Genomic DNA, 57,671 nt, shown 5'->3' with positions numbered 1-57,671 from the left:
ATTATAATTTGTATCATAGCCATTTAGCCGTCTTAGATTTTCTGCTGGAGAGCCCGGACGCCAGCCTTGCGACCAGTTTGAGAGCAGCAGTCCATCAGAGTTATCAAAAAGCTGTGCGCCGTAGTTTAAGTCCAAATACACGCTATCTCGAGCAGAGCCACCCACAGATTCTAGAGAGTTCCACTGCAAGCGTCCACCGATAGTATAAATTTGTCCGGGCGCAATCCCCACAAGCGTGCTGGCTTGCGCATTATTTGCATTTAAATGAGGCAAAACAAGGTTTTGCAAAGGCACACCAAACCTCGCGTATTGAGAGCCTCTCAAAGTAAGCCCCCAATTTTTCGCACTATTTAGCGGACCTGCGGTGTAGAAATTAAAGCCTTGTTGATGTCCAAATCGCTTTTCCTCTTGCAAAGTGGTGTTTAGCTGCAAGCTCGCACCCCATTTATCAAAACTTTTCTTAGTGATGATATTTACCACACCACCCATAGCATCGCTTCCATAGAGCGTGCTCGCAGGACCGCGTATGACTTCGATTCGCTCAATAGCACTCATCGGCGGGATAAAGTAATTTACCGCGCTTCCAAAGCCATTAGGGAAAAGCGCGTCTCCGCCCGTGCTGGAACGCTTGCCATCAATGAGGGTAAGCACATCGGTGCTCCCGCGAATAGAGATATTATACCCGCTTGTCTTTGAGACACCGCTATCTATGGACACCCCGGGCACATACTGTATCGCCTCGCCCAAATCCCGCACAGGACGGCTCATCACTTCTTTTGGGCTTACTGTGCTGATACTCGCTGGTGCTAGCGTGTAGTCTTGCTCAAACCCACCTGCGGTTACGACAACTTTTTGCAACTGCTTTGCTTCTAGGGTGTCGTATTGTTTGTCGTGCTTTATGGGTTTGTCATATCGCTTAGAGTTTTGGTGCTGTGAATTTTGGTGTTGTGAGGATTTTTGTGAAGCGGTGCTTTGACTAGAATCTACGCTAGAGCTAGAATCTGCATTAGAATTTGAATCTAAGCTAGAATTTTGATTAGATTCTGCGCTAGATTCTTGGCTAGGGCTTGGGTTAGATTCTGTGCTAGATTCCAAACTAGAATCTTTAGTAGAATTTGCTCCTACTTCATTTAGTGATAATCGCATTTTTGTTTCCTCTGCTTTTGTGGAGGATTGTATTTTTCCCCCTCCCATTACGGAGGAATCCACTTTTGTTCCCCCTCCCATTGCGGAGGGGGCTAGGGGGTGGGTAGAATCCAAGCTATGATTTTGTATGGAATTTTGAGCAAAGTATTTGCTAGATTGCTTTGCAGATTCTTTCATAGATTTTATAGAGTCTTTTGCACTCATTTCTTGCTTAAGCGGAGCTACCCCCCCCCCCCTCTCTCTCTCTCTCTCGTTATCAGCTAGGGCGAGGGAAGTAGCTAGGCTAAGGCTTAGTGTGAGTGCAACTGCTTTGCTAGAGATGTTTTGTTCTCTAGTCTTTCCTCTAGTTTTGCTAGGATTTTGGATTAGCGATTTTACTTTCATAAATGCTCCTTATCTTAAATAAATTTTTGTGTTTTATCTGCTAGTGCTAGATAAAACTCGCGCATTATAATCATTTAAAATAAAACTGCGCTTAATTCTCACTACACTCCCAAAATGAATATCATAATGAGAGAGATTCGCTTTTATGGGAATGTGTAGGTGTGATTTTGCAAAAAGTTAGATTTTGGTAAGTTTTGTTTGGCAAAGATTTCGTGCTATTTTTGTGAGCAAAAAGATAGAAATATCGCTCTTAGATTCCCCCAAATTTGCGGAACATATCGATAATTTTTACTTTGGTAAATGAAATTTGTGAAGTGAAAATGAAAAAATTTGGGAAAATTGTAAAAATTCGTAAAAATTTAGTGAAAACAATATTTTTTCGCAAAAATACTAGGGATTTCTTTTGGCAGATTTCAAAATACCAAGCAATTTCAAGCATTCGATAAAATCTGCAATTTGAGTGATGAAGTTTTAAGAAGTCAAAGTATTTTAAAAACAATGCAAAATCTAGTAGAGGTATTTTGGTTTTTTTTAAGTCCCCCAAACCACCAACAAAAAGCCCTAAATATGCCAAACAAAGCAAAATCTAACAAAATAGGTTTATCCCCTAATGGATTACCAAAGGCTGCTCCCCAAAGACGCGCTTAAAGATGCAATCCACGCTTTTTGTGTAGTAGCCAAAATCAAAGCACTCCTTTATCGCCTCCTGCCCTATCGCGCTGAGAAGTTCAGAATCTGAAAGCAAATACTGCAAATACAGCGATTCCCCGCGCTCATTAAGCGCACTTTTTCCCTCCTGCAAATCCTGCCACACCTTCATCGCATTTCTTTGCACGATTTTGTAGGCATTTTCACGCGAGATTCCCTTTTTGGGTAGCTCTAGCAGCACGCGCTGTGAAAAAACAAGCCCACCTGTGAGGTTGAGATTTTTTAGCATATTTTTGGGGTAGATGAGAAGTTTATCTAGCAGGCTACTAAGGCGAGCGAGCATAAAATCTGTGGTGATGAAGCTATCTGGCAGGATAAATCGCTCCACGCTAGAGTGGCTTATATCACGCTCGTGCCACAGCGCGACATTCTCCATAGCAGGCAGGGCAAACCCCCTAATCACGCGACAAAGCCCCGTGATATTCTCGCTTAGCACGGGATTGCGCTTGTGAGGCATAGCACTACTGCCCTTTTGCCCCTCCTCGAAAAACTCCTCCGCCTCATACACTTCCGTGCGCTGCAAATGTCGAATCTCCACAGCGATTTTCTCACAACTACTTGCTAGCAGGGCTAAGTCCGTGATTACCCGTGCGTATCTATCGCGCTGGATTACTTGATTGCTCACAGGAGCGGGCTTTAGTCCTAGCTCTGCGCACACGAGCTCTTCTAGCTCTATTGGCGTGTGGGCGAGATTTCCCATAGCACCGCTTAGCTGCCCCACGCTGATGAGCTTAAGAGCAGATTCTAGAGAATACAAATGTCGCCCCATCTCATCATACCACACCGCGCACACAAGCCCAAATGTGATAGGCTCGCCGTGAATGCCGTGGCTTCGCCCCACCATAAGCGTGTCTTTGTGCTGATAGGCTTTTTTCTTTATCACTTCGCGCAAATCACGCACGCCCTGCATAATGAGCTTTAGAGAATCCCTCATCTGCAGTGCCACCGCTGTGTCGATACAATCGCTCGAAGTAATGCCATAGTGAAACCACCGCGACTCCTCGCCCAAAGACTCCGCTACACTCGTGGTAAAGGCGATTAAATCGTGCTTGGTAACCGCCTCAATCTCATCAATGCGCGCTATGTCAAACTTCGCGTTCGCGCAGATTTTCTCACAATCGCTATCAGGGATAAGCCCTAGCTTGTTCCACCCGCGCACCAGAGCCTTTTCTACCTCTAGCCACGCGCCATACTTCGCCTCTGTGCTCCATAGTGCTTTCATCTGCTCTCTTGCATATCGTTCTACCATTCATCGCTCCTTTTGTGGTTGGTTGTTTTTGTCTTTTAAGCTGTATCGTATTTTGTCGTATTGAAGTGATTTTGGCAAGGATTTATATTGTTGTTTGGCATATTTTTCACGCAAGAATTATTTGCCTACTTTTTCCACACAATATGCCCATTGATATTGTGCTTTTCATACACTTCAAGCACTCTTTTAGAAAAGCAACTAGCCCTTTATCATCATTTTCCTTTGCTGTTTCAAGCATTTGTATAAACATTTTCTTACCCGTTTCGGTTTGCTTTAAATTTTTCTTTAAAAAATTATGCCTAGCACACAGAGTTTGCCCATTTTGTAAAGTCGCTTTACCGCCCAAATCTTTTGGCTTTATGTGGTCTATGTGTAGCTCCACGCCCTCTTTTTTGCCAAGTCCACAAATCACGCATTTGTAATTATCCCTCTGTAAAATCTGCTTTTTCAAAGCGGGGCTAAAATCCTCCAAATCCTCCCTTAAATGCACCATTTCAGGTTCATAGCGATACACACCTTTGGCGATTTTTTGCAAATACCCTTTTTGGTGCAAACTCCTTATGCCTCTATCGGGGTCGCGAAACACCTTACCCGTGCGTTTTTGCCACTCATTTGTTACCCAATCCACAACTTCAGGGTGCGAAATGTCGCGCTTAGGATTTGCCTTAAAAAATTCCATTATCAAATCAAATTGTGAAATGTGCCTTTTATCACTCATTAAAACAATCCTTTTTCTTTTTGAATCGTTTGCAAAAAGCGATTTTTGGCAAGTTCGCAGTAGCTTTTGTCTATCTCGATTCCGACAAATGTGCGTTTGTTGAGGTGGCTTTCTATCATAGTTGTGCCAGAGCCACTAAATGGGTCGCACACGACATCGCCCACAAAAGAAAAAAGTTTTATACACCGCTTTGGTAGTTCGCGCGGAAAGGGCGCGGGGTGTCCTACGCGCTTTTTGGATTCGCCATTAAAGCTCCAAAGTCCATTTGTCCAAGCCATAAATTCATCTTTGTTTATGTCGCTTACGCCTTTTTGGGATTTTTTCCACTCGCCTTTATAAAGCACGAGGATTAGCTCCACAGGCGCGATGACATAAGGTGCAGACGCGCTAAGCCAACTACCCCAAGCCGTGCGGCGCGAGATATTGCCCTCATTCCACACGATTGTGCTGTGGTATTTCCACCCGATTTTTTTGGCAAGATTTGTCAAATCCGCACCCACGCTTTGCTGTCCGCCCTTGTTTTTATCAAGCGGTATATTAAGGCAAAATCTACCCCCATCTTTTACCCAAAGATAACAATTTTTAAGCCATTTTTCACAAAAACCTAAATAAGCCTCATACTCGCCCTTATCGTCATTTGAGTTATATTCTATGCCGACATTATATGGTGGGGAAGTGATGATTAAATCAAGGCTTTGCGGAGCTAAAAGTGAGCATTCAAGCACAGAACTCTCATACAAAGCGACATTTTTGTGGCTAAAAAATGGCAATAGTTTTTGTGGCTTTGTTTTTTTTAAATTCGTTGATTTTACTTTTGTAGTGATGAATGCCAAATCTGCATTTGATTCGACAATATCGCTGTTTGTGTGTGAAACCAAAGTCATTTATGCCCTTTTAGATATTTTGCGTAATTATACTAGATTTTCTCTATATTTGTTTTTGCCAAATGATTAAATCCCTTTTGTCGCCACTTTAGCAAAATCTATTTGCTTTAAGCATCTAGCGCGATTTTTTGCGTGGCATTTGTGTGCTTTGATTCCACCACATTTAGTTTGCGAGATTGCACTCGCTTATAAACCTCCCCAAATTCACTTCCAAGCATAGAATTTTCCAAACTGCGCTGACTAAATAAAAACCGCCCATCACAGACAAATCCTAGCTCCTCCCAATCCACATTATTTAGCATTTCACATAGCATTTTCAAATCCTCCAAATCCCCCTTAAAGCGTGGAAAAACCGCCAGCACAGAGCCATCATAAGCCTTGCAGGGGTGTAAGAAAAAGGGCTTTTTATTGCGCGTTTTAGCATTTACATAGATTCGCGCTTCATCGCTTTTGTGGTAGTCGCGCCCCCATTCCCACCAATTATTTTCATCAAATTTTTTGATTTTGCGCTTCAAAAGCTGTGGCTTAAAGCCTTGCAAATACGCGCTATTTTTGCCAAACTCGCCATAAATCATCTTTTTTGTTTTGCCACTTTTTGCGCTGTGGGAGCACACAAACTCTACATTGCCAAACTCATCATTCGCATAGATTTTATCCGCGCCACTTACCGCGCCCACCTTGACAAAAAATAGCGCGTTAAATGGAATTGTGTAGCGATTTTTAGTTAGCATTAGCTGTCCATTGACACAGCTAAAATTACGCGCTAGATTTACTTTGCGCGAAAAGTCTCCCTTCTCAAAGCGCCAAATCACACAATTTGGCTGTGCTTTATCAAAAATCCTTTTGTCCCCCAGCTCGACAAAGTCTGTGATACTACCTTGCGCGAAAAGAAACTCATTTAGCTTCACACTCGCCGTGCTTTTTAAGAAATTGCGTGGCGTGATGAAAATAAGCTCACCGCGCTCCTTTAGGTGCAACACGCATTTGTAAATAAAAAAGAGATAGAGATTGGTTCGCATATCAAATATCGCGCTAAATGGCTTTAGCAGGGATTTTGTCGAATCAAGTATGTCTTGGTAGCGCACATAAGGCGGATTGCCGATTATCGTGTCAAATTTCTCACTCACGGGGTAGCTAAAAAAATCTATGTTTAGGAGTTTATCTTGCGGTTTAAAATCTAGATTCGCGAATGCTTTAAGCGCGTTTGTGTCAATCTCTATGCCGACTTTGTTGCTTGGGAGATTTTGCCAAAACGCCCCATTGCCACAGCTTGGCTCTAAAAATCGCGGATTTTGCGTGTGCTTCACACTGCGCACAAGACTAAGCATATCGCTAACGATATGTTGCGGGGTAAAAACCTGCCCTAAATGCGTAATGTCAAGCTCAAAATCACTATTCACAAAAATACCTTTTGTATGATAGATATGCGTCTGCACGGAGTTTTAGCGACTTTTCAAATGTGCCTAGCAAAAAGTCCTTTGCCTCACTAAAATTGCGTTGTATTATCTCACGATTCGCGTCCCATTTTGCCTGAAATGGTAGGTTATTGCCATTTGGAATAATGTGCTTTAGACTCTTTAGCGAGGTGGCAAAAATATCACGCGAATCCTCTTTATTCACAATGAGAAAGTAATAATCTTTGGAATTTTCTTGCAGATTTTGCTTTAATGTGCGAAAGTAAGTCTCCCAATCCACACCATTACTAAATGGTGAAATCTGCCCTGTGAGTGCGTAGTAGATTCCAAGTTTGCAGTTGAGATTATCTGTTGTTTGCGTGGTGCTTACCTTGATATTGACAGGATAAAACGCGCCCTCCACCTCAAAACTAAAATCCACCCAATCGCGCATATTAGGGCGATTTATCGCAAAATTTGCTTCTAGCAGATTAAAAATCTCATCTTCGTTAAACGCAGAATTTATGCGCCCATCTCGGCTACTTCTGCTTAAATGTAGATTTTGCCTTTGCAAAAACGCAACCATTTCACAAAGTAAATTTTTGCATACAGCCCTTAGCTAGTTTTGATACTTTGAGGCGAGCATTTTATAGCGTAGTAGCATTTTATCAAAGGCATTTTGGATACTATCTTTTGCTTCATCAAAAAACGCACTAATGTCATTATGTGGCAAATGCAGTGCTGCTATCATTAGATTTTGGCAGATATGAGCTAGACTTCCCTCAAAGAGAATCCCAACAAATGGCGAGTTTATCGACTTTTTGGCGTTTATGGCAAATATCATATCCACCCACTGAAATAGCTCTTGTTTGGTGGTAATAGTGGTATTTAGCGCGTTTGAAAGTTTGGATTTAAACTCTTGTATTTCTTGGAGATAAAAATCCTCTCTAAAATCGCTAAAAATAAGTTTTTTATCCTCTTTGAAATAGCCCTTTATTTGCTTTACAAAGGTGGATTTTTTATTTTTTTTCAAGCTAAACTCACTTATCTTGCTAGGACGCGCACCCTCTATATAAGCACCCTCGCCTAGATTTAGCACCATTTTTGGCTTTAGAGATTTTATCGCGTTTGTTATCATTTGGCTTGATAGCAAAAAGATTGAGTCGCTATACACTTCGTGGTCAAAATTCCCTCGCACGCGCAAAGCATTGCTTGGCAAGTTTGTATCCTCATCTCCATAGGCAGAGTTGCTAGCGTGCTTAGCCCTCCCCTTTATGTAGCCACAATCAAGCCCACACATAAGCACTTCATTCCCTAGCTGACAAGCAAGCGCAAATCCCGCATTTCCCACAAATGGAGCGCAAAACTCCATAACAAAAGGGCTTTTAAACATATATCCACTCGCACTTCCCCCACGCATAAATAGATATTTTTCACTTGCTAGATTTAGCGCACTAGGATTTACCATATTTCCACATAGCAATGGGGTTTTGCCAAGTATTGGGGAGAGATATTTTTCTAGATAATCCACGCGCTCAATTTCGATTTGGAAATCTGGCTCTACCCCCGCTTCTTTTAGTGGCTTTATCGCTGTCCCGCAGCTAAAAATTATCATATTTGCTTGATTTTCGCGCAAAAACTCCAAACTAGAATCTAGGCTAGCACCATTTCCAACCACGCAAATAGGCATATCCACACGCTTGGGATTTACAAGAAATAGATTTTGCTTTTCTTTGCGACTTTTTGGTTTGGCTATATTCTTTAGAGTATTTTCTATGCCTATCATCTCATCTTCAAAGCTCCCCCAACCTCGTGCATTGCTAGCGTATTCTTCATTTACGATTTGCATAGCTGATTCTATTTTTGGGCTTTTGTAGAGATTGATTTGTGCGCGTAGGAAATTATTTGTGATTTTTTGGCGAGCAAAAAAGTTGCGGATAAAAAAGCGATTTACCAAGTCTTTGACGAAAAGATAGCACGCCCCATCACTTACGCGACTAAAAAGTCTAGGATAATCCACGAAGTAGCAACTTACGCGGAACATATCAAGATTTTCTTCAAAAATCAAAAGTGAGTGAAAAAACACTCCCCTCTCAATGATAAACTCCAAAAACATTCCACCAAGTAGTCCAAAAATGCAAGTTGAGGGCATAAAATCTTTGCTTAAAAAATACTCTTTGATTCCATCGTGCTTAAATAATAGCTCTATAAAATCATTGCACGCTTGCCCTGTGATAGGGAATTTGCTCGTATCCATTTTGTCCAAAAAAATGCCATTAGAGTGAATCGTCCATTTATCATTTTTGAGCGGAGAGAGGCTTAGGGCTTCATTTACGCTTACCATAGTAGAGAGAGAATCAGCCAATGGATATGAAAGCTCGCTAGTAGCGAGGTTTATGATATTTAAGCCTTGCTTATTTATGAGGAGGTTATATTCTGTGGGGGGTTCTTTTAGTGCGTCAAAAAGCTCGGGCGAGGTTTTTTGGAAATACTCCATATTTTTTGCAAAACGCACGGATATTTCTTTTTGTATCGCTTCGTAATCATTGGATTTTAGCACTTCAAGCAGCATTATGACAACCCCTTTTTGGATTTTGTAAGTGGATTTCAGATTTTTCTAGTTAGCCAAGCCTAATTACATAGCCAAAAGCCTTTAACCAAATGCCTAATATTGTAGCGTAGAATCAATAATACTCAATCGCTAAATAAGCACATAAGCAATTTGTGATTTTAGGCGCACGCTAGCGAGACAAATCTAGCTTAAGGCTCAAGTGTGATTGAGGGAAATAGGCGGATAGAAAATCCAGATTCTCCCAAAAGCTCGATATATTCATCATTTCCTTGCACCATAAATTTACCGATAAAGTTTTTGATAAAAATCGCTTCAATCCGCTCTGCCTGCATAGAATCACACGCTTTTTTTGTAACCCCTCCTCCCTCTACTACTATCATTTTGCCACCACCTGCTATTTGAAAGCTAGCAAAAAAATTATTGCACCCTGCTATGCCTGATACGCTACTTCCGTTGAAAACTAGATATGCGTTTTCTATGTCGTTTGGAATGATGATTTCATACTCTCCTACTCGCATAGAGTCTATCTCCCATTTTTTTTGCGATATGAGTGAGTAGGCATTTATCCCTAGTATATTTTGATAAGCATTTGCATTTGTAGCACTTAGCACTAAGACACTTAAAGCGCATAGAGCGATTTTGCAAGGGATTTTTAGTATCGCTAGGCACATATCATCTCCTTATAAGCCTAAAATCCAAATATAAAAGCTATGCTACTTAGCCAAGAGTGCCATACTAGCTCGCCTACACAAAGCAAATATGCCAAAATCGTAGCTACACAAAGGGCGAGTGAAAAAAGTAGATTCCACCACACGATTTTGGGGATAGAGTGATATATGTTGCGGATAAAATCACGCTTGCTATGATTTTTTAGCGCGAAAAACACCATATCAAAAAGCGCGAAAAACAAAAATACATAGCACACGCGCTTAGCATAGATAAAAATCACCATATAATATGCCTTTTTTACAAAGACAAGTCGCAACAATTCCAAAAAATCACTATTTGCGATGCTTAAAAGATTGGCAGGCATATCACTCCAAACACCCAAAAGCAAGAAGCTAGGATAAGCACACACTAGATACAGCACAAAAAGCAGGGCATAGTTTTGCAAAATCTTATAGCGCACGCTCAAAACCGCGCATACAAATAGGGTGCAAATCCCCAAAAGATTTGCACCAAATTCCACTACCAATCGCACCAAAGGCACAAAAACAATCATTATATAATTTAGCACAGAGCTAGATTCAGCCGTGCTTGAGCTAGAAATATGCTCTATGGAGCTAGGTAGGGCGATAAGCAAAATAACCACATAACAGGCAAATATAAGCAAGTCTTTTGCCTTGTAGTTGTTTTCTCGTGCTTGATGAATGGAAGTAAAAAAAGCGGAGTAAAATCTTTTTTTCAAAATCTTTGTCCTTATGCTTTGTTTTTGTGTGTCAAGTATATGCCAAAACATGCGACATAAACGCACTATTTGGCTTTAGTAGCGACTTTGGGCTTTTATCTCTTGGAGGATTGCTTTTGTCTCATCATTTGGTATAAATGTATTTTGCCTCACTTCTATGTGCAAAAGAATGTCATAGACTTGAGATTGCATACTGACTTTTTTTATCTGTATGGGGAGGTTTATCACCGCACTTGAGCTAAGAGAGTCAAGTTTGTCAATGAGTTTCCAAATGTTATCCACGCTTTTTGTTTGTGTTTTAAAAGCAAAAGTTATGCTTCTTGTGCCCTCATTTGGAATCTCACTTTGGCTTACTCTACGCATTTCTTTTATAGTCAAAAATTTTGCAACAAGTGCTTTTGTCTCTGCTTGTGGGTCGGCGTTTTGGAGCTTGGATAGAGCGTTTGTGTTTAGGTTTGCAAAGTCATCAAGTCGCTGTTTTGCCGCGCTGTATCCTCTAGCGATTTCCTCATAGATGAGCCTTTCTTTGCGCTCTATGATGTATTGGGATTTAAAAGATTTCATCGTAGGGAGAATATAGCTACTAAAAAACCACAAAATCCCTATTACATATAATGTCGTAAAGATAAGATTCCTAATAACAAGGTCAGGGCTAAAGCTTTGTGATATTTCTTGCTTTGACTGCTTGGGAGGGAATTTTTTGGGTGGCATTTTTATCCTTTATGCCGCGTTTATGGTGCGGCTACTTGGGTGTTTTGGCTTGGCAATGGGATACTTGTGCTAATAGATATAAACTCATACCAGCCATTTGATAGTGCGTAAAAGCTCACATTTGAACGTCCAAAATTCGCTTTTAGTGGGTCTTGCAAAGCAAAATAAAAAAACTCTTTAGAGGGGGTTACGCCTTTTAAAGTTAGGGAGTTTTCATCTAGCTCCACAGAATGCAGTGTGATTTTATCAGGGATTAGATGAAGCAAGTCCGCTAGCTTATCACGGCGGATATTGTTTTTATCTGCTCGATTATGCACCAAAGTAGCTTCAAATACAAGTCGCTCGAAGTATTCATCAGTGAGCCCTATGCGAGCTCGCAAGATTTTTTGATTTTCTCTGTATTCCTCTGTGCGGATATTGGAATTGATGATTTCTTGCTTTAGAAACATATAAAACGCTACGAGGATAAAAGCAGTAACCAAAAAATAAAACCACCAAATCTTGGTTACTTTGGCGATGATATATTTTATCTTGGGACGGACAAAGCTAATTCTCATTGCTCTTTTCTCCTTAATTCTGCCTTGCTTGGTTTATTCTTCTCGCCCAAGTTCTCTTATGGCAAAATTCACAAGCAAAGTCGGCAAGTCAAAATCACGCTTCACAGATTCTATCATCACTTCTTTTGTGATGAAGTCATAAGCCTCATCGCTTAGCTTGCACGCATCCAAAAATATGATTCTATCGATAAATTCGCCGTTATAAAATGGATTTTGATAATACTCTTTTATGCCATCAAGCAATACTTTGCTTATGACAATAGCGCGGGGCATATCATCATAGTTGATTTTTTTCTCCTCAAGATTTGGGATAAACATATCAGTTTGGAGATTTTCCATAGAAGTTTCGCTCTCCATTTTTTCAAAATTATCAAAGTCATCATCAAGCGAGAAATCTTCAAAATTGCGCAAATGTAAGGTCGGGCGTTGCTGCTCTTCGCGATTTAGCGCACTTATCTCACTCTGTGCCAAAAAAAATCCAGAAAACAAAATCTGCTGCCTATTGATAACCATTAAAGCGATATTGCTCCTTTGCAAAAGCACATAGAGATTATTACCAAGTGTGGGATAGCTTAGCGAATTTGCTGCGATAAGCAAAAATGGCGAAAACACAAAATCCACACCATTTACAATGTCATATTTTCGCAAATAATCCCTTAGCAACGCTTTTTTGGCAAACACTCGACAAGTGCCAACGGTAATGATTTCGCATTCTTGTGGGCGGACATTTGCTAGGAAAAAATCCTTGCCATTTTTTTGGATTACCACGCCTTGTGCGAGGGATTTAAGTAGCACGCTTATGTAAGTGAAAGGATATTTTCGGCGATATTTGCGCACGATTTTTACCGCGTCCATTGGGATTTTGTTTTCCCCTGTTTTAAACTCTCGCACAAAAGATTCTATGGTGCGCCCCTTTTTTACGCGCACGACTTTGATAGCACAAGAGAGCGCATCGACATTTATAGAGATAAAAACTTTGCTAAAAAATGGCGAGACAAGTGAGTGTATCAATCCCATTTGGTGTCCTTTTTGGAGGTTTTTAGTGTTTTGCTATTTTGCTAAAGCCTCTTATCACAAAATTTATTTTGGCACGGTTTTTCAAAGATTTGATTTAAGAAAGATTTAGGCTAAATTGATTCTTATCTTGCAAAATTTTATCGATTTTGGCGACTTTGTCTTGCAGGATTTGCCTTGCTTCCTCAATGCTTAGGCTAGAATCAAGCCTAAATCCCTCAAATCCATAATAGCATATCTCTCCAAAAGGAAGAGGCAAGCAAAATCTGTCCCAAGTTTTAAACTCATAGTATCGGCTAGGCACGATACGACATAAATTGATTTTTTTCCCGCTTTTTTGTGCCATCATTATCAGCCCATCGGCTATATGATGATACGGTCCGCGTGGTCCATCCATTGCTATGCCTATATCTGCACCGCTTTTTAGGGCTTTTATGGATTGCATTAGGGCTAGCACACCACCGCGCTTACCACCAGAATCTGTGCTTCCACGAATGGTTTTCATACCAAACAACTCACACATAGAAGCTATAAGCCCACCATCAAAATGGCTTGAGCTGATGATATGGACATTATGCGTGTTTGGCTTAGAGCGCAATTTGCGATAAAGAAAAGGCATCATCAGCATTTCTCCGTGCCAAAAACAAATGACTACATTGTCATTTGCTAGATTTTCGTGCAAAAAAAATCGATTTTTGTTTAGCGCGTATAAAATCCAAGTGAGAAAAAAACCAAAGCGAGGGACAAAATAAGCGATAAGCCGTTTTTTTATATCCATAATGCGAGATTTTCCTTATGTGGGATTTAAGATTGTGTATGCGGTATTTTATCGCTTTTTGGGTATTTTGCAAAATTTTTGAAGTGTGTTTTAGAGATTTTATCACACCTTGTTGCGTCTTATGTTTGGCACATTTTGATACAAAAATACTATTTAATAATTTTTGTTTATTTGTGTGAGCAAAATTTACCAAAGTTTCATTATCATTGCGTTTTTAAATTCTGACCCAAAAGGGTAAAAAGGAGCAAAAAATGACTTTTGAAGAATCTCTAAACGCACGACACGCGTGTAAAAAATTTAGCGACAAAGCGATTTTAAGCCAAGGATTTGGATTTCATCTTAGAGGCAGGGCGACTTGCCCCCAGTGGCTATGGTTTTGAGCCGTGGAAATTCATCGTAGTGGGCAATGAGTATAGCGCGCAGCTAGCAAAATGCTGCTACAATCAAGAAAATGTCGCCACTGCAAGCTACAACATCGTAATCTTGGGGCGAATGGACTTAAAAAGCAAAGATGAGTTTGCTAGGGCACAGGTGAGGCGATTTGCCACTGATGATGCGCATTTTGAGCAGATTTTGGGCGTCTATACAGGCTGGGCGGATAAGCTAAGCGATGAGGAGATTTTCCACTTTAGCCAAACCCAATGCTACCTCCCGCTAATGCAAATGATGAATGCTGCGATTTTTAGAGGCATTGATTCTTGTGCGATTGGCGGATTTGAGCGCGATAAGGTCGAGGAGTTTTTAGGCATCAAAAAGCCCTTTGGCGTAGCAGTAGTCCTCTCTCTTGGATACAAAGCAAGCGAGCCACACCACAGCAAAAAGCGTCAAGACAAATCCCAAGTGATTGAGTTTTGGAAAAAATAGCTTTCGTAAAATGGCTTTAATGGAAAGATAAAAATCTTATTTTTCCATACTTTCGCGCTTTTTGCCAAATAGCTAAACCCACACAAAATCAAAAGCTGATTTTGTGTGGTTGATTTTGCAAACTTTTTATAGCCTTTTAGACTTGTTTAGGCTTGTAAAGTAAAGAATCCTTTACCCCCCCACAAACCCAACCTAATCAATCTTAAGCACCGCTAGGAATGCCTCTTGGGGCAAATCCACCTTGCCGATAGCTTTCATTCGCTTTTTCCCCTCTTTTTGCTTTTCTAGGAGCTTTCGCTTACGCGTTATGTCCCCTCCATAGCACTTTGCCGTTACATTTTTGCCCATAGATTTTACTGTTTCTCGTGCGATGATTTTAGAGCCTATGCTCGCTTGGATTGCCACTTCAAAAAGCTGTCTTGGGATTAGCCCTTTCATCGCTTCTACAAGTGCGCGTCCCTTTTCTTGCGCCTTGCTTCTATCTACGATGATTGAGAGCGCATCGACTATTTCATTTGCCACGCGAATATCTAAGCGCACCAAATCCCCCTCTCTAGATTCTATGGGTTCATAATCAAAGCTCGCATAGCCTTTCGTGCAAGACTTGAGCTTGTCATAAAAGTCCATTACGATTTCATTGCTTGGCAGGGCGTATTGGAGTAGCACGCGGTTTTGGGTTATGTAGTCCATTTTTTCTTGCACGCCACGGCGGTTTGAAAGCAGTGTGATGATATTGCCGACAAACTCGCTAGGCGTGATGATATTTGCTCGCACATAGGGCTCTTTGATAAGTGCGATTTTTTGCACTTCGGGCAGTTCGCTTGGATTTTGCACATTAAGCACATTTCCGTCCGTGCAATGCACTTCATACACCACCGTTGGCGCAGTGGCTATGAGGCTTAATCCAAATTCTCTCTCCAATCGCTCTTTTACCACTTCCATATGCAGCAGTCCCAAAAACCCCACGCGAAACCCAAATCCTAACGCCACAGAGGTTTCAGGCTCATAGCTTAGCGCGGAGTCATTAAGCGCAAGTTTGTTTAGCGCGTCTCGCAATTCCTCAAATTTATCCGTTTCTATGGGGTAAAGCCCCGCAAAGACAAATGGCTTAGCAGGCATAAAGCCCTCTATTGGCTCTTTTGTAGGCTTTTTTGCATCCGTGATAGTATCGCCCACGCGCAAATCCTCTAGCGACTTTAGCCCCAAGCACACGATACCGATTTCGCCACAAGAAATTTGCTTTGTTGGGATTTTTTGCACAGGGTGGGGGTAGTATAGGCTTAGCACTTCGTATTTTTTGCCCGTGCTCATTATCAGCACCTCGCTTCCTTGCGCGATATTGCCATCTTTTAGTCGCACAAGGGCTAGCGCACCAAGATAGTTATCAAACCACGAATCATAGATTAACGCCTTTGTGGGCGCGCCCTCATCTCCGTTTGGCGGGGGGATTTTCTCTATTATGGTTTCTATGAGATTTTGCACGCCTAAGCCACTTTTGGCACTCACTTGCAAGGCATTAGCACAATCTAGCCCTATGCTTTCCTCAATCTCTATGCTCACCTTTAGTGTGTCTGCGGCAGGCAAGTCGATTTTGTTTATCACGGGCAAAATCTCTAGGTTGTTATCAAGCGCGACATAGACATTTGCGATAGTTTGCGCTTCTACGCCCTGCGTGGCATCAACCACGAGCAAAGCCCCCTCACACGAGCTAAGCGAGCGCGAAACTTCATAGCTAAAATCCACGTGTCCGGGCGTGTCAATGAGATTGAGCGTGTAAGTTTTGCCTTTGTGCGCGTAATTTAAGCGCACACTTTGGGCTTTTATGGTGATTCCGCGCTCTTGCTCTATATCCATTGTATCCATCATTTGAGAGTGCATTTCCCTCTCACTTACCGCGCCACAAACTTGGAGGATTCTATCTGCTAGCGTGCTTTTGCCGTGGTCGATATGTGCGATGATAGAAAAATTGCGGATAAGATTTTGCATAATGCGCCTTAGCGATATTTTCGCAAGCGAGCCACTAGAGAATCCCCTATGCCCTGCACGCATTGCACAAGGATAATGATGACAATCACAGTGCTAAACAAAATATCGGGCTGATAGCCTTGAAATCCTAGTCGTATCGCTGTATCGCCAAGCCCGCCAGCTCCCACAGCACCGCCCATAGCCGAGTAGCCAATAAGCCCGATGATAGTGATGACTACGGCATTGCAAATGCTAGGCAGGGCTTCAGCTATCATCATTTTTATCACACCAAGTTTTGACGCGCCAAGACTTAGGCTAGCTTCTATAAGTCCTTTATCTACTTCATCTAGTCCCCCCTCAAATAGCCTAGCGATGAAAGGAATCGCCGCTATGGATAGCGGGATAATCGCCGCACTTGCGCCAATGCTAGTTCCTACAATAAGGCGAGATAGTGGCAAAAGCAAGATAATCAAAATGATAAAAGGAAAAGAGCGGATAATATTTACAACCGAGCCGATGATAGCATTTAGACTTTGGCAGGAAAAAATCCGCCCCCTTTTTGTTAGGCAAAGTAGCACTCCCAAAGGTAACCCAAAAATCACAGCAATGAGGGTGGAGATGCTAACCATATAAAGCGTGTCATAAGTGGGCTGTGAAATTTGCGTGTAGTTATAGATAAGTTTTTGTGCGATTAGGTTTTGTAGATTTTGGCTAGAATCATCTAGAGCAGATTCTAGATAATCTGCCTCACTAGAATCTATAAAAAACCCACCAAAATATGTGGCGATAAATGGACTAACTAAGCCCAAATAATCCCCAAAAGTAGAATCGATTTTTTGCGCACTAGAGTCAAGCGATATAGCAACTTCGCGCAAAAAATACTTTGGCAATTCTTGCGTGCTTTGTGGAAAATCTTTGGTGGGATTTTGCAAAGAATCTTTAGCTAGATTTTGCTCTTTGGCAGATTCTAGCGTGGCTAATTGCTTTTCATAGCAGATATTACTAAGCGTGCTTATATCACGCAAAAATGGTGCAACACTTAGGCTAAAAAGCACCAAAATCCCAAACGCAATAAACAAAAAGCGCACAAAAGCAAGCGATTTTTTAAGCACCAAACTAGCAGAAGCATTTGCTAGAAAATCTATCAATGCAAGGTTTGCAAAATCTAAAATTTGTTTTTTAGGCTTTTTTTTCATTCGTATCTTTTTCCTTATTTGTTTTTGCTGTGCTTTTTTTGGTTGATTGAGCGGGGTGGATTTGAGCGAGTTTTAGCTTGTTTGTAGGATTTCTAGATTTTGTATAATTAACCCCTTTTGCTTTAGGTAGTCTATGGCTAGTTCGTTTTGTTTATCTTGGCTAAATTCTACAAGCAAATGCCCGACTTTAGTCGTGCTAAGCGGTTCGATATTGCCTGCTAAAATGTTGATTTCTACGCCAAATTTTTGGACTATTTCTGAAATCAAAGGCTCATTTATATGCTCGCCTACAAAGGAGATTTTATAGACATTACTTGGATTTTTGATAAGCGAGTTTGCTCCATTGCTAAGACTTCCGCTAAAAAACTGCGCATCAAAAAGATGAGTAGGCATATATGAGAGTAGCTCGCGCGTAACCTCATTTCTAGGTGCGCTAAAAATCTCTTCCACACTTCCACGCTCAATAATCTCCCCCGCACTCATCACACAGGCTTTATTGCAGATTTGTCGCACGACTTCGATTTGGTGTGTGATAAGCACGATAGTAAGCCCCAAATCCGCTTGAATGCGCTTTAGCAACTCCAAGATAGATTTTGTTGTCTTGGTATCAAGTGCGCTTGTGGCTTCATCACAAAGCAAAATATCAGGGTGGTTGCTAAGGGCGCGAGCTATCGCCACTCGCTGCTTTTGCCCACCGCTAAGCTGACTTGGATAAAAATCCGCCTTATCACTAAGCCCGACAATCTCTAGTAGCTCTTTTACCCTAGAATCTATTTTTTTCTTATCCCACTTAGCGATTTCAAGTGCAAATGCGACATTGCCATACACGGAGCGTGAGGACAAAAGATTGAAATGCTGAAAAATCATACCGATTTTTTGGCGTTTTTTTTGTAGCTTGGCTTGAGAGAGGGTGAGGATATTTTCACCATTTATGAAAACCTCGCCACTACTTGGATTCTCTAAGCGATTTATGAGGCGGATAAGGGTTGATTTGCCTGCACCTGAATACCCTATGATTCCCATAATATCGCCCCTTGCCACTTCCAAATCAAGTGGCTTAATCGCGCAAAATCCGTTTGGATAGGTTTTTGAAACTTTGCGTAGAGAAATCATAGAATCCGCAGAATCAATAGAAGTCATTTAGCAATCCTTAATCAATCTAAAACATAAGGAGTTTAAGAGGTATAAAAGAAGTTTGTATATTGCTATTTTTATGGTGCCGAAGGTCGGACTTGAACCGACACAGGGTTGCCCCTACTAGATTTTGAGTCTAGCGCGTCTACCAATTTCACCACTTCGGCATTTAGCACAATAACGCGGTCAAAAAAGAACATAAAATCCACAATTTTTATGACACAAGTCAAAATGGTGCGCTGAGCGAGACTTGAACTCGCACGAGTTGCCCCACCACCCCCTCAAGATGGCGTGTCTACCAATTCCACCACCAGCGCGTATCAAAAAGCCAAAATCCCAAAAACACAACTAAAGCAAAAAACTATAAAAATGAAAAACCCACCTTTTTAGGAAATCTAAATTTAGACAATCTAAATAAGAATCCAAAAAAGGTGGGGTAAAAAGCACTAGCTTAGCAATGCTTTAAAGGCATTTACGATTGCGCCTGATTCTGGTAAGAATGGGTTACCATAAATAGCGATAATCGCAAAAACAAGTGTGTAGATAACTTGCGCTTCAATAAGTGCTAGAGCGATAAACATCGTTCCTAGTAGCTTACCACCGATACCGGGATTTCGCGCAGTGCCTGATATAGTAGCAGCAGCGGCATTTCCCATACCGATAGCACCACCAAGTGCAGCGATACCAAGTCCTACAACACCGCCTGCGACTGATAGTGCCATAAGTAGTGATAAATCACTACCGCTAAACACGCTCTCGCCAGCGAACGCAAAACCTACAAGTCCAAAAAACAAAATTCCAAGTGCTTTCATTCTTTTCTCCTTTCTAGCCTTTCGGATTTATCCCCTACTCGTGCTTTAGAATGTGCGGAGTAATTATGCCAAAACAAAGTTAAAATTACGCTAAAGCTAGCCCGATTTTACCTCGAAAAGTTTCTACAACCACGCATTTGAGAATCTGCCCTTGAGTGTATCGCTCTTTTAGTGGCGCATTTTCGCGTGGAAGTTTGCTGATATGTATCAGGCCATCTCCACCTCTTGGTAGTTCGATAAACAGCCCAAAATCTGCCACACTTTTTATCACGCCATCAAACACTTCGCCATTTTGATAAGTCTCTTGAGGTGCGATGAGGGCGAGGATAAAGGCGCGTGCATTGTGGATAGCACTAGAATCTAGGGCATTTATTTGGATTTCGCCTTTGTCTCTAAAAATATCAATACTCACGCCAAATCGCTCGGTTATATCTTTTATGGTTTTGCCACCTTGCCCGATGATGTCTGCGATTTTGGCACTTGGCACGGCAAAGACTTCGCTTTTTGGCAAAATCTCATCTTGGATTTTGATATTTTTGCAAGCCTCCTCCATAATGCCTAAAATATGCTCCCTAGCTTCTTTTGCTTGATACAATGCTTCTTTTAAAATCCCAAAATCTAGCCCACCTAGCTTTATATCCATTTGCATAGCACTTATGCCTTTGGCACTCCCTGCTACTTTGAAATCCATATCTCCATCGTGGTCTTCTAGTCCCATTATGTCTGTCAAAATCGCGTATTTTTGGCATTTGGAATCTTTGCTAGAGCTTTTTTTGGATTCTTTTGCCACTTCATTGCTAGAGTCCTCACACACAAGTCCCATAGCTACACCTGCGACTAGCTCGTTTTCTATCCCACACGCACGAAGCGCAAGAGAGCCACCACACACGCTTGCCATAGATGAGCTTCCATTTGATTCTAGGATTTCAGAGACTAGACGGATAGTTTGGCGATTTGTGTGGCTTGTGGGGAGGCTAGATTCTAGGGCTTTTTTGGCAAGATTTCCGTGCCCTAGCTCTCGCCTGCCTACGCCACCTATCATACTTGCTTCGCCCACGCTGAAGCTAGGGAAATTATAATGAAAGCTAAATTTTTCTTTCACAGGAGCGTTTGTAGTGGGGCTTGTGGTTTGATTTGCTGCATTTACTCCGCTAAAGTCATCAAGGATTTGCGCGTCATTTTCGCTTCCTAGCGTGCAAGTAACAAGTGCTTGAGTCTCCCCACGAGTAAATAGCGCACTAGCGTGCACACAAGGCAAAATATTTGTCTCAATGCTGATATTTCGCACTTGCTTTAGTCCCCTGCCATCGGCTCTTAGGCTAGATTCTAGTATCATTTTTCGCACTTCATTTTTTTTGTAGAGATTTAGCATTTCCTTTATGGAGGATTGGAGTTCTTTTATTTCTTGCTCGCTAGAATCTTGTGAGATTTTGGATTCTAAGATTTGCTTAGCGATAGATTCTATATCGCTACTTCGCTCGGATTTGCTCATCGCTTTTATCGCTTCTAACACGGGCTTTGCGTAGTCTTTGGCGATGAGGTTATATAGAGGTTCATTTGATATGATAGGTTTTAGTGGGAGGTTTAGGGTAGGGGATTTGTGTGGTTTTATGAGTTTTTCATATTGGGTGCAGTCTTTTGCTATTACACCTTGTGCTAGTGTGATAGCTTGGCATAGAGAATCCTCATCAATGTAAGGGCTTTTGGCAGAATCACTAGCTTGTTTTTTGCCTTTCATTTCTATCATCAGTATATCTTGCCCACTACCTGATACAAACAAATCAAGCGTGGATTCTTGCATTTGGGTGTTTGCGGGGTTTATCACAAATTTATTTTCTATCCTGCCTATGCGCACGCCACTTACAGCAGGGACAAACTCTAGTCCAGATACGAGCAAAGCATTTGCCGCAGCGTGCAAAGCACATACTTGCAAATCACTCTCTCCCTCATAGCTTAGCGCAAAAATCGTAATTTGTGTGGGATAATAATAGCCTTTGGGGAAAAGCGGTCGAAGCGTGCGGTCAATAAGCCTAGAGGTTAGAATCTCAAACTCGCTTGGCTTGCCCTCACGCTTCATAAATCCCCCCGGGATTTTGCCTATGGCGTAAGATTTGTGTATATATTGCACTGTGAGAGGCAAAAAATCCTCTTGCCTAGCCTCATAATCCACCGCTACGGTAGCTAGCATAACTGTTTTTTTGGACTCATACCACACGCTTCCGCAGGCTTGCTTGGCGACATAGTTGAGTTTGTATCGTTCATCTAAATTTGATAGTGCGATTTCTACTACTTGTGGACTTTTGGCGTGCATTTTGCTCCTTTTTGGCTTCACTAGAATTAAGATTTTATCATTTAAGCCGTGCTATTGTAGCACGCATAAACTTAAGTATATTTTATGATTGCACAAAAATCATTCACAAAATTTGCTTAAGTTTTGAAAATTTCATATTATTTGCTTACAAAAGCGGTATCTTTAGAAATATTAAAGAAATATTAAGTTTTTGTGAATCTCAAATTATGTCTTGTGATTTTGTGTGCGTTTAGCGATTTTTGGGGATTTTGATGATTTTTGGGAGTTATCACACAGATACACATAGCCCAAAATCCCACAGCCCGCAAGTATCATAAGGCTAGATAAAATCTGCCCCATACTAAGCCCATCAAACACGCCATCAATGACAAAATACAGCCCCATTTGCGAGTCTGGCTCCCTCCAATACTCCGCTACAAATCTCGCTACACCATAGCCTATGCCATACACCGCGATAAGTGCGCCATTTTTGTGTAAAAATCTAGCACAAATCGCCACTACGATAAAAAGCACAAACCCCTCTAAAAAGCTCTCCAAAAGCTGGCTTGGGTAGCGTAGCTCGCCATTTACTAGGATTCCCACCACTTGCCCGAAGCTATCATTATCTGGCACGATTCTGCCATATAGCTCTTGGTTTAAAAAATTGCCCACCCTGCCAAAAATATATGCAAGCGGGACACTTATCGCTAGTAAGTCCATTAGCTGCAAAAAACTTTGTTTTTTAAATCTACAAAAAAGCCACGACATAAAAAGAAATCCCACCGCCCCACCGTGGAAGCTCATACCGCTGATGCCTACAAAATTGCCATAGCTATCAAAGGGGCTAAAAATCTCTAAAGGATTTGCCAAATAATAAAATCTATTTGGGTCATAAATAAGCACATAGCCAAGCCTAGCACCCAAAATCACACCCACTTCTGCCCACAAAAAGTAGCTATCAATCATAGTTTGTGCTATGGGAAATCTCTGCGGAAAATGGCGAATAAAAAATTTGGCAATAAAAAACGCCAAAATAAGCGCGCACGCATAAGCGATACCATACCAATGCACCTTTAGCCCAAAAAGCGAAAAAGCAACAGGGTCAAACTGCGAATAGATGCTATTCCAAAAACTTAAATGCGATTCCAAAAATGCTCCTTAAATGTGAATTGCAAAAGTGATTTGCTAGATTTTGATTTTGTGTTTTTTATATTTTTGGCTAGATTTTATCTAGCTCATCACAGAATCTAGGACTTTGCCCTTCGTAGTAAGTCTAGGGTCGCTATCAATGCTAATAGCAAAGATTTTGTCAAACTCAATATTTTCTAGCATACTTAGCAAGCGATAGTGGTCAGTGGCGATTTCAAACTCATATTTGTTGTTTTGCTTTAGCTTTAGGATAAAGCCTAGCGCGTGAGTGTTAAACGGATAGGCATCCACAAGCATAAGTCTAAAAGAGCTGTATTTTTGGATATTTTGGGGTTGAGTGTCTTTTTTTATGCTATCTTGGTTTTTTGGCATCGGTGGAGTGTGCGGATTGTCGATAAATTTTTCAAGCGCATCATTGACTTGGGATTTGAAAAGCAAAAATTCCTCATTTGTCTTTACTCTCCCCACCCAGCAGATATAAAGCCTCTCATCTTTTAGCACGACACTTACCACGCGTTTGTTCCTTTGGTTGTTTTTGGATTTAGGGCTTTAGCCTTACGCGCAGTGTCCGCTCCCTTGCGTTTGGCAAAAAGATTTTGGGCGTATCATAGCAGATTTTATCCACAAGATAGGCAATGACTTTGTTGCCTAAGAGATTTTGGCAATCTAAGTCGTTTGATTTTGTCGATAGATTTTTGGCGGGTGGATTTTTGGCGGGCAGTTTCTTTGCAGATAAATTTTTTGTAGGCAGATTTTTGGTAGATTTTAGCTCATCATAACCCAAAGCATACATTCGTGGCACTTGTAGCATTTGTATCAGAGCTAGGATTGGAGCTAATGTATTATTGCTTTGGCTACTTGGGTTTGCTAGATTTTTACCCACAAGATAGTGTAGTGATATTTGTATAAACTCATTGTATGCAAATGCCTGCATATAGATTTTAGTAGAATTTAGATTTTGCCTAGATTTAGCGATAAGATTCTTACCATATTTTTTGCTAGAATTTATGTTTATTTTTGCACTAGGTTTTGTTTTTATGCCATATTTTAGCACATTGCTTCCTAGCTCCCAAAGTAGCTCATAAACATCATCACTTTTTAGGCTTTTTTGCCCTCCAAATATTTGCTCCAAAAGCTGCTCTAATCCAAGCTCTAGCCCCTCAAAGCTAGCTTCTAAAGTCAAATTCACTAGGCAACTTTGAGGTAAAAACATATTCAAAAATCCTTATCTCACTTGCGTGAAGCATAAGCCTTGAAGCATTTAGCCCACCATAGAGTGTATCGCCTATGAGTGGGTGTCCTATGGCTTGTAGGTGTGCGCGGATTTGATGAGTGCGTCCTGTGAGGATTCTCACATCTAGGAGAGTTTTTTTGCCTTGAATAAATTTCGGTGCTATGTGTGTGGTGGCAGATTTTGCGTTTTTTGCTTTTTGCGCCACGCTTTGTGATATGGCTATTGTTTTTGCGGATTTGCCTTTGTGGATAAGCAGTGGCAGAGAGATTTCTTGTTCATCATTTATGATTCCACTTACTAGGGCATTATAAAGTTTATAGACACGATTTTTGACAAACTCATCTAATGCCTTTTTAGCAAAATCGCTATTGTGTTTGACTAGTAGCAGGCAACCGCTTGTTTCTTTATCTAGCCTATGGAGTAGCTTCCACTCTTTGCCTTGCTTATCTTGGCACTCCCTCTCTACCTCATAGCTATCCATAAACGCAGGTTTATCCACGCACATTATATCCTCATCTTTGTGGATAATCCGCACTTCTTGCACTTGCCTTATGCTAAATCTTACACCTTTTGGCAGGGGGATTCTAGCTAGTGTTAGTTTTTTGCCATCTGCACTTACAAGCCCTCTATCGATTAGGGATTTTGCTTTGCTATGAGAAATGCTAAGGCTTTCGCTTAGGAGTTTGTAGGCTTTTTGGGTGGATTGATTTGTATTAGTTATTTTGTCTGTTGTGGCATTTTTGGTTTTTTTGGGTGTTTTGGGCGTTTTTTTTGGTTGTGTTTTTTTTATTTTTGCGTGTTTTGATTTTTGCATTTTTTTATCTTTTTTTAAGATTTTTAATGTCTATGCCAAATATTTATCGATAGATTCTAGCAGTTGAGGTAGGTTTGAGTGCGTGCTATCAATGTAGCTTTTGGCTAGATTTTTGTAGTTTTTTAGACTAGATTCTAGCTCATTTTGCTTGATGATATAGGCATTTTGCACCATAGTAAAAAGTGCTTTTTGATTGAAAATATGCTCGCCACTTATTAGCACATTTTGGAAATGCGCTGGTTCTAGGGGATTGTGCCCACCCTCTTTGGCAAAGCTACCACCCAAAATGCTTATATCTGCTATGGCATAGAAGTTGTTAAGCTCACCTAGCGTGTCAATAAGCAAGATTTTTTCACAAAAAGCCTTTTCATAGCCTTGAGATAGGCAGGAAAAAGCTAGATTTTTGGATTCTATGAGTTTTGCCACTTCGTCAAATCGCTCTGGGTGTCGCGGGATAATGGCCAAAAATATATCGCTTTTTTTGCTAAAACACTCTTTGCCAAAGGCAGATAAAAAAGCATCAATGATAAGCTCTTCTTCGCCATTGTGTGTGGAGGCTGCAAGAAATAAAGTGCCTTTTGGCTTGTCATAATTTTTGGTGATAGTAGGTGGATTATACGCTTTTAGATTTCCTATGGCTTGGATATTTTTCGCTCCTAGTGATTCTAGTTTGGCTTTGTCCTCATCGCTTTGGGCAAATACACTATCAACAAGGGCAAAGATATGGCGATAAAAAAAGCTAAATCTTTTATAGCGCGGGTAGGAGCGAGATGAGATTCTAGCATTTAGCAACATTGTGTGGGAGTTTAGGCATTTGGCTAGAGAAAAAAGTCCTAGCCATAGTTCAGCTTCAAATACGCAAAGTAGATTTAAGCAAGAGATTTTGCTAGAATTGATAAAAAATCGCTTGGCATAAAAGGGCAAAAAGATTTCAAAAGGCAAAAACTCCACGCGGACATTTGGGTAGCTAGCATAAGTTTCTTTTGCTAGGGTGTAGCCTGTGTGTGTTATGGTGGTAAGGAGGATTTGTAAGTTTTTGTGTGGTGAGTTTGTCGGGGGTGGGGAATGTGGAGAATTTTGAGAATGTGGCAAGTTTGGCAAGTGTAGCGAGTTTGATAGACTTGGCAAAGGCTGGGCACAATCCTTAGAATCTTTTTGTTTGCTTTGCGCGAAATCTTTACTTTGCGTTTGATTTGTGTCTAAAAGATGAGACATAATAAATTGCAATGATTTTACTTCGCCATAAGAGCAGGCGTGTAGCCACACTTGTGGGGAGAAATCCTTGCAAAATCCAATATATGTTTTTTTGTCAAACGCACGCAAGAGTGGGAATACAAATGGAAAAAATCTACGCGGAATCGATACCCTATGCTTGCGTTTAAAACTTGTAAGAACAAGTAGCGGTAGGCTTATGATATACAAACTAAAACAAGCAACAAAGTAGATAAAACGCAATTTGCACCCCTTAGTGATTGGATTTTAGCTTGTCTAAAAGTAGTAAAAGTGTGGATTTATTTTTCAATTTTTTTTGCTACTTATTTTCCTATATATTTTTTACTTATTTTCTTGCTCTATTATTTAGAATATTATCGATTTTTTGTCGTAGTTCTGGGTCGTGTGCGTTTATCTCCCACATAGCTCTAAGCTCACTTGAGCTTAGCCTTTCAAGAGGGTCGAGCGGAGTTTTATTCTCTTTATTTGATTTTTGCGCAGGTTTTGGCTTTTGTGTGGATTTGCTTGTTTGCGTGGGCTTTGTGTCTTTTGAGTCTGTGCTATTCCAATATTTAAATGAATAAATTGCTATGACAATAAGTGCTATGGCGATGATAAATTTTAGTAAGCCAACCAATGCGTGCCACAAACTCGCTAAAAAACTGCTACCACCCTCACGCTGCACACGCCTAGATTCCAAAAAACATACAAACACAAGCCCCGCTAGATTAAACACTATAACAATGATGACATAGCCTATAAGTCGCAAAAAACTCATTGCTTTTTCCTAATCATACTGAAAAAACTAGAAAAAGACACTCCCACTTTAATTGCGCTAAAAAACCATATTATGGATGCTATTAACCTAAAAGTGCTTGTGCCATATTTTTCACACTATTTGCATCTAAGCCTATTTCATTCTTGCTTAAATTAGCATCACTCATTGATAGAATTTCTTTTAGCCATTTTGTGTGAAATTCTTTTGATTTTTCATACCTATTGATACGAGATTTAGCGGTGCTAATTTTGTCCCAATTTTCGTGTGTTTTATCTACTTTTTCATAATAAGCATAGGATACAAACCAAGAAGCTCCCATTTTAGATAAAATATCACCACCTTCAAAAGAAAAACTATGTTCAGTTTTGGGTGGTTTTGGCATTTTTTCTGTTCCATTTTGTGATTCTGGTAGAGCACTATCTTGTGTGATATAGAGGATTCTCCCACAATGCGGACAGCTGATAATCTCACTACTTTGCAAAATATCAGAGTAAAGTTTGTCATTTAAGCGGATAAAGCAACCACCGCAAGCCTGCTTTTTGACAGGGACTACGCTTGTGTTTTTTGCCCATCGGCGGATTTTCTCATAAAATGTGATGACTTTTTTGTCAATAGCAGCGATAAAGACTTCTTTTTTCTTAAAAATCTCTTGTTGTTGGGCTTTGATTTGAGAGATTTCTTTCTCACAGATTTCTTTAGTTGTTTGGATACTTGTCTTAAGCGTCTCAATCTCGCTATTTATCTCGCTTATCTGCGCATCTCTAGATTCTAGCTCTTTGTTTAGTCTAGTGATTTCGTTATTGGAGTGGCGAATCTGCTCCTTTGACAAATCCTCCTCTATACTCAAAGTCCGCGCTTCTCTATCGGAGCGAGGCTCAACTAATCGTTGCTGAATGTCCTCAATTTTTTGGGAATTAGCTTGGATAATGCCCTCATTTCTTGCAATAGTCAGCCTAGCTTCTTCTTGCATTTCATCTAGTGCGCGAAGTCTAGCTTCTTGCTTTGCTTTTTGGGCTAGGAGTTTGTCAAGCACGGATTGTTTATCCTGCATTACAGGGTCTAGTGCGTCTGCTTCTTTGTCGATTTGAGCAATAGCGATAAGCTGTGTTAGATTTTTGTTCATCGTGTTCCTTTCAAATGTAAGAAAATGGAGAAAAATTCTCAAGCATTATACAATTAAGGTGCTTAATTTGCAAATTATTGTGCAAATTATTGTGCAATAGGGGGGCGAAATGTCGCTCACTAGCGTAATGTGTAGCGTCAATAAGCGCGATATTGGCACATTTTGCACTCATTGCATCGTGGTATTTTATATCGCTAGTGATTAGGCAGATTCCACCATTGGTGTTTTGCTCTGCTATGCCTCCTCTAGTGGTGGTAGAATTTGCTTGCGAAGACTTCTCATCTTTTGCTTCTTTTTCTTGTGATATTTGGCTTATTTGTCCTTTTGTGATTTTGTGCCAAAAGCTAGCCCCGCTTCCGCAGACAAAATACACTTGAGAGACTAAAAAATCCTCATTTGGTGCGCTGTAAGTGAGGGATTTCAAAGAGAGGCTAGATTTTACCCTTTGGGCTAGGGAGGCTATGGGCGTGGGTGGCAAAGCACAAAATCTACTAAGATTATCACTACACAAAGAGGGCGAGTCAAACCCCAAAATATCTTTTGCAAAATATTCATTTAAATGTGTTTTATCAAAGTTTGTGTGCATTGCGATTAGGGCGCAGTTTTTTTGGATAAGGATTTGCAGGATTTTGGCAGGATAGTCTGTGGGGTCAAATGACTTAAGTGGGGAAAATATAAGCGGGTGATGAGTGATAAGCAAGCTATTTGGAGGTAGATTTTGTGCGATTTGCAAATCCGCTTCAAGTGCGAGAAAGATTTGTGTGATTTTTTGGCTAGAGTGTCCTAGATTTATCCCGCTATTATCCCAAGACTCTTGCAAGCTAAATGGGCTAATTCTATCCAAAATCTCATAGACTTCCCCAAGTGAGATTTCGCCAAGTGGAGTTTTGTCAGGTGGGGTTTTCTCAAGCGAGATTTTGCTGGATTTGATTTTGGCTTGCGCTAGTGGTTTTGTTTTTGTCATTTTATGTCTTTAGAGATTTTTTGTGCTAGATTTTACTTGTGCTAGTCTTTCTTCGCGCTCGCCCTCTTGCTCTTTATACAGCGTAGCACACGCTTTTGCTAGCTCGCGGATTTTTAGGATATAGTTTTGTCTTTGTGCCACAGAAATTGCCTTGCGCGCATCAAGGATATTGAAATAATGGCTTGAAAGCATCACAAAGTCATAAGCAGGCAAGGGTAGCTTAGCTTCCAAGCACCTCTTAGCCTCACCTTGTGCGCTATCAAACGAGCTAAAAAGCATAGCACTATCTGCCACCTCAAAATGATAGCGTGAGAACTCATACTCGCCTTGCAAATGCACATCGGCATAGCTTGCGCCCTCACAATTCCACGCAATATCAAATATAGATTCTACCTCTTGGATATACATAGCCAATCGCTCCACGCCATAAGTGATTTCCACCGCGACAGGCTCACAGGGCAACCCACCTACTTGCTGAAAATAAGTAAATTGTGTAACCTCCATACCATCTAGCCACACTTCCCAGCCTAGCCCCCACGCACCAAGAGTGGGAGATTCCCAATTATCCTCAATAAATCGAATGTCGTGCTTTGTCCTATCAATGCCTAGTGTGCTTAGCGAGTCCAAATACAGCTCTTGGATATTGTTAGGGCTTGGCTTTATAAGCACTTGAAATTGATAGTAGCTCCCCAATCGATTTGGATTCTCTCCATAGCGTCCATCTGTGGGACGGCGAGATGGGGCGACATAAGCCACACTCCACGGCTTAGAATCTAGGCTGCGCAAAAGTGTCGCAGGGTGAAAAGTCCCAGCTCCAGCAGGAATATCATAGGGTTGCAAAATCACGCAACCTTGCCTTTTCCAAAAGTCTTGCAATGCTAGTAAAATATCTGAAAAACTTTGCACGAATTATCCTTAAGTGAAGTTTGTGGATTTTAGATTTTTTGCGCTTACTATGCTAGTGGTGCAAACAAAATATGATACGCAAATATGACACACCCAAATACGACAAATCCAAACGCAACGAGCAAAAGACAGTCAAAGGATAGTATTGTATAGCAAAAATGCTTAATTTTTGCTATCTATCATCACAAGCGCGATTCAAAGAAGTGCAATAGCAAGCGAAGTGCCCCTCTCAAAAACTTCATTTGAAACATTTTTATTTCGCGCTCAAAGCCTTTGTGGTGCTTCAAAACAAGGATAAAATCACTTAATCTAGATTTCGCTACACCTAAATATAGCCGTATTTATCAAGCCTACGCTTTCATCTCTAGGAACTCTTCTCTTTGCAAATTAAGCCTTTCAAAAAGCATATCATCATTGCTTGGCGCGGCATTTGCCGCAGTTAGGAGTTTGTCCCCATAAAACACCGAGTTTGCGCCCGCAAAAAAGCACAACGCTTGTAGTTCCTCACTCATAGCCTTTCGCCCCGCAGATAGTCTCACATAAGAAGTTGGCATAAGGATTCTAGCCAAAGCGATAGTGCGGACAAAGTCAAATTTATCCACTTCGGGCGTGTTTGCTAGAGGTGTGCCCGGGATTTTTACTAGCTGATTTATCGGCACGGATTCAGGTGGGGTTTCTAGCTGGGAAAGCAAAAGCAGCATTTTGATTCTATCATCATTGCTTTCCCCCATACCAAGTATGCCACCCACACATAGCTTTAGCCCTGCTTCGCGGACATTTTTTAGCGTGCCTAGCCTATCCTCAAACGAGCGCGTAGAGATGATTTGGCTGTAAAATTCCTGTGAAGTATCGACATTGTGATTATAAAAATCTAGCCCCGCTTCTTTTAGCTTGCTTGCTTGCCTGCTTGAGAGTAGTCCCAAAGTCGCGCAGGTTTCTAGCCCTAGCTCTTTGATTTCACGCACGATTTGGCAGACTTCTTCTAGCTCCTCTTCACTTGGACTTCTCCCACTTGCCCCCATACAAAACCTTGAGCTTCCTGCCTGTTTGGCTTGCTTTGCAAGCGAGATGATTTCCTCTCTATCCATAAATTTTTCTTTTGCTACGCCTGTTTTGTAGTGGCTTGACTGTGCGCAATAAGCGCAGTTCTCACTACACGCACCTGTCTTTATGCTTAGCAGAGTGCTTGTTTGAATGACGCTTGGACTGAAATGCTCTAGGTGGATTTTGTGCGCTTCATAAAGTAGTTCCATAAAAGGCTTGTAAAAAATCTCTTTTGCTTGAGAAAAAGTATAAGACATAGCAATCCTTTCAAATCAAATCTAAAATCTTTTTTGTGCAAAACTTAAGGCAGAATTATAGCGAGATTTCACTCTTTAGTAGGCTTATTATGTTTTGAGATATTTTTGGCTTTGCATTTTTATCGCTAGTGGCTTGCAAAATCATCGCAGGGATTCTAAAACGCATAGCGAAATCCCACGCTTCCCTTTGTGCCATAGTATCCGCGAGTATCGCCATTTATATGGATTGCGTATTCTATGTTTAGACGCTCTTTTATGGTGTGCGAGCCGATGAAGTAGCCTTGTGCTTCAAAGGCGTTGTTATTTACCACAAAATCTAGCATCGTGCTAGCGTTTGCAAAGCTTACTTGTGCTTTTGTTTGAGAATGTAGCTTTTGCACTCCTACAAGCCCAAGTGTATAAAATCCATTTTTGCCAAAAATCACATACTCTAGCCCCGCACCGATATGGGCAAACACATCGCCAAATCCACCACCACGAAACTCCGCTCCACGCCAATCACTAGCCTTGCTAATCCCTAATCCAATCGTGCCTAGTGGCTTTAGGATATTTTCATCTATAAGTGCGATATTGTATTTATAATAATTACTCCAAAATCCCCCAAATACCGAGCTTTTGATATTGTCGCCAAACGCACTTGATTCTAGTGAGCTATATGCAAATGATAGGCTTGATTGGAATTCACTTTTGCCAAAATGCGTATGCAAATATGCACCACCACCAGCGATGATTCCGCTTTGCTTGGACTTTTTTTGAAGCAAATGTGAGCCACCAAAGCTAGCCATTACGCCCAAAAGTGTGCTACCAACTATCCTATCATATCCCACGCTAGAGCCATAAAATGCTAGATTTAGTCCCAAAGTGCCTGCATATCCACCAAGTGCGCTAGCCCACGCGCTATTTTGGTAAGGATTTAGGCTAAGTGTGGGAGGTGATTTTGGTGTTACTCCTAGCAGCAAAGATATGTCATCATAGTCGCTTTGTGTGGCATTTGGGCTTGTGTATGCGGTGGCTTTTGTGGTGTTTGTGCTTGAGTATGACAAAGCAGATGCAAGCCTTAATTTTTGTGGCGTTTGTATATTTTGTGGTTTTTGTGTGGCTAGATTTTGCGTTTTTGAGCGCACTTGCAAAATCCGCATCTTAATGCTTAAATCATTGTTTTGCAAAATCGCGCTTAGGTTTTCTCCGCTTGATTGTGTGGCAATCTCACGCATAGCCTCCTCATAGCTTGCTAGGGTGGATTCTAGCGCGGAGTATTCCTCTGTGCTAGCGGCTTTGTCGATATTTTCATCATTTGGATTATGCTCTGTGAGGGCTAGGAGTATCTTAGTGTGTGTGCTAGAAATATGCTTGCTTAGCTCGGCAAAGCTACGCGGATTGGATTCCAAAAATTTCACAAGTAGCTTATTTTCATAAAATTTACTTACGACAAAAAGTGGCACTACTCCTTGAGCGAAGCGAAAATCTATGCGTTTATCAGCCCTATTATCACTCACACTTCCTGCACTTACAAGCGTGAAATATTTATCTAGCGTTATGTTATTTGCACCCTTTTTTACACTATCATCAAACGCCACACTTATGCTTGAATTTTCACCAAGAGTTAGATTTTGCTTTTCAAAAGTTAGGATTTCAAATCTATCGTTACTATTTGGATTTGCACCGACTTTACTAAGCAAAAGCGTGCCGCTTATAGTGGTGTTTGATTGGATATTTTTAGGCGCGGTGTTTGGGCTTTGGGTATAGGCTAGATTTGCAAAATCTATACGAGATTTTTCATCACTTTTGAAATTTGTAGCATTGCCAAAATCCCACGAATTGATAGCTAGATTTGCACCATTGCTTAAAGTAATATTTGCTAGATTTTCCACGCTTGCCTTAGGGTTTGCAAAATCTAGCGTAAGATTTGTGTTTTCTACATTTAGATTTTTTACTTCTAGTTTTGAATCATTATCAAGGCTAAGTGTCGCATTGTGCGAAAAAGTCAAATCTGTCGTTTTTAGTGTGCTAGATTTTAGCTTGATATTTTTGCCGATTAGATTTCCTACTAGATTTGTGGTGCTACTATCAAAGATAAATTCTCCAACATTTGCCACCCCGCCGTTTTGTTGTAGCGTAAGATTTGATACGCTTTTTGCTGTGATTGTATCAGCACTGAGCCTTGCACTATCACTTAGAGAAATCAAATTATGCGTAGAAACAAGAGTGATATTTTCTGCCACAAGGTTTGCACTACCGCTCAAATCTACACTTGCAGTGATATTATCTAGCAAACTCTCTACCTTACTTGTGCCACTTGCTGTGATTTTGCCACTAAATGTCGGATTTGTCGTAGTAGATTTATCCTCTGGCACAAAGCCAAATAGTGTGATTATTGTTTGCTTATCGCTCGTGCTACTTGCATTTATGTCAAATTCTTTGCTTCCACCTATATAAATATCTATTGTTGAATCTATCCCTTTAAGTTCGGTTTTGTTGGCATTTGCTGTGTTTTTAATCTCTGCTTTACTATCAAGCAAAAAAGTGCCGTTTGCTACGCTATTAAATTCAATCATCGGCGTATCAAGTATGCTATTATCCCGCAATGACAAACCTGCTTCTATCAAGCCATTAGTATCCCCAACTTTTAAGCTATCATTTATCTTTAGCTGTGCTATGCTATTTTCAGCCCCCTGCAAATATATTGTGTTTTTAAGCATTGAATCATCTATCTTTTTTAGCGTAAGGCTTTTTAGGCTTAGATTTCCACCCTCTAGCCAAACATTTGCACTTAATGTGCTATTTGTGCCTGTAATGCTAGATTTAACACCCACAATATCGTAATTTGCACTCTTATCAATATGTACCAAATCTAATTTACTTAAATCAAAACTACTTATATCATAAAAATGAAATGATTTTTCTACCTTAAGCTTTTCACCACTGCTAGAGTTTTGAAAGATTTGGGATATATCACTCACATTTTTTAAAATAAGATTTTGTATCGTTGCACTCGCACCACTTGCCAATACTATTGAATCGTTATCTCTCAAAGTCAAATATTCTGCCCTAAGTTTTGCGCCATTTTTTAAATCCAAACTTGCATTAAAATCAAAAATACTTGAATTTATCGTGCCACCATTTGCACTAATCTTGCCTTTATAGCTTATCGTGTGATTTGCGATTTTTTCTTGCTCTGTGCCGATACTCCCACTCTCTATCCTTTGCTGATAGGTAAAGCCACTGCCTATGACATTTTTGCTATCCAAATTATCAACAAAATGCAAGACACCACCACCAAATACCACGCTAGAGCTAGAATCTAGCGTAATGCTAGATTCTAGGCTCGCATTTCGTCCAAGCGTAAGATTTGAATTTGCTAGATTTATTCCACTGCCAAATGTAAAACTGCGATTATCCCAATCAGGCTGCTCTAAGTGTGTTGGCTTGCTTAAATCCATATAGCTAGGCATTCCCTTTTGCGTGCCATTCTCGGCATTTGTTACTTGATTGCGGACTTTGTCATCGCTAATGGTGGCGTGAGTAGTGGCGTGCCCTTGCAGTGCTACATTGCCGTTAGTTATAGTCATTTTACCTTGTGTGTTGATATTACCATCAAAGATTAGAGAAGCCACGCCGTTTTTGTTGTTTTTTTGGATTGTCGCGTTCGCTTCGCTCGCTCGCAATGACGGGTTAGAATCGTCCACTGAATCGCCATTGCGAGACTTGCCAATGGCAAGTCGTGGCAATCCATTTCTTGCGTTTGTCGCACTTCTATCCCCACTATACACAATGTCTATATTTGTTTGGTTTGCTTGACTTGTAGAATCAGCTTTGCCCACGCTTGCGTGGATTATGGTATTTTCTTTTGTGGCAGTTTTGTTGCCATTTGCATCATACCCAAAGCCCTCAATCTCAACCGTTGCCTTTGTGCTAGAATTTATGATGATAGCATCACTATCATTTGCCACAATCGTGTTTAGCACAAGGCTATTGCCCAATAAATCAAGTTTCCCACCACCTGTGCCAAAATAAAAGCCCATATTTGTATTTTTATCCTGCGATAGTGTATATGATTTTGCACCCGCTTGTGTTGTGCTGACATTATTGCTATTTTTTGTCGCGCCAAGTGCTTCTGCTTGGATAAGCGAGAGTTCTCCCCTCCCGCTAGTAATGTAGATATTTTCATAAGCCTTTTTGCTTGTATCTAGGCTGACCTTACCCTCGCCGATTTTAAGTGTGCCTAGATTTTCGCTCTCTTTTGTTGGTGTGTAGTTGGTTTTGATGATAAGTTCGCCCTTGCCTATTTTATGTAGCGAGTCGCCACTAGCATTGCGCAAAGCCCACTCTACGCGGACATTTTTGCCTATGTCAAGCCCAGAGTCTTTGAAGTAGTGATTTTCGCCGTTTTTGTTTTCAAATTTGTAAGTTATCTCATTTGCAGAATCTCTAAATACAAATCCTCCAGCATAGCCACTTTGCGTCCTGTCAATGTCTTTTTCTACTTGGATTGTCCCACCACTGCCAAAGATTATGTCTTTGTTGCCTTGTAGTGCCTTGCTTGATAGTGAATTATCCTCCAAATCATTGCCTTTAAGCGTCCAAACTTTGCCTTGCAAATCAATTTCTTGTTCAAAATGTCTTTGATAATCTCTAAAATCTTTGTTTGAAGCAACTGATATTGCGCCATTGTCCCTTGAGACAACGCCAAGCAAAATCCATTTGCTGTTTTTATCATCATACACATAGATTCCACTACCGCTATCGCCTGAAGTGATTTGATTATAAAACCCACTCATCGGCTTATAATAAAATCCTATCCCAGCATTATAATAATCTGCGCCACCAAAAGTCCCAAATCCACCACCGCGCATTTCCCCACTACTATTTGTGTTGAAACTTTGTATATTGCTCGTTCCTCGTAGCGTTACAATCCCACTACCTGCTTGATAGAGATAAATATCGCCACTGCTATCCCTAAAATCATCTAATTGCTTTTTGAAATTTTCTAAATTTTTTGCTTCATTAGAATTACTTGTTTTCGTATTGTCAATATCTAGCATTTGTGCTTGCCCCTCAACGACATATTTACTAAGTCGCAAAAACTTTGTATCCCAGCCATAAAGTTTGGAAGTGCCACCTATTTCGCCATCACTACTTTCCACAGACTGCTTTGCAATGCTATATTTTGTAACCCCCCAATCTAGCAATCCATCTGCATTTTCAGGGCTGCTTACGTGATTTGCTGTTGCTAGAAATCCTCTCCCCACAGAAGTCAAAGAGCCATAATTGCTAGAGGCAGAAAAGTTTGGGATTTGTGGAATGCTAAATTTTGAGCTATCTTTGTCTAGAAATTCTAAGCCTTTTTTACTGCTTCCACTACCATTTGCATTTGCGCTATTTACACTCTCTTTGAAAGCTCCCTTATTTTGCCCAAAATCCAAAAAATCCCTATAATAAAAATTGCCAATATTTATGCTTTGTGCTTGTGCAAAATACGCAAAAGTAGCAAAAAGATTTAAAAAGCACAAAATCTTAAGTGTATTTTTGTGCATATTTTTTCTCTCTTTGGGCTAATACTTCTTAATAAAATATGTCAAATATACTAAGCTATCTACTATGCGTTGTCTGCCACACAAAGCTATTTGACTACCTATCCACACTAATCCCCCAAATTTATCACTTGGCTTTTTACATTGTGTGGGATTTTCTTTTTGTCCCATTGGCGATTTTTATACACAGAATTTACCTCTTGGGATTCTGCACCACTCTCTTGTGGGATAGAGCTACTATCTATCATATTTGCTGTGATATGTTTTGGCTTCTTTTTTTTGCTTGCAAACCAGCTTCTTTTTTCTTTTTTTACTTTTTGCTTTTTTGTTTGGGAGATTTGTTTTTCATACTCACTTTGTGCGTCTTGTGTGGCTTGTGCGTTTGGTAGATTTTGTGGGGTTGGTAGGGATTGTGGATTTGATATGAATTGCTCACTTTGTGGAGTTGGGAGATTTTGTTGGGTTGGAATTTGGGGTGCTTGGATTATGGATTTTGGCTGACTAAAGCGCACTTTTTTGATGATATTACCATTTTTTAGCACCATATAGCCGATTATGATACTGCGTTTATAATCCACCATTTCTACAAGCACTTCGCCCTCTCCTAGCACGATTTGCTCACTTTGTGCAAACAATCCAAACGGCGCACAGACAAAAGCAATGAGCGCAAAAAAGCCCGATATTTGCCGTGAGATTTGTAAATAAAACTTTGTTTTTGGCATTTTTATCCTTTTTGATTCTTTGTGTTTTTAAGAATTTTTACCATACATAATTATTCGCGTATTATATAATAATTATGTCGTTTTTAGCATTAGCCAAAATCGACAATCTTTACAAAAAGGCAAACAATGAAACACATAAGCACACAAAACGCTCCACAAGCTATCGGTCCTTACTCACAAGCAATCGCGCTAGATTCTTTGCAAAATGGGCTTATTTTTACCTCTGGGGCAATCGCCCTAAAGCCAAATGGAGAATTTGTAAATGGCGACATTACCGCGCAAACAAAGCAAGTGATGCAAAATCTAGAAGCGATTTTGCTTGAGGGTGGCTCTAGCCTAGATAAAGTGTTAAAAACCACTTGCTATCTAGCAAATATGGAAGATTTTGGCGCGTTTAATGCCGAGTATGAAAAAGCATTTGGCTCGCACAAACCTGCTCGCACCACTATCGGTGTCAAATCCCTACCCAAAAACGCACTTGTCGAAGTGGAGTGCATAGCGACAAAATAATCATACACTCTGCCATTGCCAAGCAGTGGCTTTAGCCACAACGAAGTGTGCGTTGCGTAAGTGCTCGCTCACACTTGCAAATTCACAAAATCAAAAATGGATTGCCACTAAAATAGATTGCCGCGCAAGTCTTGCGACTTGTTCGCAATGACGATAGGTGTTTGTATTTCTAAAGAAACTACGCTTCGCCTGTTTTGCGAGATTTTGCGCTAGCAAAATCGTCATTGCGAGCGAATGAAATGAGCGTGGCAATTCACATTGTCATCATTGCAAAAACAACCCCAAGTAACCCACAAAATCTATTGCCACTCGCTAATGATATTTAGCTTGCTCGCCATTTATACACACTCGCTTAAAACCCCTCACTTTTTATTGTGATACCAAGCTATTTTTTATTACCACAAATACTTTCACAACACTTCCCTCCATATTTCTTCCTCAATACAGCTAGCAACATTTTCTATTTAAAATCCGTTTTTTTTTTTTTGTAGCATTCTCCCTTTATCAAAAAGCACAAAAATGAAATTAAAAAATTAAAGGAGACAAAAATGAGTGATTTACACGGGGCGATAGTCCCTTTTCTAAAGGATAGCAAAGATTATAAGCCTACTTTGCTTTATAAATCTACTTACTTTCTCATCGCATCAGGCGAGGATAAAGACTACACAGGATATAGAAGCATAGGCGTTCGTTGGCGCAAAAGTAGAAATGAAAGCGATGATAAGCAAAACCCGCTGGGATTTCCGCTTACGCGTGGCACACACAAATGCTGGTTTATAATGCCAGATGATTTGGCACTTTGTCTTTTGAATCATATTAAAGATTCAAATGAATGTGTCAATAAAGATGAGACAAACAAAGCAATACAAGATCTTACAAAACAAATAAAAGGAGAGTAAAGTGAAAAATATGCAAAGAATCCTTATAAGCGTGTTGTTGGCTAGCCTTGCTCAAAATGCCCTAGCCGAGAAAAGTGGCTGGTTTTTGGGCTTTGATATAGGATATGGTGGCGTGGCTTATCATCAAAGAGAGGGAGAGGATTGTCCACAAGGAGGTTGCGTTGGGACTCTCTATGAAGAAGAGCTAAAAAGGAATAGAGGAGGTGTAAATTATGGTTTTGTGGCGGGGTATAAGCAGTTTTTTACGCCATATATTGGCTTGCGGTATTATATCAATGCAAGCAACACACACTTTTCACTTGGGGAGTTTAAATATAAATATCCCTCTGCAGTCATTGAAAGCAATACAAGTGTAGAGCTAGCTGGCGGTAATATAAACTACGGAGTAAATGTAGATTTTCTAGGAAATTTCATCGCCAATGAAAAAATAGATTTTGGTGGATTTTTGGGTGTTGGGCTTGGTGGAAATTATTGGTGGGGAAAAAGTGTGGGGACATCTTCTCTGCCAATAAATAGCTTTGAAAAATACAGCCAAACAGTGTTGGGTTGTTATTCTTGTATGCAATTGAGTGGTTTTGATGTTTGGCTAAATGTGGGTTTGCGCACAAATATCGCCCAAAAGCACGGGGTAGAGCTAGTATGCAGAGTGCCATTTTTACAGACAAATATATATTCTGGCGATTCTCATAAAGCTGGACATACAACGGGAGCTGCTCCTAGACATTGGAGTGAAGGTAATATACAACAAATATATAGCATAGCTGCCCGCTATATTTACAATTTTTAGTGATTCAATGTCATAAAAATAAATGCTTGTTTTTTACTACCCACGCGTTAAATGCACTCATTTGCACTTCACTACCGCACAAGACTAGCTCTACACATTCGCTTAAAAACTCCTCTTTTTGTATGGCGAGATTGTGCGCTTTGAGTATGTGTTTTAGCGCGTTTAGCTCGCTGTATTTTACGCTTAAGTTTTGCATTTCCCTGCGCTCATATTGCACGATTTTTTGGCTCGATTTTAGTGTGTGTATTGCTTCAAGCGTGGCTTTGGTATAAGCCCTTACAAGTCCGCCAACACCGAGCTTCACTCCACCAAAATACCGCACAATGATAATCCCAAAATCAACCATTTCCCATCCGCGCAAAACATTTAAGCAGGGCTGCCCAGAGCTTCCCTTTGGCTCGCCATCATCACTGCTTCGCTCTATGACTTGCTCTAGCGAGTTTATCACTCTATACGCATAGACAAAATGCACCGCCTTTGGGTGGGCTTTTTTTAGCCCATTTAGATAAGGTTGCAAAGGATTTTGCAAGGGGCTTGATTCTTTTGATTCTTTTGCTTTTTGCTTAGATTGCCCGCTATTCTCATCTGCATTTTTGCTTACCTCATTATTTGGGGCTATGATTTTTATGCCAAATCCCAAAAACCTTGAGCCCTTGACTTCATAAAGACTTAAAGGAGTTTTTGTAAAATCATCGCCAAATCCACCTAAGCTAGAATCCACACCAAAATCTATCGTCTGCATTATGTAGATTTTGTCCTGCTAGAATTGCAAATATGATACTTATGCAGCATTTCATCATCGATTTCAAAGCCTTTTTGTCGCAGGGATTCTATCACGGACTTGGTGCAATCTGTCTCTTTTGGCCACTCTCGTGGGTGAGAGGGCGAGTGGGATTTATCACACGCATTTACATGCACCACTTCATCACAAATGCAAATATCGCGCCTCGCATCAATATTATTTACCACCCTCCAAAGTAGCATATAGCCATTATCCAAGTCGTTTTTTGCCTCATCGACAAAAACAGCGATTTTTAGATATTGCTTTAGTGGTGCAAGCACGCTTACACATTCTTGTAGATTTTTATCGCCACTAAAGTTAGATTTTACACCGATTATGGCTATTGGATTTTGCGTGTTTGTGCCGTATTGTCGCACTAAAAGTGCACTAGGCATTATGCTTTGGATTTTATTTTTTAGCTCCTCATCACCTAGAAGCGTAAAATCCCTGCTAGAATTTTTTGTGCTTATATCTATCCCTAGCTTTCCTCCATAGGCATAGCTAGGGCTTGCGTGGTCTAGCGCATCACACACCCCCTCGCTAAACACCAAAGAATCCAAACTAAAATGATTTAGCACATACTCAAAAAGTGCTTGGTAGTCCTCAAGTGGTGGTGCTTCCTGCCCTACAAAAATCGCGTGCTTGACAAAGCTCATCTGCCCCACCCCCCAAAACGCGTGCATTATCTGCCGTGCGTGTCCGTAGTATTGTGGAGCGATTTTTGCCAAAATGAGATTATGAAACACGCCATTTTCAGGCATATTATAATCAACTAGCCCGCTAGCACCACTCATCTGCAAAAGTGGCAAAAACACACGCTCGGTAAGATAGCCCATATACTTATCCTCTAATGGTGGCTTGCCAACCACTGTGGCGGGATATATCGGTTTAGATTTCATCGTTATGGCACTTACCTTTAGCACAGGATAATGTTCAATAGGAGTATAAAACCCCGTGTGGTCGCCAAATGGTCCCTCCTCTTTTGTCTTTAAGGTATCTACCCACCCCTCTATGACTATATCTGCGGTTGAAGGCACACTAAGTGGGTTACTAAGGCAGCGCACGACTTTTGGGCGAGTGCGCTTTATGAGCCCATATAGCATAAGCTCATAGATTCCATTTGGCAATGGTGCTTGTCCACACCAAGTATATAGCGCGTCCCCACCAAGCGCGATAGACACGGGCATTTTTTCCCCCGCTTTTTTGTATTCATTAAAAAAATGCGTAGAATCTTTATGCACTTGCCAATGCAATCCAAGCTCGTTTTTGGAGTGCACTTGCAAGCGATACATTCCTACATTTTTTTTCTTTCCGTTCAAATCTTGCGTATAAACCTGCCCCATAGTGATAAATGGAGCAGCATCGCCCTCCCAAGTAGTGAGAATCGGCAAAGAATATAAATCCACTTCTTTGCCGAGAAATCGCACGGTTTGCGCGGGCGCGTTTTTTGTCATTTTTGGCAGGGTATAATAGAGCCTACCAAATCGCGCTAACGCACTAAAAATGCCCTTTACGCCTTTTGGTGGGGATAGATTTAGCAGTTCTTTTATCATTTTTGCGATAGATTCTGGGGAGTTTGAAGCGATTAGCTCCACGCGCTTAAATGAGCCAAAAATATTCATAAGCACAGGCATAGAAAAGCTATTACCCCTCTTAGAATCAACAGGATTTGTAAAAAGCAGTGCCTTGCCACCGCCCTTTTTTTTGACTTCCAAATATGCCAAATGCGGAATCTCCAAATAAATATCAAGTGGTGTATCAATGATTTCTAGCTCGCCGTGCTTGGCAAACAAATCAATCATTTGCTGCATATTTACTCCTTATAAAGTGTATATAAAATCTTAAAAATTTCTTAGATTTTCTTAAATTTCAGTCTGTATCTAAATGTGCTTTTACGCATTCAAATATCGCATCTGGGGCAATGCTAGCAATCTCAAACTCTCCACTTTGGCTAATCACAAAAGGATTGCCCAAAAGCACGCGCTTTAGCCTTGTTTGTCGCATATTTTTGCCACTAGAGATTTCACTATTTCCTAGCAAAGCTATGCTACAAGGCTGCCATATCGCCCACGCTAGATGAGCTACTCCTGTGTCCCCACCGATGACTATGTCCATATTTTTTAGCACAAATTTTATGTTATTAAAATCAAGTTTTGGTAGCTTTATGGCGCGGATTTGCCGTGATTTTAGCAGGCTTATCATCTCATTTGCCCTCCCCTCTGCCTCATTCCAAATCACATAAATAGTGATATTTCCATAATGCTTTTGAAGCATTCTAGCAAGTGTGCAGTATTTATCAATAGGGTAGGTTTTTTCCTCTATCGAAGCCTCTAGGACAAAGAGAAATTTTTTTGATTCTAGCACTTCTTTTGGACAAGAATCTAGGCTAGATTCCTTGCTAAAATCTTTGGCATATTCTTGCCCAAATTCTTGGCTAGCTTTTGCCCCCTTAGAGCAATATTTTTTGAAGTATTTTTGTGCTAAGTGCTTTTTGTGTGCCAAAAACTTATCATCAAAATCTATCAACTTCCCTGCATTTATCCCAAACCCCTCTCCGCGCAAATCAATCATACGCTTAAACGCCCCCAAATTCATAATCACCCTCTCTAATCCCTCTATACTTTCCTCACTATCGCTTTTTGTGGCTTTTAGCGCACTATCTATACGCTCCAAATCCTCCAAATAATCCTTATCAAGCCTAAGCCCAATGCTTTTTAGAATCTTGTGCAAATCCATTCCAAAAGCCCCAAACACCACCAAAAAATTCCTAACCAAAATATTTGTATGATATGCAATATCCACTCTATGCGTATAAAACACGCTAGCTATGCTCTCTCTACACCCGCGTGCGCTAAACCCCATAAATTTTTTACTACGCAGAAATTTGCCTACAAATGCGGATTTAAGCAAACCCTGCATATCTATGACGGCGTCATATTTCCCACAAGAGCGCATATATCGCCATATTTTATAGATTCCAATGGGGGATTTTAGCCACTTTTTAAACGGCAGTGAATGCAGGCAATCCACACAAGGAGAATCCTCCAAAACCCCGCTAAATCGCTCATCTACAAACCAATCAATCTGCAAATCCTCTTTGGGAGAGAGTGCGTTTGCACTAAATAAACGCAAACCACCTAGCACACTTGCAGAAACTATCACATCACCTAGCGCACTTAGTCGCACAATCGCAATTCTTTTCATCGCCTTTACTCTCGCTTTTGCTTGTATTATTTATTTTACACTGATTTTAAGATTTGCGCTATTTTTTAAAATTATAGCTTAGTCTTTTATATGATTTGTTTTTTTGATGATTTATTTTTGGGCTTATCATTATTTAAGCTGTTTTAAGAGAAAATAACGCAAAAAATCCCACCACAAATCCACAAAATCTAAAAATTCGGAGATAGCAATGAGTAATGCACAGCTTTCACAATACCCACTGCAAAATCAACTGCACAACAAAAGCACTATTAGTGCAAATGCGAATCTTTCTAGCGGGGCAAAAACAGATGATGATTCTATTGCGCTAGATTTTGATTATCTAGCCTTTGAGCGCGAAGCAAAGGTGTTTTTAGGAGACCGTATTTTTAGCGATTATGCGCGTAGATTTGCTTATGGAATCGATGCTTCGTGCTATCGCTATATCCCAAAGCTCGTGGTATGGGTAAAAAATGAGGAAGAAATAGCACGGCTTTATGACTTAAGCCAAAAATACAATATCCCGCTTACATTTCGTGCTAGTGGGACTAGCCTAAGTGGGCAGGCGTGCTCTGATAGTGTGCTAGTGGTGGCAAATGAGTTTTGGAAAAATATCAAAATCAAGTTTGATGACAATGCAGATTCTAGCAAAGCTCCCACCTCTATTGTGTGTGATTGTGGTGTCATAGGCTCGGATGCAAACGCCGCCCTAAAGCCATATAATCGCAAAATAGGACCAGACCCAGCTACGATAAATAACGCCCTAATCGGCGGGATTTTTTCTAACAATTCTAGCGGAATGTGCTGCGGGGTAAAGCAAAACAGCTACCAAACCATAAAATCCATTCGCGTGATTTTGGGCGACTTGAGAAAAACTAGCAAATCTAGCAAAAACTATGGAGATGATAGGGGCGAAAAAATCAAGCATAATGGCAATGCTATTGTCCTAGATACAAGCGATGAGGCAAGGCAGGGCGAAAGTCTAGCTTCTTTTATCAGTGCTTATCCGCATATTGTGAAATCCCTACTTGATTTGCGAGAAGAGATTTTGGCTGATAAAGAGCTTTGCGAGATGATAAAGCGCAAATTTGCTATCAAAAACACCACAGGATATGCCCTAAACGCGCTTGTGGATTTTAGCGATATAAAAGACATACTAAATCATATCTTTATCGGTGCGGAGGGCACTCTAGGCTTCATCTCACGCGTAGAGTATGAGTGCGTGCAAGACTACGCACACAAGGCTTGTGCTTTGCTTTTTTATGAAAATCTTTCCCTTGCAAGCGAGGCAGTAAAGATTTTAGCGCGTAATGATAGCATAGTAAGCGCAGCTGAAATAATGGACTACGCCTGCCTAATGAGCGCGTCAAGCCTAGATGGTATGCCTAGCGAGATAAGCAAGGTAAAAAGCGGGAATTGCGCTATTTTGGTGCAGCTTGAAGAGGATTGCCTAGAAGCACTAGAGAAAAATATCGCTACGATAACCTCCGCGCTTAGTCCCATAGAAAGCCTTTTTGGTGTGAAGTTTAGCTTTGATAGTGCAGAGCAAGAATCGTGGTGGAAAATCCGCAAAGCCCTCCTCCCACTCTCTGCTTCATCTCGCCCAAGTGGCTCAACCGTCATCACAGAAGATATATGCTTTGAAATAGATAGCTTTGCTAAAGGCATACAAAACACCCAAGAGCTTTTTGCAAAGCACGGCTATGAGGGAATCATCTTTGGGCACGCCCTAAGTGGCAATGTGCATTTTATCATTACCCCACTTCTTAAAGATAAAGCAGAAATCACGCGCTTTGGTAGGTTTATGGAGGATTTGGCAAAAATGGTAGCTTCTCTAGGTGGTAGCACAAAAGCAGAGCACGGCACAGGGCGAATGGTTGCGCCATTTGTCGAGCTAGAATGGGGAGAGAAAGCCTACAAAATCAACCAAAAAATCAAGCAGATTTTTGATTCTCGCAATCTCATAAATCCCGATGTCATCATCACAAATGACAAAAATATCCACCTAAAAAACCTAAAGCCCGCTGCACAAGGTGTGCTAGAGGATTACCTTGATGCGTGTATGGAGTGTGGATTTTGTGAAAAAATCTGCCCTAGCAAACATCTAACCCTAACCCCACGCCAGCGAATCGCACTGCGTAGAGAAATCAAGCGACTAAAATCGCTAAAAAACAAAACAAACTCCCAAAGACGACAATACGAGGAGCTAAAAAAATCTTATAAATATCTAGGTGTGCAAACTTGCGCGACTTGCTCTATGTGCGCGACACTTTGCCCGCTAGAAATCGACACTGCCAAAATCGCTCTAAAGCTTAGCCCAAAATGGAGCAAGAAATACGGCGGAGTAAGTGCCCTGCTAGCAAGCTCTCTAAGCCACAATATCTCGCTTATGACAAATCTAGCACGGCATTTAACAAGCCTTAGTAACTCACTTCAAGAGCTACTAACTCCGCAAAAAATGCAAAATCTAACCCGCAAGTTTTATGCCACTATTGGCACACCTATCTTGCCTATCACTATGCCAAAGCCAAATGAGAAAAAAATCAGGGGGCAACAATGGGCTAGCAAGTTTTTAGAGGATAAATGCGATAATGTGGAATATGCTAGCCTAGCTAGCAGTGGTGTTTCAAGTGAAAAATTAAATGGCAGATTAAATGGCGAGGTGGTGTATTTCACCTCGTGCCTAAATCGCATATTTGCGCCAAAATCAAACGCTAGTAGCGAGCTAGAATCAAATATCACAAAAATCTTTGATAGACCGATGCAAGAGGTATTTGAAAGCCTTTGCAAAAAGGCAAATTTCTACTTGCACTATCCACAAAACATACAGCATCTCTGCTGTGGAAAGGCATACAAAAATCACAAAGAACAAAGCCAAAATCTCGCCAAAAATGCCTACCTCGCGCTAAGGGAAGCAAGCCAAAACGGCAGAGTGCCAATCGTATGCGACCACTCGGCTTGCTCATTAGAATTGCTAAAAAAAATCAAAGAATTTGAAGCGCAAGAATCTGCAAATAGCGATTATTTAGCCCCACTTAGATTCTATGATTTGCCTGCGTTTGTAAGCGAGTGCTTACTGCCTCATTTGGAGATTGTCCCGCTATCCCAAGCCACCAAGCAAAATCCGCCAAAAGTCGCACTCTACGCTCCTTGTGGGACAAGAAATCTAAGCGTAAAATCACAAAAATGGGAAGAGAGTATATTTAGCATAGCCAAAGCCTGCGGTGCGGACATAATCCACGATTCTCAAGTCAAGTGCTGTGGATTCGCAGGAAACAAAGGATTTATAACGCCAGAGCTAAATGAGAGTGCGCTAAAATACTTTGGCACAAACTTCTTAAAAAGCTCAAACCAAAGCCCACTATCTCATAGCGACTATATTTTTGATGAAGCAAAAATGGGATTTTCTAGCTCTAGCACTTGCGAAATCGGGCTAGCCCAAAAAAGTGGCTTTGAATGGAGGCATATCATCTACCTAGCCGATATATGCGCAAAGTGATTTTAAAACCAAAGCACTTATGCTACACATTTCTACAAAAACAAATATTGTGTGCTAGAATGCGACTATGGCAAAGATAGATGAGCTAAAAGAACGATTAACAATGCTAAGTTTTGGCTAGGGATAGTTGTAGCCACTTTTTTAGCTATTTCTGGCTGGTGTATCACCAACTACACTAGGACTGATTTGTGGCTTATTATATGCGCTTTGTTGTTGTTATTTTTTCTGCTTGTTATTGCATTTTATAAACAAAGCGATAGATAAAAAATGCAAAGATATAGGCAAAATCAAAAAATAAGGAGATTTTATGGAGTTTTTGGTATTTGGAGTTATCTTTTTTGGCATAGCTTTTATAGGGATTTTAGCTCTCAATACAGCTATAAAAGAGCTAAAAAGCTAGCATTATATTTTGGTATTGCTTTTTTAGGGGCAATATTTATGATAAAAAACACTCTTTTTTCTACACTCCTTTTTTGGCAATTTGTGATATGTTTTGTCTTTTTATCCCCCATACTTTGCGCTGATTTTGGTGCTGGTTTTGGCACACTTGCACAAGCAAATACAAAATCTAGCACAAAATCTAATCCGCCCAAAAGAATTACTACCACCAAAAGCGCAAAACCCACGCAATCAAAAACACCTCAAGCAAAATCTCAAACAACACCTAGCGTGACAAAAACCACACAAAAAAACAAAAAATCCAAAAACGAGCAAGCCAAATCCCAAGAATCAAAACAAGTAAAAGAAGCAAAGCAAACAAAAGAATTCAAACAAGCACAAGAATCTAAGCAAAAAAAAGAGGAAAAAACGCCAAAAGAAGAAAAAAAATCCACAAAACTTCCCTACTCAAAAAAGCAACTAAAAGAGCTTGATATGTTTTTGGAATCTTTGCCAAAATACACACCTAAGCAAATCCAAGAGATTGACAAAGAGCGTGAGATTTTATCAATCATAAACCACACTCAAACGACAAAAGAGGACAAGCTAAAATCCCTAAAGCCACACTGCCAAAAAGGCTCTGCACTTGCTTGCTCAAGCCAAGAAAATCCAAACGATTTCCAAAAAGCTCAAAAAATGCTCCAAAAAGAGTGTGAAGCAAAGCCACCAAATGCAAAAAGCGGGTTATATTGTGCGAGATTGGCAGATAAATATCTACTTGGCAAATCAAAACTACAAACATTTGAGAAATCCTGTGAGCTAGGAGAGCCACTAGGCTGTCTAGGCGCAGTGAGTGCCAAAAAAACTAAAAAAACCAAAAAATACATAATAGTCGCCCACGCCATAAGCGAAAGTCTCTGCGAGAGGGGGTATGGAATCTACTGCGGTGTGGTGGCTAGCGTGCTAAGTTTTAAGCAATCTGGGGGAAGCCTATATTATGCAAAAAAGGGCTGTGAGGAGCTTCACGATAGGCTTACTTGCGCGATTTTGGAGCGGCTAGAAAATAGACCAAAATCACTAGGCAAATAAATATTTAAGCGTGTGTAAAAATCTTTGCCCTAGTTGTTATATAGTGGATTTTGATTGTGTGTGCTGGTTGCGTAGGTTTAGCTGTGTAGGATTTGGTTGCAAGGCTTGGCTTTGTGATAAGTTTTGCTTTTAGGCTTATAAGAGATTTTAGGCAGTTTTGTGTAGCGTTAGAAAACTTTGCATTATGTAGGAGATTTTGCGCAAGTGGCTTAAACCGCGGCGGTTTTTATCACAGCACCACAAAAAATTATTGCCCCCAAAATCTTACCACCCCAAAATAAGATATTTTGCAAAATCAACACAAATTGCGCAAAACTTTGGCGTGATTTTATGCAAAATCTCCGCAAGGATTTTGCAAAACCAAAACCCCCTCCAAAATCTAAAAAGACTATAAAATAATCTATAAAAGCCCTCCAAAATACCGCATATTATTGTTTGAGGTTTAGCAGTGTGTTTAGTATCTGGTCAGAAGTCGTTACGGCTTTTGAGTTTGCTTGGAATCCGCGCTGCACGACAATCAGTTGCGTAAGCGAGCGAGACAAATCCACATTACTCATCTCTAGCTTTGAGCCTGCTACGCCACCTCTACGCCCTGTGTTTGCCGCGCCTATCATCGCTTGCCCAGAGTTTCCTGTGGTGGAAAATACATTGCCACCTTCAGCTTGCAAGCCCGCGTTGTTGGCAAATGTGGCTAGAGCGACTTTTGCTAGGGCTAGCGTGCGTCCATTGCTAAATGAGCCTAGAAGCGCACCCACTTGGTCAAAGCGCACATCTACCAAATCTCCCGCACCATATCCATCTTGCTCAATCGCATAAGTTTCAGAGACTTTATCCACGCTTGTTAGCCCGCCAAATCCACCTGTCGCACCAAAGGATAGGCTTAGTCTTTGTGGGGCGATAGAGCCGTTTTTGGGGTCAAATTGGATAATCGGTGGATTCATACCTGCCAAACTTCCGTCTTTGTTAAATCGCAATCGCCCACCCTCAAAGATATTTGGACGAATAGGCGAAGAGCCATATATCACACCGGGTTCTGGCACGATTGCCCTAAAGCTCCATTCTGCTTGCGCTGTTTTGACAAACTCAAATCTAATCGTATGCTTTGAGCCCAAAGAATCATATAGCTCAATAGTTGTGGCGTGTGTGGCGTGGCTGATTCTAGTAGTGGATACTGCTGCACCGCCCTCAATGAGTGCTGCGGTATTTAGCCCGCGCATAGTGTTTTTAAATAGCACATTTGTAGAGATTTGGTCGCTACCATAAGAGGATACGAAAATCGACATATTGCGGTTTGTATCGTCCTCATCATCGTCTTCTTCAAGGTTTTTGTTTTGCATTTCAAACATACCATATTCATTTACGATGACAGATACAGAAGCAGTGCTATCTGCATACTCCATATCGGGGTATTTTATCATATTAGCATCGTATTGGAGTAGTCGCCTTAGCTCTTCAGTCGTCCTAAACTGCCCTGTGGTAGAATCTGGCGTTTCTGATTTTGTATAGCGATAGCGAAAAGATGTAATATCTGAATCGCCCTCTACGAGATTGGCAAACGCACCCGTGCCACTCGCTGTGATAAAGATATTTTTGGTTTTTTCATCGCCATCCATTTCATTGCGATTGATGATTTTTAGCATTTTGCCCTCTGGGTAGGCTTCGATTCCTGTTTTTTCTGTGAGAGCATTTATCGCATTTATCGCAGAAGTAAGCGTAGAGATTCCACTCATAGCAGAATCATTCCTAAAAGACACTTTTTTGCCATTGATTGAGACGGTGCTGACTTCGTTGGTATCTATTAGGCTATTTACTAGAGTGGAGGTTTTGTAGCTTACCCAAATCCCTTGATTCTCCGTAAGCCCAAAAGCATCGCCATCTTGGTTAAATAGCGCACCCATATCTTCTTGGGATTGTGTGCGATTACCCGCAGAATCATATAGCGGATACACGCCATCAGCTGGAGTGCTAGTGGTGGAGTCTAGCGCGTAAATGTTGGCATTTTGGTCGACATGCCTACCTGCGTTTAGGTTGGCACGAAGTTTGATATTTGCTGAAGCACGAGCTGGCATTACCATATTTGGGTCGATTTGTATATTTCGTATCGGTCCTGTGCTATCGATTTGGAAAAATTCTTGCTCGCTCATTTTTGAAGCATTTTTGAGGTCGTCTTTTAGCCACCCTTGCACGACATAGCCACCTGTGGTAACGAGATTGCCATCTGCGTCAAAAAGAAAGCTACCATCACGCGTGTAGTTTAGCGTGATACCTCTATCTGGGGAAATGACAAAAAATCCCTCGCCCTCAATAGCAATGTCTGTTTTGACATCGGTATTTTGTGTGCTACCTTGTGAAAACACCTTTGTTGTGGCGTTTATACTCACACCAAGCCCCACAGAAAAGTCGTTTTGTCCACCGCGCCCTGTTTTGTAAGGAGAGGTGGCAATCAGCTTGGTTTGGGATAGCATATCCACAAACGAAGCCCTAGAGTATTTGAAGCCAACTGTATTGACATTTGCTATGTTATTAGATTCTACATCAAGTGCGATTTGATGAGCTTGCATACCGCTTACGCCTGACCACAATGACCGTAACATTTTCGTCCTTTATGAGAAATTTGCTAGCAAGCAAAAAAGCAACAACTATGCCAAAAGTAATCTCTAAAAATAAGCAAATAAAAAATTATCTTAGAAAATCTAAAAGCGACACATTTAAGCAATATAAATGCGACAAAATAGAATTAAAAACGCCACAAAAAGCCAAAATATTGCAAAATTACACAAAAGTTTTGTGCAATTTATTAAAGTTTAACCACAAAATGCCTATACTTCAATTTTAGTAGGCTTTAAGATTTTGCTAGTATTTTGTATCACTTTGTTATTTAGTGGTGCTTTTTGCCAAACATTTTTGCCATTTTTTGCCAAAGCAAAGGGGCAAAATCTTGCAAAATCTTAAAGAAAATCTTACAACATAGTAGCTTGCTTTAGGCTACTTTATCTAAGGAGATAAGGCGATGAAAAAAGCAGTAAATTTGTGGGGGTTGTGCAAGTTGTGGATTTTGCACTTGAGAGAGGCATTTTTTATAAGCGTTATAGGTGTGGCGTGTGTGGGCGCATTTGCCTCACAGAGCTTAGGACAGAGCTTGGCGCAAGAGTCTAGCGATGATTGCAACAAAGAGACTTGCTCGGCAAAAGCGCATAATTATGAGATTCAAGGCGACATTGAGCGAGCTATTGCGCTGTATAAAAAAGCCATTGAGTTAGGGGATTTGGAGGCTTACTCTTATCTAGCATTGCTATATCAATCCCAAAACAACACCGCCTTAGCAAAGAATTATTTTCAGCTTGGCTGTGATAATTCCCAATATGACGCTTGCTTCAATCTAGGCACATTTTTTGAGCTAGGCAGGGATTTTATCCACGCTCAAAAATACTACAACATAGCGTGTGAAAAAGGAAGCGCAAAAGTAAAAGCAAACGCCTGCCACAATCTAGGTGTGCTACATAGTAGCGAAGTGGCGGGCTTAGAGAGGGATTATGATAAGGCGTTGAGGTTTTATCAAATCGCGTGTGATTTAGACAACCCCAAAAGCTGTGGTTCTTTGGGGACTTTTTATGAAAAAGGCAATGGTGGTGTGGAGCAAGACTATGCTAGGGCGTTTGAGCTGTATAAATTTGCTTGTGATTCTGGCGAAGCAAGGGCTTGCTTCAATCTAGGCACACTCTATGATAGAGGCTATGGTATGAAGCAGAATTTCAAAAAGGCTTTTGAGGTGTATAAAATAGCTTGCAATGCCAAGCACGCCGAAGCGTGCAACAATATGGGGCTTATGTATGATGAGGGGCTTGGCGTGCGAAAAAGCCCACAAAAGGCATTGGAGTTTTACAAAGTCGCTTGTGATTTGCAAAGCCTAGTGGCGTGCAACAATCTAGGCTATCTCTATGAGAACGAACCAAAGCTAAAAGACAGACAAAAAGCATACACCTACTACCAAATGGCGTGTGATATGAAAAGTGCCAAAGCCTGCTACAATCTAGGCTATCTCTATGATACTGATGAGGAAAGCAGAGACACAGATAAGGCATTTAAGCTATATGATGCTGCTTGCGGGCTAAAAGACGCTATGGCGTGCAACAATCTAGGAAATCTCTATGACAAAGGCGAGGGAGTAGCACAAAACCTTGAAGTAGCAAAGAAATACTATGAGAGGGCTTGCGAGCTTGGCGCGGAGCTAGGCTGCGTAAATAAAGATATGTTTGAGAAAAATCATCAGCGAATCGACAGAAGAGGAAACAACAAAAAATGAAGCGTTGTAGATTTTCTCTTTACGCGACTTTGGCGTGCCTTAGACTTGCTTTGCTTTTTGGCATAGTGCCTAGCATAGCAGACGCGATGAGCTATCAGGCTTGTCAGCAGTTTTATAGGCAAGCCACAAGTGTTGTTGACTCCAAAAGAGTGTTTTCACTCCAATACAACGGCAAGTCATACTTGCTCGCCTACTCAAAAACCCCCCTTAGCTCATCTAAAATCATCAAAAGAGACATATTTTTGGGACTATATCTTTTCTCTGGCTCTACCCCGCTAAGCTACCGCATAAAGCCCATAGACAGCTATGCAAACTCACTCTCTCTAGCAGGCGTGAGTGCTACTGAAGCGGTAAATGGAGTGGTGGTAAGCGGTGGCAGAGGGATTTTTGATTTGGCAAAGTTTTCAAAGCCATTGCCAAAAGATTCTGTCATAAGCAATATCTGCTTTCAAGTGTATGGATTTTATGCCTATGACAATTATTTCGTGCCTAAGCCTTTGATTGATAGATTTCTCTCAAGCAAAGGCGGAATCTATGGCGACATAGGAGTAAGAATCATAGAATCTAGCCAAGATTCCCAAAACCTAGCCCAAAAAAATCCCGCAAATCCCAAATCCACGCAAAGCCCCACCAAGTCATCGCCAAAATCCATAATAGTCGAGCAAATCGATATATTTTTCCCAAACAATCCATTTTTGCCACGCGATAAGATTGTATCCATAAATGGCGAGAGCATAAAATCTAGCGTAGATTTTGAATGGAAAGTGGCAAACCTCACGCCAAATTCCACTGCCAAAATCGCCATAGTGCGAAATGGCAAAGCCCAAACCCTAGAAGTCAAAGTCCTGCATAGGCAAGGTGGTGGCTTGCTTAGTGATACATTTTTGGAGAGGTTTGGTGTTTGGCTTGATAGCAACCTTGTGATTCGCTCGATGAAAACGCCACTTCCCTTTAATCTATCTTTGCTAAGCGAGGGTGACCAGCTTTTGTGGATAGATAAAACACCTATAAAAAGGGGCGATGGATTTTGGCATTTGCGAGAATTGCTGATGAGGGCGTGGCTAAATGGAAATATTGAGCTTCTTATACTGCACGAGGGGGTGGAAGCCTTTGTGCGCTCTCAAATGCGCTAGCAAACCTAAGCAACACTAGCAACAATCTATCGCAATGAGGAAAAAACCAAAAAATCCAAATGAAGCAAAACCTGCAAAACCTGCAAAAATCTAGCTTTGATTTTTAGATTTTGCTTAGTTTGCAAGACTTGTGATTAGAGTTTTTGCTAGCAAAAACAAATTTTTGCAATAGCCTTTTAAGCTAGCAGCACCCAAATAATGCCAAACCAACACCAAAAGGAGAACAAAATGGAAATCTTACTTCAAAGCCTATCCCAAAACTACCTGCTTATCAAATCACTACACATTATCAGTGTTATTTGCTGGATGGCAGGGCTTTTTTATTTGCCTAGACTTTTTGTCTATCACGCAGAAAACTCCTCAAACGCAGATTTTGTAGCCGTAGTCAAGCTACAAGAATATCGCCTTTTTGCCTACATTATGCGACCTGCTATGCTTGCTAGTGTCATCACAGGTGTGCTTATGATTGCGAGTGATTTTGGGATTTTCAAAAGCGGTGTTTGGATACATATCAAGCTGCTTTTTGCCCTATTTTTGCTACTTTATCATATTGCTTGCGGGATTTTGGTAGGTAGATTGCAAAGAGGTAGCTCAAAGTTTAGTGGCAAGTTTTTTCGCTTTTTCAATGAGATTCCAACGATTTTGATGATAGTCATCGTAGTTTGCGCTGTGATGAAATTCTAAGCATTCAAGGCTTTTACTTAAGGAAAAAATATGGCAAAACAAAAACTATGGGGTGGGCGATTTAGCGCGGGCTCTAGCGCGTTATTAGAAGAGTTTAATGCTTCGATAAACTTTGATAAACGGCTTTGGAGCTATGATATTTTGGGCTCAAAAGCACACGCAAAAATGCTTTGCAAAATAGGGGTTTTAAGCGCAAATGAGCTTAGTCAAATCACGCAAGGACTAGAATCTATCGCCACTCAAATTGCTCAAGGCAAGTTTAGCTTTGAGATTGCTGATGAGGATATTCACATGAGCATCGAGCGCGCACTTATAAACCTCATAGGCGAGGTTGGCAAAAAGCTCCACACCGCTCGCTCTAGAAACGACCAAGTCGCGCTAGATTTTAGAATGTTTGTCCTAGATGCAAACCGCGCGATAAAAGATGAGATTTTAGCCCTTATCGATGGGCTTTTAGGCATAGCTTCACGCCACACGGATACACTTATGGCAGGTATGACGCATTTGCAGCACGCCCAAGTGGTAAATCTAGGATTTCACATAGTCGCGTGGGTATCAAGCCTAAAGCGTGATGTAGAGCGACTAGATAGCGCGTTTAAGCAGGCGGATTTTATGCCACTAGGTAGCGGGGCATTGGCAGGCACACCTTATAAAAACGATAGGGAATTTTTGGCAAAAGAGCTAGGATTTGGCACACCTACGCTAAATGCTATGGATTCTGTGAGTGATAGGGATTTCGCACTTGATTTGCTATATGCTATTGCTATGCTTAGTATGCACATCTCACGCATAGCCGAAGAAATGGTGCTATGGAGTAGCGCGGAGTTTGGGTGGCTAAGGCTTAGCGATGAGTATGCCACAGGTAGCTCGATAATGCCACAGAAAAAAAACCCCGATGTCCCAGAGCTACTGCGTGGCAAGAGTGGCAGAGCCTATGGCAACCTAATCTCGCTACTTGTAACGATGAAATCCCTCCCCCTAGCTTACAACAAAGACACCCAAGAGGACAAAGAAGCAGTGTTTGATAGCATAGATACCGCGCTTATTAGCCTAAGGATTTTGCGTGAGGCGTTGCTAAGTGCGGAGTTTGACACGGACAAAATGTCGCAAGCCTGCAGGGTAGGGCATTTGAGTGCTACGGATTTGGCAGATTTTTTGGTGCGCGAATGCAAAGTGGCATTTAGAGAAGCACACCATATCACAGGCAAAGTCGTAGCCTACGCAGAATCAAAAGGCATAGATATAAGCGAGCTAGAGGAAGCAGAGCTAGACACGCTACTATGCGAGATAAAATCTAGTGCGACAAAAGAAGCAAAAAAAGTGCTATCCCTCACGCGCTCAATGTGCTCAAGAGACACGCTAGGAGGTAGCTCAAGCACGCAGACACAAAGCCAGATTGACTCTCTAAAGTCGTGGCTAAACTTAGCAAAAAAAGAAAAATATCAATACAAAGGACAAATATGAATAAAAAAACCACAAAAATGCCAAATACAAAGCTGATAAAAAAGACCACAGATTCCAATTTTTTGTCGCTTATGAGTTTGGACTCTACGCTAAGTGCTAGTGAAGTGAAATCTAGCGCGACAAAATCTAGCCAAGCAAAATCTAACAAAGCAAAATCTAGCCAATCTAGCAGAGCAAAATCTAATAAGCCAAAATCTAGTGAAAAAAAAACAAATATGACAAAATCTAGCACAAAATCCACTCAAGCAAAAAAATCAAATACTACAAAAACACCCACCAAATCAAGCAACAAAACCACCCAAAATACTAGGCAAATCGCCTCCAAGCAAAAGCAAATTGTTTCAATGTTTGATAACATAGCCAAAGACTATGACAAGGCAAATCATTTGCTAAGTTTGGGGATTGATATTTCGTGGCGTATAGATGCGTGCAAGAGAGCGTATAAAGCACTGCAATCCACTCCAAACAAAACTCCAAACAAAGCAGAAAGCAATGCGGAAAACAAGCCAGCAAGCAAGATAGCAAGTAAGGTGGCAAGCAAAGCAGAGCAAAATCCACCCACCCAAAATCTAAAAATCGCAGATATTGCTTGTGGCACGGGCGATATGCTACTTCAGTGGCACACCCAAGCAAGCAGGCAAAATCTCATCATAGACACACTTATCGGCATAGACCCATCAAAAGAAATGCTAAAAATTGCCAAGCAAAAAATCCAAAAAAAACTACAATCCAGCAAATCCCCCAAAGTCCTCATAAAAGTCGGCGAAGCAAAGAATCTATCTATGCTAGAAAAAGAAAGTGTGGATATACTCTCTATCTCTTATGGACTGCGCAATGTGCTTGAGTATGAGAGGGCTTTGAGTGAGTTTTGGCGCGTGCTAAAGCCTAGTGGCGTGCTAGTGGTGCTAGATTTTTTCAAAAAGCCAAACCCAAGTTTGCTTGATAGATTTGTAGGCATTTATACGCGCACGATTTTGCCATTTGTAGGGTGGGCGATTTCGCGCAATTATGAAGCGTATAAATATTTGCCTGATTCTATGGATAGCTTTGTAAGCCCACAAAAACTAGCCCAAGATTTGCAATCGCTAGGATTTAAGCAAGTGCAAATCAAAGGATATAGTGCCAATATCTCTCATCTAGTGCTAGGTGTGAAAGGTAAATTGTGATTATTTTTCGTATTTGACAATCCATTTGGATTGAAATGGATTGGTATTTGTGGCAATGAATAACACTTAGGTTTGTGCCAAAGATATTGCAGAATGCTAGATTCAAACCTTATATTTACGCGTTTGTATTCGCTTGCACTTACCTTACATTTTTACATTTCCCACAACCATAGCGCAAAATCTCATTCCTAGCACCAACAAGAGAGAATGTGGCGTTAGGCTTAAGGTTTTGCCTGCTTTGAAGCAAAGTCTATTCATT

At 40.9% G+C, this 57,671-nt stretch carries 44 protein-coding genes, 2 tRNA genes and 1 pseudogene (1 of these 47 running past the window's edge); 11 read left to right on the top strand and 36 right to left on the bottom strand.

Features of this window, described 5'->3' with window-relative positions:
- From CQA40_RS01180 to CQA40_RS01115, 13 genes are all read right to left on the bottom strand, one after another.
- On the bottom strand, positions 1 to 1,530 hold the 5' portion of the coding sequence (locus CQA40_RS01180) for a TonB-dependent receptor domain-containing protein (RefSeq protein WP_115519170.1). Its footprint begins 1,359 nt before the window's first position; only the first 1,530 of its 2,889 coding nucleotides appear in the window; it begins with the start codon at positions 1,528 to 1,530; its stop codon lies beyond the left edge, outside the window.
- Positions 1,531 to 2,137: 607 nt separating this feature from the next.
- Positions 2,138 to 3,487, bottom strand: a complete 1,350-nt coding sequence (purB, locus tag CQA40_RS01170; RefSeq protein WP_115519168.1) for an adenylosuccinate lyase — start codon at positions 3,485 to 3,487, stop codon at positions 2,138 to 2,140.
- Between the two features lie 106 nt (positions 3,488 to 3,593).
- A complete protein-coding gene (locus tag CQA40_RS01165) occupies positions 3,594 to 4,205 on the bottom strand; it encodes an HNH endonuclease (protein ID WP_258864412.1) in 612 nt (203 codons plus the stop codon).
- The gene (locus CQA40_RS01160) at positions 4,205 to 5,089 is read right to left on the bottom strand and encodes a site-specific DNA-methyltransferase (protein ID WP_115519167.1); all 885 of its coding nucleotides are present in this window, start codon (positions 5,087 to 5,089) and stop codon (positions 4,205 to 4,207) included. Before CQA40_RS01160 ends, CQA40_RS01165 begins: the two co-directional genes overlap by 1 nt.
- Before the next feature lie 107 nt (positions 5,090 to 5,196).
- Entirely contained in the window at positions 5,197 to 6,417 is a 1,221-nt protein-coding gene (locus CQA40_RS01155) for a class I SAM-dependent methyltransferase (RefSeq protein WP_115519216.1), read from the bottom strand.
- A 64-nt stretch (positions 6,418 to 6,481) separates the two neighbouring features.
- On the bottom strand, positions 6,482 to 7,069 hold the full coding sequence (locus tag CQA40_RS01150; protein WP_115519166.1) for a restriction endonuclease: 588 nt from the start codon (positions 7,067 to 7,069) through the stop codon (positions 6,482 to 6,484).
- 33 nt (positions 7,070 to 7,102) lie between these two features.
- Positions 7,103 to 9,055 (bottom strand): 6-hydroxymethylpterin diphosphokinase MptE-like protein, encoded by a 1,953-nt coding sequence (locus tag CQA40_RS01145; protein WP_115519165.1) that lies wholly within the window; start codon positions 9,053 to 9,055, stop codon positions 7,103 to 7,105.
- Positions 9,056 to 9,243: 188 nt separating this feature from the next.
- Positions 9,244 to 9,726: an META domain-containing protein gene (locus CQA40_RS01140; RefSeq protein WP_115519164.1), complete on the bottom strand. Its 483-nt coding sequence runs from the start codon at positions 9,724 to 9,726 to the stop codon at positions 9,244 to 9,246.
- Positions 9,727 to 9,743: 17 nt separating this feature from the next.
- Positions 9,744 to 10,463, bottom strand: coding sequence for a hypothetical protein (locus CQA40_RS01135; protein WP_115519163.1), 720 nt, complete (start codon positions 10,461 to 10,463; stop codon positions 9,744 to 9,746).
- Between the two features lie 75 nt (positions 10,464 to 10,538).
- A complete protein-coding gene (locus tag CQA40_RS01130; protein ID WP_023928470.1) occupies positions 10,539 to 11,174 on the bottom strand; it encodes a hypothetical protein in 636 nt (211 codons plus the stop codon).
- 20 nt (positions 11,175 to 11,194) lie between these two features.
- Positions 11,195 to 11,731 carry a hypothetical protein gene (locus CQA40_RS01125; protein WP_115519162.1) on the bottom strand — a complete coding sequence of 179 codons (537 nt, stop codon included), beginning with the start codon at positions 11,729 to 11,731 and terminating at the stop codon, positions 11,195 to 11,197.
- A 33-nt stretch (positions 11,732 to 11,764) separates the two neighbouring features.
- Positions 11,765 to 12,748, bottom strand: a complete 984-nt coding sequence (locus CQA40_RS01120) for a hypothetical protein (protein WP_023928472.1) — start codon at positions 12,746 to 12,748, stop codon at positions 11,765 to 11,767.
- A gap of 94 nt (positions 12,749 to 12,842) precedes the next feature.
- Positions 12,843 to 13,523: a lysophospholipid acyltransferase family protein gene (locus CQA40_RS01115; protein WP_115519161.1), complete on the bottom strand. Its 681-nt coding sequence runs from the start codon at positions 13,521 to 13,523 to the stop codon at positions 12,843 to 12,845.
- Between the two features lie 251 nt (positions 13,524 to 13,774).
- Here CQA40_RS01115 and CQA40_RS01110 point away from each other — a divergent pair.
- A pseudogene (locus CQA40_RS01110) lies at positions 13,775 to 14,387 on the top strand (nitroreductase family protein).
- A gap of 192 nt (positions 14,388 to 14,579) precedes the next feature.
- Here CQA40_RS01110 and lepA read toward each other — a convergent pair.
- The 19 genes from lepA to CQA40_RS01015 form a co-directional block, all read right to left on the bottom strand.
- Positions 14,580 to 16,373: a translation elongation factor 4 gene (gene lepA, locus CQA40_RS01105; protein ID WP_115519160.1), complete on the bottom strand. Its 1,794-nt coding sequence runs from the start codon at positions 16,371 to 16,373 to the stop codon at positions 14,580 to 14,582.
- A gap of 8 nt (positions 16,374 to 16,381) precedes the next feature.
- On the bottom strand, positions 16,382 to 16,981 hold the full coding sequence (locus tag CQA40_RS01100) for a methionine ABC transporter permease (protein ID WP_084330407.1): 600 nt from the start codon (positions 16,979 to 16,981) through the stop codon (positions 16,382 to 16,384).
- 639 nt (positions 16,982 to 17,620) lie between these two features.
- Positions 17,621 to 18,688, bottom strand: a complete 1,068-nt coding sequence (locus tag CQA40_RS01095; protein ID WP_408941400.1) for a methionine ABC transporter ATP-binding protein — start codon at positions 18,686 to 18,688, stop codon at positions 17,621 to 17,623.
- Between the two features lie 74 nt (positions 18,689 to 18,762).
- Positions 18,763 to 18,849: transfer RNA gene (locus CQA40_RS01090), tRNA-Leu, on the bottom strand.
- A gap of 65 nt (positions 18,850 to 18,914) precedes the next feature.
- Positions 18,915 to 18,999: transfer RNA gene (locus tag CQA40_RS01085), tRNA-Leu, on the bottom strand.
- 129 nt (positions 19,000 to 19,128) lie between these two features.
- The gene (locus CQA40_RS01080) at positions 19,129 to 19,494 is read right to left on the bottom strand and encodes a F0F1 ATP synthase subunit C (RefSeq protein WP_023928480.1); all 366 of its coding nucleotides are present in this window, start codon (positions 19,492 to 19,494) and stop codon (positions 19,129 to 19,131) included.
- A gap of 85 nt (positions 19,495 to 19,579) precedes the next feature.
- The gene (locus CQA40_RS01075; protein ID WP_115519159.1) at positions 19,580 to 21,805 is read right to left on the bottom strand and encodes a polyribonucleotide nucleotidyltransferase; all 2,226 of its coding nucleotides are present in this window, start codon (positions 21,803 to 21,805) and stop codon (positions 19,580 to 19,582) included.
- Between the two features lie 204 nt (positions 21,806 to 22,009).
- The gene (gene lgt, locus CQA40_RS01070; protein ID WP_115519158.1) at positions 22,010 to 22,933 is read right to left on the bottom strand and encodes a prolipoprotein diacylglyceryl transferase; all 924 of its coding nucleotides are present in this window, start codon (positions 22,931 to 22,933) and stop codon (positions 22,010 to 22,012) included.
- Between the two features lie 81 nt (positions 22,934 to 23,014).
- A complete protein-coding gene (locus tag CQA40_RS01065; protein WP_115519157.1) occupies positions 23,015 to 23,446 on the bottom strand; it encodes a hypothetical protein in 432 nt (143 codons plus the stop codon).
- A 28-nt stretch (positions 23,447 to 23,474) separates the two neighbouring features.
- A complete protein-coding gene (locus tag CQA40_RS01060) occupies positions 23,475 to 24,122 on the bottom strand; it encodes a hypothetical protein (protein WP_147290132.1) in 648 nt (215 codons plus the stop codon).
- Complete coding sequence (locus CQA40_RS01055) at positions 24,100 to 24,981, bottom strand: RluA family pseudouridine synthase (RefSeq protein WP_115519155.1); 882 nt, start codon at positions 24,979 to 24,981, stop codon at positions 24,100 to 24,102. The genes CQA40_RS01060 and CQA40_RS01055 overlap by 23 nt, the downstream gene beginning before the upstream one ends.
- Before the next feature lie 30 nt (positions 24,982 to 25,011).
- Positions 25,012 to 26,436 carry a 3-deoxy-D-manno-octulosonic acid transferase gene (locus tag CQA40_RS01050; protein WP_181882782.1) on the bottom strand — a complete coding sequence of 475 codons (1,425 nt, stop codon included), beginning with the start codon at positions 26,434 to 26,436 and terminating at the stop codon, positions 25,012 to 25,014.
- 103 nt (positions 26,437 to 26,539) lie between these two features.
- Positions 26,540 to 26,971 (bottom strand): hypothetical protein, encoded by a 432-nt coding sequence (locus CQA40_RS01045; protein WP_115519154.1) that lies wholly within the window; start codon positions 26,969 to 26,971, stop codon positions 26,540 to 26,542.
- 82 nt (positions 26,972 to 27,053) lie between these two features.
- Positions 27,054 to 28,094 (bottom strand): zinc ribbon domain-containing protein, encoded by a 1,041-nt coding sequence (locus tag CQA40_RS01040; RefSeq protein ID WP_115519153.1) that lies wholly within the window; start codon positions 28,092 to 28,094, stop codon positions 27,054 to 27,056.
- 10 nt (positions 28,095 to 28,104) lie between these two features.
- Positions 28,105 to 29,058, bottom strand: coding sequence for a Nif3-like dinuclear metal center hexameric protein (locus CQA40_RS01035; protein ID WP_115519152.1), 954 nt, complete (start codon positions 29,056 to 29,058; stop codon positions 28,105 to 28,107).
- Positions 29,059 to 29,067: 9 nt separating this feature from the next.
- Positions 29,068 to 29,964, bottom strand: coding sequence for a glycine--tRNA ligase subunit alpha (gene glyQ / locus CQA40_RS01030; protein ID WP_115519151.1), 897 nt, complete (start codon positions 29,962 to 29,964; stop codon positions 29,068 to 29,070).
- Positions 29,965 to 30,314: 350 nt separating this feature from the next.
- Positions 30,315 to 31,265, bottom strand: coding sequence for a biotin synthase BioB (gene bioB, locus CQA40_RS01025; protein WP_115519150.1), 951 nt, complete (start codon positions 31,263 to 31,265; stop codon positions 30,315 to 30,317).
- Between the two features lie 155 nt (positions 31,266 to 31,420).
- Positions 31,421 to 36,799 carry a S6 family peptidase gene (locus CQA40_RS01020; RefSeq protein WP_115519149.1) on the bottom strand — a complete coding sequence of 1,793 codons (5,379 nt, stop codon included), beginning with the start codon at positions 36,797 to 36,799 and terminating at the stop codon, positions 31,421 to 31,423.
- Positions 36,800 to 36,906: 107 nt separating this feature from the next.
- Positions 36,907 to 37,518 carry a hypothetical protein gene (locus CQA40_RS01015; protein ID WP_115519148.1) on the bottom strand — a complete coding sequence of 204 codons (612 nt, stop codon included), beginning with the start codon at positions 37,516 to 37,518 and terminating at the stop codon, positions 36,907 to 36,909.
- A 126-nt stretch (positions 37,519 to 37,644) separates the two neighbouring features.
- Between CQA40_RS01015 and CQA40_RS01010 the strand changes: the two genes are divergently transcribed.
- The 3 genes from CQA40_RS01010 (at position 37,645) to CQA40_RS01000 (ending at position 39,714) form a co-directional block, all read left to right on the top strand.
- Positions 37,645 to 38,028: a Rid family detoxifying hydrolase gene (locus tag CQA40_RS01010; RefSeq protein WP_115519147.1), complete on the top strand. Its 384-nt coding sequence runs from the start codon at positions 37,645 to 37,647 to the stop codon at positions 38,026 to 38,028.
- 548 nt (positions 38,029 to 38,576) lie between these two features.
- On the top strand, positions 38,577 to 38,927 hold the full coding sequence (locus CQA40_RS01005) for a hypothetical protein (protein ID WP_115519146.1): 351 nt from the start codon (positions 38,577 to 38,579) through the stop codon (positions 38,925 to 38,927).
- Between the two features lie 10 nt (positions 38,928 to 38,937).
- Positions 38,938 to 39,714, top strand: a complete 777-nt coding sequence (locus tag CQA40_RS01000; RefSeq protein ID WP_258864415.1) for an outer membrane protein — start codon at positions 38,938 to 38,940, stop codon at positions 39,712 to 39,714.
- Positions 39,715 to 39,724: 10 nt separating this feature from the next.
- Here CQA40_RS01000 and CQA40_RS00995 read toward each other — a convergent pair whose 3' ends face one another.
- From CQA40_RS00995 to CQA40_RS00985, 3 genes are read right to left on the bottom strand one after another with little or no spacing between them, the layout of a single operon-like run.
- Complete coding sequence (locus CQA40_RS00995) at positions 39,725 to 40,456, bottom strand: YigZ family protein (RefSeq protein WP_115519144.1); 732 nt, start codon at positions 40,454 to 40,456, stop codon at positions 39,725 to 39,727.
- The gene (locus CQA40_RS00990) at positions 40,456 to 42,306 is read right to left on the bottom strand and encodes a menaquinone biosynthesis decarboxylase (protein WP_115519143.1); all 1,851 of its coding nucleotides are present in this window, start codon (positions 42,304 to 42,306) and stop codon (positions 40,456 to 40,458) included. Before CQA40_RS00990 ends, CQA40_RS00995 begins: the two co-directional genes overlap by 1 nt.
- Positions 42,307 to 42,364: 58 nt before the next feature.
- Positions 42,365 to 43,699 carry a glycosyltransferase family 9 protein gene (locus CQA40_RS00985; RefSeq protein WP_115519142.1) on the bottom strand — a complete coding sequence of 445 codons (1,335 nt, stop codon included), beginning with the start codon at positions 43,697 to 43,699 and terminating at the stop codon, positions 42,365 to 42,367.
- A 208-nt stretch (positions 43,700 to 43,907) separates the two neighbouring features.
- On the opposite strand from CQA40_RS00985, the gene CQA40_RS00980 reads away from it, so the two are divergent.
- Positions 43,908 to 47,195 (top strand): FAD-binding and (Fe-S)-binding domain-containing protein, encoded by a 3,288-nt coding sequence (locus CQA40_RS00980; RefSeq protein WP_115519141.1) that lies wholly within the window; start codon positions 43,908 to 43,910, stop codon positions 47,193 to 47,195.
- A gap of 438 nt (positions 47,196 to 47,633) precedes the next feature.
- The gene (locus tag CQA40_RS00975) at positions 47,634 to 48,662 is read left to right on the top strand and encodes a hypothetical protein (RefSeq protein WP_115519140.1); all 1,029 of its coding nucleotides are present in this window, start codon (positions 47,634 to 47,636) and stop codon (positions 48,660 to 48,662) included.
- A gap of 428 nt (positions 48,663 to 49,090) precedes the next feature.
- Here CQA40_RS00975 and flgE read toward each other — a convergent pair whose 3' ends face one another.
- Positions 49,091 to 51,256, bottom strand: a complete 2,166-nt coding sequence (flgE, locus tag CQA40_RS00965) for a flagellar hook protein FlgE (protein ID WP_023928513.1) — start codon at positions 51,254 to 51,256, stop codon at positions 49,091 to 49,093.
- A 416-nt stretch (positions 51,257 to 51,672) separates the two neighbouring features.
- On the opposite strand from flgE, the gene CQA40_RS00955 reads away from it, so the two are divergent.
- The 5 genes from CQA40_RS00955 (at position 51,673) to CQA40_RS00935 (ending at position 57,412) form a co-directional block, all read left to right on the top strand.
- The gene (locus tag CQA40_RS00955; RefSeq protein ID WP_115519137.1) at positions 51,673 to 52,965 is read left to right on the top strand and encodes a tetratricopeptide repeat protein; all 1,293 of its coding nucleotides are present in this window, start codon (positions 51,673 to 51,675) and stop codon (positions 52,963 to 52,965) included.
- Complete coding sequence (locus CQA40_RS00950) at positions 52,962 to 54,098, top strand: PDZ domain-containing protein (protein WP_115519136.1); 1,137 nt, start codon at positions 52,962 to 52,964, stop codon at positions 54,096 to 54,098. Before CQA40_RS00955 ends, CQA40_RS00950 begins: the two co-directional genes overlap by 4 nt.
- 228 nt (positions 54,099 to 54,326) lie before the next feature.
- The gene (hemJ, locus tag CQA40_RS00945) at positions 54,327 to 54,782 is read left to right on the top strand and encodes a protoporphyrinogen oxidase HemJ (protein ID WP_115519135.1); all 456 of its coding nucleotides are present in this window, start codon (positions 54,327 to 54,329) and stop codon (positions 54,780 to 54,782) included.
- A 30-nt stretch (positions 54,783 to 54,812) separates the two neighbouring features.
- Entirely contained in the window at positions 54,813 to 56,246 is a 1,434-nt protein-coding gene (argH, locus tag CQA40_RS00940) for an argininosuccinate lyase (RefSeq protein ID WP_115519134.1), read from the top strand.
- Positions 56,243 to 57,412, top strand: a complete 1,170-nt coding sequence (locus tag CQA40_RS00935) for a ubiquinone/menaquinone biosynthesis methyltransferase (protein ID WP_258864410.1) — start codon at positions 56,243 to 56,245, stop codon at positions 57,410 to 57,412. Before argH ends, CQA40_RS00935 begins: the two co-directional genes overlap by 4 nt.
- Positions 57,413 to 57,671 lie beyond the last annotated feature (259 nt).

The sequence above is a fragment of the Helicobacter sp. MIT 01-3238 genome, from assembly GCF_003364135.1.
In the GTDB taxonomy this organism is placed as follows: domain Bacteria; phylum Campylobacterota; class Campylobacteria; order Campylobacterales; family Helicobacteraceae; genus Helicobacter_B.
Note: the sequence above shows the minus strand (reverse complement) of the source record. Positions and strands in the feature narration are given on the sequence as shown.

Bases quoted from the DNA above. Each gene is read 5' to 3' on its own strand.
- purB (WP_115519168.1), bottom strand. From the start codon at position 3,487: ATGGTAGAACGATATGCAAGAGAGCAGATGAAAGCACTATGGAGCACA.
- CQA40_RS01165 (WP_258864412.1), bottom strand. From the start codon at position 4,205: ATGAGTGATAAAAGGCACATTTCACAATTTGATTTGATAATGGAATTT.
- CQA40_RS01160 (WP_115519167.1), bottom strand. From the start codon at position 5,089: ATGACTTTGGTTTCACACACAAACAGCGATATTGTCGAATCAAATGCA.
- CQA40_RS01155 (WP_115519216.1), bottom strand. From the start codon at position 6,417: ATGCTTAGTCTTGTGCGCAGTGTGAAGCACACGCAAAATCCGCGATTT.
- CQA40_RS01150 (WP_115519166.1), bottom strand. From the start codon at position 7,069: ATGGTTGCGTTTTTGCAAAGGCAAAATCTACATTTAAGCAGAAGTAGC.
- CQA40_RS01145 (WP_115519165.1), bottom strand. From the start codon at position 9,055: ATGCTGCTTGAAGTGCTAAAATCCAATGATTACGAAGCGATACAAAAA.
- CQA40_RS01140 (WP_115519164.1), bottom strand. From the start codon at position 9,726: ATGTGCCTAGCGATACTAAAAATCCCTTGCAAAATCGCTCTATGCGCT.
- CQA40_RS01130 (WP_023928470.1), bottom strand. From the start codon at position 11,174: ATGCCACCCAAAAAATTCCCTCCCAAGCAGTCAAAGCAAGAAATATCA.
- CQA40_RS01125 (WP_115519162.1), bottom strand. From the start codon at position 11,731: ATGAGAATTAGCTTTGTCCGTCCCAAGATAAAATATATCATCGCCAAA.
- CQA40_RS01120 (WP_023928472.1), bottom strand. From the start codon at position 12,748: ATGGGATTGATACACTCACTTGTCTCGCCATTTTTTAGCAAAGTTTTT.
- CQA40_RS01115 (WP_115519161.1), bottom strand. From the start codon at position 13,523: ATGGATATAAAAAAACGGCTTATCGCTTATTTTGTCCCTCGCTTTGGT.
- lepA (WP_115519160.1), bottom strand. From the start codon at position 16,373: ATGCAAAATCTTATCCGCAATTTTTCTATCATCGCACATATCGACCAC.
- CQA40_RS01100 (WP_084330407.1), bottom strand. From the start codon at position 16,981: ATGGTTAGCATCTCCACCCTCATTGCTGTGATTTTTGGGTTACCTTTG.
- CQA40_RS01095 (WP_408941400.1), bottom strand. From the start codon at position 18,688: ATGACTTCTATTGATTCTGCGGATTCTATGATTTCTCTACGCAAAGTT.
- CQA40_RS01080 (WP_023928480.1), bottom strand. From the start codon at position 19,494: ATGAAAGCACTTGGAATTTTGTTTTTTGGACTTGTAGGTTTTGCGTTC.
- CQA40_RS01075 (WP_115519159.1), bottom strand. From the start codon at position 21,805: ATGCACGCCAAAAGTCCACAAGTAGTAGAAATCGCACTATCAAATTTA.
- CQA40_RS01055 (WP_115519155.1), bottom strand. From the start codon at position 24,981: ATGCAAAAATCAAAACACGCAAAAATAAAAAAAACACAACCAAAAAAA.
- CQA40_RS01045 (WP_115519154.1), bottom strand. From the start codon at position 26,971: ATGAGTTTTTTGCGACTTATAGGCTATGTCATCATTGTTATAGTGTTT.
- CQA40_RS01040 (WP_115519153.1), bottom strand. From the start codon at position 28,094: ATGAACAAAAATCTAACACAGCTTATCGCTATTGCTCAAATCGACAAA.
- CQA40_RS01035 (WP_115519152.1), bottom strand. From the start codon at position 29,058: ATGACAAAAACAAAACCACTAGCGCAAGCCAAAATCAAATCCAGCAAA.
- bioB (WP_115519150.1), bottom strand. From the start codon at position 31,265: ATGTCTTATACTTTTTCTCAAGCAAAAGAGATTTTTTACAAGCCTTTT.
- CQA40_RS01020 (WP_115519149.1), bottom strand. From the start codon at position 36,799: ATGCACAAAAATACACTTAAGATTTTGTGCTTTTTAAATCTTTTTGCT.
- CQA40_RS01015 (WP_115519148.1), bottom strand. From the start codon at position 37,518: ATGCCAAAAACAAAGTTTTATTTACAAATCTCACGGCAAATATCGGGC.
- CQA40_RS01010 (WP_115519147.1), top strand. From the start codon at position 37,645: ATGAAACACATAAGCACACAAAACGCTCCACAAGCTATCGGTCCTTAC.
- CQA40_RS01005 (WP_115519146.1), top strand. From the start codon at position 38,577: ATGAGTGATTTACACGGGGCGATAGTCCCTTTTCTAAAGGATAGCAAA.
- CQA40_RS01000 (WP_258864415.1), top strand. From the start codon at position 38,938: ATGCAAAGAATCCTTATAAGCGTGTTGTTGGCTAGCCTTGCTCAAAAT.
- CQA40_RS00995 (WP_115519144.1), bottom strand. From the start codon at position 40,456: ATGCAGACGATAGATTTTGGTGTGGATTCTAGCTTAGGTGGATTTGGC.
- CQA40_RS00990 (WP_115519143.1), bottom strand. From the start codon at position 42,306: ATGCAGCAAATGATTGATTTGTTTGCCAAGCACGGCGAGCTAGAAATC.
- CQA40_RS00985 (WP_115519142.1), bottom strand. From the start codon at position 43,699: ATGAAAAGAATTGCGATTGTGCGACTAAGTGCGCTAGGTGATGTGATA.
- CQA40_RS00980 (WP_115519141.1), top strand. From the start codon at position 43,908: ATGAGTAATGCACAGCTTTCACAATACCCACTGCAAAATCAACTGCAC.
- CQA40_RS00975 (WP_115519140.1), top strand. From the start codon at position 47,634: ATGATAAAAAACACTCTTTTTTCTACACTCCTTTTTTGGCAATTTGTG.
- flgE (WP_023928513.1), bottom strand. From the start codon at position 51,256: ATGTTACGGTCATTGTGGTCAGGCGTAAGCGGTATGCAAGCTCATCAA.
- CQA40_RS00955 (WP_115519137.1), top strand. From the start codon at position 51,673: ATGAAAAAAGCAGTAAATTTGTGGGGGTTGTGCAAGTTGTGGATTTTG.
- CQA40_RS00950 (WP_115519136.1), top strand. From the start codon at position 52,962: ATGAAGCGTTGTAGATTTTCTCTTTACGCGACTTTGGCGTGCCTTAGA.
- hemJ (WP_115519135.1), top strand. From the start codon at position 54,327: ATGGAAATCTTACTTCAAAGCCTATCCCAAAACTACCTGCTTATCAAA.
- argH (WP_115519134.1), top strand. From the start codon at position 54,813: ATGGCAAAACAAAAACTATGGGGTGGGCGATTTAGCGCGGGCTCTAGC.
- CQA40_RS00935 (WP_258864410.1), top strand. From the start codon at position 56,243: ATGAATAAAAAAACCACAAAAATGCCAAATACAAAGCTGATAAAAAAG.